47 protein-coding genes, 1 tRNA gene, 2 pseudogenes and 1 riboswitch are annotated in these 55,040 nt (G+C 63.7%); of the genes and pseudogenes, 27 read left to right on the top strand and 23 right to left on the bottom strand.

What is annotated here, in order from left to right:
• A pseudogene (locus tag DH10_RS04065) lies at nucleotides 1-2,249 on the bottom strand (peptidoglycan-binding protein); the annotation flags it as partial.
• 452 nt (nucleotides 2,250-2,701) lie between these two features.
• Between DH10_RS04065 and DH10_RS04060 the strand changes: the two are divergent.
• The 8 genes from DH10_RS04060 (at nucleotide 2,702) to DH10_RS04025 (ending at nucleotide 12,950) form a co-directional block, all read left to right on the top strand.
• Complete coding sequence (locus tag DH10_RS04060) at nucleotides 2,702-3,163, top strand: MerR family transcriptional regulator (protein ID WP_192384246.1); 462 nt, start codon at nucleotides 2,702-2,704, stop codon at nucleotides 3,161-3,163.
• A gap of 233 nt (nucleotides 3,164-3,396) precedes the next feature.
• Nucleotides 3,397-5,193 carry an acyl-CoA dehydrogenase gene (locus tag DH10_RS04055; RefSeq protein ID WP_192250179.1) on the top strand — a complete coding sequence of 599 codons (1,797 nt, stop codon included), beginning with the start codon at nucleotides 3,397-3,399 and terminating at the stop codon, nucleotides 5,191-5,193.
• A gap of 117 nt (nucleotides 5,194-5,310) precedes the next feature.
• On the top strand, nucleotides 5,311-6,480 hold the full coding sequence (locus tag DH10_RS04050; protein ID WP_192384244.1) for an acyl-CoA dehydrogenase family protein: 1,170 nt from the start codon (nucleotides 5,311-5,313) through the stop codon (nucleotides 6,478-6,480).
• 33 nt (nucleotides 6,481-6,513) lie between these two features.
• Nucleotides 6,514-7,722 (top strand): acetyl-CoA C-acetyltransferase, encoded by a 1,209-nt coding sequence (locus tag DH10_RS04045; RefSeq protein ID WP_192250187.1) that lies wholly within the window; start codon nucleotides 6,514-6,516, stop codon nucleotides 7,720-7,722.
• A 14-nt stretch (nucleotides 7,723-7,736) separates the two neighbouring features.
• Nucleotides 7,737-9,956 (top strand): 3-hydroxyacyl-CoA dehydrogenase NAD-binding domain-containing protein, encoded by a 2,220-nt coding sequence (locus tag DH10_RS04040; protein ID WP_192250190.1) that lies wholly within the window; start codon nucleotides 7,737-7,739, stop codon nucleotides 9,954-9,956.
• 257 nt (nucleotides 9,957-10,213) lie between these two features.
• Entirely contained in the window at nucleotides 10,214-11,134 is a 921-nt protein-coding gene (locus tag DH10_RS36625; RefSeq protein ID WP_192250193.1) for a sterol desaturase family protein, read from the top strand.
• Between the two features lie 276 nt (nucleotides 11,135-11,410).
• Nucleotides 11,411-12,052: a S24 family peptidase gene (locus tag DH10_RS04030; protein ID WP_192250196.1), complete on the top strand. Its 642-nt coding sequence runs from the start codon at nucleotides 11,411-11,413 to the stop codon at nucleotides 12,050-12,052.
• 10 nt (nucleotides 12,053-12,062) lie between these two features.
• A complete protein-coding gene (locus DH10_RS04025; RefSeq protein WP_312891274.1) occupies nucleotides 12,063-12,950 on the top strand; it encodes a thermonuclease family protein in 888 nt (295 codons plus the stop codon).
• Here DH10_RS04025 and DH10_RS04020 read toward each other — a convergent pair.
• Nucleotides 12,913-14,562 (bottom strand): lysine--tRNA ligase, encoded by a 1,650-nt coding sequence (locus tag DH10_RS04020; protein WP_192250199.1) that lies wholly within the window; start codon nucleotides 14,560-14,562, stop codon nucleotides 12,913-12,915. The two genes, DH10_RS04025 and DH10_RS04020, sit on opposite strands and share 38 nt — an antisense overlap.
• Before the next feature lie 228 nt (nucleotides 14,563-14,790).
• On the opposite strand from DH10_RS04020, the gene DH10_RS04015 reads away from it, so the two are divergent.
• Nucleotides 14,791-15,204: a tellurite resistance TerB family protein gene (locus DH10_RS04015; RefSeq protein WP_192250202.1), complete on the top strand. Its 414-nt coding sequence runs from the start codon at nucleotides 14,791-14,793 to the stop codon at nucleotides 15,202-15,204.
• A 227-nt stretch (nucleotides 15,205-15,431) separates the two neighbouring features.
• Here the strand turns inward: DH10_RS04015 and DH10_RS04010 are convergent, their stop codons facing one another.
• Nucleotides 15,432-16,283, bottom strand: a complete 852-nt coding sequence (locus DH10_RS04010) for an ABC transporter substrate-binding protein (protein ID WP_425515278.1) — start codon at nucleotides 16,281-16,283, stop codon at nucleotides 15,432-15,434.
• 247 nt (nucleotides 16,284-16,530) lie between these two features.
• Here DH10_RS04010 and DH10_RS04005 point away from each other — a divergent pair, with 247 nt between their 5' ends.
• The 3 genes from DH10_RS04005 to DH10_RS03995 all read left to right on the top strand — a co-directional run bounded on the left by DH10_RS04005 (nucleotide 16,531) and on the right by DH10_RS03995 (nucleotide 18,934).
• On the top strand, nucleotides 16,531-17,262 hold the full coding sequence (locus DH10_RS04005) for a helix-turn-helix transcriptional regulator (protein WP_192250208.1): 732 nt from the start codon (nucleotides 16,531-16,533) through the stop codon (nucleotides 17,260-17,262).
• 275 nt (nucleotides 17,263-17,537) lie between these two features.
• Nucleotides 17,538-18,176, top strand: coding sequence for an acyl-homoserine-lactone synthase (locus tag DH10_RS04000; protein WP_192250211.1), 639 nt, complete (start codon nucleotides 17,538-17,540; stop codon nucleotides 18,174-18,176).
• An 11-nt stretch (nucleotides 18,177-18,187) separates the two neighbouring features.
• A complete protein-coding gene (locus DH10_RS03995; protein WP_192250214.1) occupies nucleotides 18,188-18,934 on the top strand; it encodes an enoyl-CoA hydratase-related protein in 747 nt (248 codons plus the stop codon).
• A 67-nt stretch (nucleotides 18,935-19,001) separates the two neighbouring features.
• On the opposite strand, the gene ppk2 is transcribed toward DH10_RS03995, so the two are convergent.
• Nucleotides 19,002-19,907, bottom strand: a complete 906-nt coding sequence (gene ppk2, locus DH10_RS03990) for a polyphosphate kinase 2 (protein WP_192250217.1) — start codon at nucleotides 19,905-19,907, stop codon at nucleotides 19,002-19,004.
• Between the two features lie 183 nt (nucleotides 19,908-20,090).
• Between ppk2 and DH10_RS03985 the strand changes: the two genes are divergently transcribed.
• The 3 genes from DH10_RS03985 to DH10_RS03975 all read left to right on the top strand — a co-directional run bounded on the left by DH10_RS03985 (nucleotide 20,091) and on the right by DH10_RS03975 (nucleotide 23,307).
• The gene (locus tag DH10_RS03985; RefSeq protein WP_192250220.1) at nucleotides 20,091-21,356 is read left to right on the top strand and encodes an ATP-binding protein; all 1,266 of its coding nucleotides are present in this window, start codon (nucleotides 20,091-20,093) and stop codon (nucleotides 21,354-21,356) included.
• Nucleotides 21,357-21,464: 108 nt separating this feature from the next.
• Nucleotides 21,465-22,190, top strand: coding sequence for a phosphate signaling complex protein PhoU (phoU, locus tag DH10_RS03980; protein WP_192250223.1), 726 nt, complete (start codon nucleotides 21,465-21,467; stop codon nucleotides 22,188-22,190).
• 106 nt (nucleotides 22,191-22,296) lie between these two features.
• Nucleotides 22,297-23,307: a magnesium and cobalt transport protein CorA gene (locus DH10_RS03975; protein WP_192250226.1), complete on the top strand. Its 1,011-nt coding sequence runs from the start codon at nucleotides 22,297-22,299 to the stop codon at nucleotides 23,305-23,307.
• 142 nt (nucleotides 23,308-23,449) lie between these two features.
• Here the strand turns inward: DH10_RS03975 and DH10_RS03970 are convergent, their stop codons facing one another.
• The gene (locus DH10_RS03970) at nucleotides 23,450-23,968 is read right to left on the bottom strand and encodes a GcrA family cell cycle regulator (protein ID WP_192250232.1); all 519 of its coding nucleotides are present in this window, start codon (nucleotides 23,966-23,968) and stop codon (nucleotides 23,450-23,452) included.
• Between the two features lie 356 nt (nucleotides 23,969-24,324).
• Between DH10_RS03970 and DH10_RS03965 the strand changes: the two genes are divergently transcribed.
• From DH10_RS03965 to DH10_RS03955, 3 genes are all read left to right on the top strand, one after another.
• Nucleotides 24,325-25,524: an aspartate aminotransferase family protein gene (locus tag DH10_RS03965; protein WP_192250235.1), complete on the top strand. Its 1,200-nt coding sequence runs from the start codon at nucleotides 24,325-24,327 to the stop codon at nucleotides 25,522-25,524.
• A 15-nt stretch (nucleotides 25,525-25,539) separates the two neighbouring features.
• Complete coding sequence (argF, locus tag DH10_RS03960; protein WP_192250238.1) at nucleotides 25,540-26,451, top strand: ornithine carbamoyltransferase; 912 nt, start codon at nucleotides 25,540-25,542, stop codon at nucleotides 26,449-26,451.
• Nucleotides 26,452-26,544: 93 nt separating this feature from the next.
• The gene (locus DH10_RS03955; protein ID WP_192250241.1) at nucleotides 26,545-27,579 is read left to right on the top strand and encodes an Hsp33 family molecular chaperone; all 1,035 of its coding nucleotides are present in this window, start codon (nucleotides 26,545-26,547) and stop codon (nucleotides 27,577-27,579) included.
• A gap of 221 nt (nucleotides 27,580-27,800) precedes the next feature.
• Here DH10_RS03955 and apaG read toward each other — a convergent pair whose 3' ends face one another.
• The gene (gene apaG, locus DH10_RS03950) at nucleotides 27,801-28,193 is read right to left on the bottom strand and encodes a Co2+/Mg2+ efflux protein ApaG (protein ID WP_124996092.1); all 393 of its coding nucleotides are present in this window, start codon (nucleotides 28,191-28,193) and stop codon (nucleotides 27,801-27,803) included.
• 225 nt (nucleotides 28,194-28,418) lie between these two features.
• Here apaG and DH10_RS03945 point away from each other — a divergent pair, with 225 nt between their 5' ends.
• Complete coding sequence (locus tag DH10_RS03945) at nucleotides 28,419-29,564, top strand: ceramide glucosyltransferase (RefSeq protein ID WP_192384240.1); 1,146 nt, start codon at nucleotides 28,419-28,421, stop codon at nucleotides 29,562-29,564.
• Between the two features lie 34 nt (nucleotides 29,565-29,598).
• Here DH10_RS03945 and DH10_RS03940 read toward each other — a convergent pair whose 3' ends face one another.
• The 6 genes from DH10_RS03940 to DH10_RS03915 all read right to left on the bottom strand — a co-directional run bounded on the left by DH10_RS03940 (nucleotide 29,599) and on the right by DH10_RS03915 (nucleotide 36,935).
• Nucleotides 29,599-30,531, bottom strand: a complete 933-nt coding sequence (locus DH10_RS03940; protein WP_192250247.1) for an ArsR/SmtB family transcription factor — start codon at nucleotides 30,529-30,531, stop codon at nucleotides 29,599-29,601.
• Nucleotides 30,532-30,600: 69 nt separating this feature from the next.
• The gene (locus tag DH10_RS03935; protein ID WP_192250250.1) at nucleotides 30,601-31,491 is read right to left on the bottom strand and encodes a carbohydrate ABC transporter permease; all 891 of its coding nucleotides are present in this window, start codon (nucleotides 31,489-31,491) and stop codon (nucleotides 30,601-30,603) included.
• Nucleotides 31,491-32,372, bottom strand: coding sequence for a carbohydrate ABC transporter permease (locus DH10_RS03930; RefSeq protein WP_192250254.1), 882 nt, complete (start codon nucleotides 32,370-32,372; stop codon nucleotides 31,491-31,493). The genes DH10_RS03935 and DH10_RS03930 overlap by 1 nt, the downstream gene beginning before the upstream one ends.
• 81 nt (nucleotides 32,373-32,453) lie before the next feature.
• A complete protein-coding gene (locus tag DH10_RS03925) occupies nucleotides 32,454-33,737 on the bottom strand; it encodes an ABC transporter substrate-binding protein (RefSeq protein ID WP_192250257.1) in 1,284 nt (427 codons plus the stop codon).
• 315 nt (nucleotides 33,738-34,052) lie between these two features.
• Entirely contained in the window at nucleotides 34,053-35,561 is a 1,509-nt protein-coding gene (gene arfA / locus DH10_RS03920; protein ID WP_192250260.1) for an arabinosylfuranosidase ArfA, read from the bottom strand.
• Between the two features lie 186 nt (nucleotides 35,562-35,747).
• Nucleotides 35,748-36,935 (bottom strand): O-succinylhomoserine sulfhydrylase, encoded by a 1,188-nt coding sequence (locus tag DH10_RS03915; RefSeq protein WP_192250263.1) that lies wholly within the window; start codon nucleotides 36,933-36,935, stop codon nucleotides 35,748-35,750.
• Nucleotides 36,936-36,991: 56 nt separating this feature from the next.
• A riboswitch (SAM riboswitch) is annotated at nucleotides 36,992-37,069 on the bottom strand.
• A gap of 210 nt (nucleotides 37,070-37,279) precedes the next feature.
• Between DH10_RS03915 and DH10_RS03910 the strand changes: the two genes are divergently transcribed.
• Nucleotides 37,280-38,374 (top strand): 2'-deoxycytidine 5'-triphosphate deaminase, encoded by a 1,095-nt coding sequence (locus DH10_RS03910; RefSeq protein ID WP_192250266.1) that lies wholly within the window; start codon nucleotides 37,280-37,282, stop codon nucleotides 38,372-38,374.
• A gap of 39 nt (nucleotides 38,375-38,413) precedes the next feature.
• Here the strand turns inward: DH10_RS03910 and araD1 are convergent, their stop codons facing one another.
• The 4 genes from araD1 to chvE all read right to left on the bottom strand — a co-directional run bounded on the left by araD1 (nucleotide 38,414) and on the right by chvE (nucleotide 43,695).
• A complete protein-coding gene (araD1, locus tag DH10_RS03905; RefSeq protein ID WP_192250269.1) occupies nucleotides 38,414-39,403 on the bottom strand; it encodes an AraD1 family protein in 990 nt (329 codons plus the stop codon).
• A 208-nt stretch (nucleotides 39,404-39,611) separates the two neighbouring features.
• Nucleotides 39,612-40,904 carry a multiple monosaccharide ABC transporter permease gene (gene mmsB / locus DH10_RS03900; protein WP_192250272.1) on the bottom strand — a complete coding sequence of 431 codons (1,293 nt, stop codon included), beginning with the start codon at nucleotides 40,902-40,904 and terminating at the stop codon, nucleotides 39,612-39,614.
• Entirely contained in the window at nucleotides 40,891-42,435 is a 1,545-nt protein-coding gene (mmsA, locus tag DH10_RS03895; protein ID WP_192250354.1) for a multiple monosaccharide ABC transporter ATP-binding protein, read from the bottom strand. Before mmsA ends, mmsB begins: the two co-directional genes overlap by 14 nt.
• A 189-nt stretch (nucleotides 42,436-42,624) precedes the next feature.
• A complete protein-coding gene (gene chvE / locus DH10_RS03890) occupies nucleotides 42,625-43,695 on the bottom strand; it encodes a multiple monosaccharide ABC transporter substrate-binding protein (protein WP_192250275.1) in 1,071 nt (356 codons plus the stop codon).
• A gap of 292 nt (nucleotides 43,696-43,987) precedes the next feature.
• On the opposite strand from chvE, the gene DH10_RS03885 reads away from it, so the two are divergent.
• Complete coding sequence (locus tag DH10_RS03885; RefSeq protein WP_192250278.1) at nucleotides 43,988-44,977, top strand: LysR family transcriptional regulator; 990 nt, start codon at nucleotides 43,988-43,990, stop codon at nucleotides 44,975-44,977.
• A 104-nt stretch (nucleotides 44,978-45,081) separates the two neighbouring features.
• Nucleotides 45,082-45,426, top strand: coding sequence for a protamine-2 (modular protein) (locus tag DH10_RS03880; protein ID WP_192250281.1), 345 nt, complete (start codon nucleotides 45,082-45,084; stop codon nucleotides 45,424-45,426).
• 228 nt (nucleotides 45,427-45,654) lie between these two features.
• Here DH10_RS03880 and DH10_RS03875 read toward each other — a convergent pair.
• Nucleotides 45,655-45,728 (bottom strand) — tRNA-Gly (locus DH10_RS03875).
• A gap of 197 nt (nucleotides 45,729-45,925) precedes the next feature.
• Here DH10_RS03875 and DH10_RS03870 point away from each other — a divergent pair.
• Nucleotides 45,926-46,189 carry a DUF6460 domain-containing protein gene (locus DH10_RS03870; protein ID WP_127857647.1) on the top strand — a complete coding sequence of 88 codons (264 nt, stop codon included), beginning with the start codon at nucleotides 45,926-45,928 and terminating at the stop codon, nucleotides 46,187-46,189.
• A gap of 12 nt (nucleotides 46,190-46,201) precedes the next feature.
• On the opposite strand, the gene DH10_RS03865 is transcribed toward DH10_RS03870, so the two are convergent.
• Nucleotides 46,202-47,104, bottom strand: a complete 903-nt coding sequence (locus tag DH10_RS03865; RefSeq protein WP_192250284.1) for a histone deacetylase family protein — start codon at nucleotides 47,102-47,104, stop codon at nucleotides 46,202-46,204.
• Nucleotides 47,105-47,227: 123 nt separating this feature from the next.
• Between DH10_RS03865 and DH10_RS03860 the strand changes: the two genes are divergently transcribed.
• The gene (locus tag DH10_RS03860) at nucleotides 47,228-48,565 is read left to right on the top strand and encodes an MATE family efflux transporter (protein ID WP_192250287.1); all 1,338 of its coding nucleotides are present in this window, start codon (nucleotides 47,228-47,230) and stop codon (nucleotides 48,563-48,565) included.
• A gap of 37 nt (nucleotides 48,566-48,602) precedes the next feature.
• Here the strand turns inward: DH10_RS03860 and DH10_RS03855 are convergent, their stop codons facing one another.
• Genes DH10_RS03855 through DH10_RS03845 form a run of 3 tightly spaced genes read right to left on the bottom strand, consistent with a single transcriptional unit; the run spans nucleotide 48,603 to nucleotide 51,016 of the window.
• A complete protein-coding gene (locus DH10_RS03855; RefSeq protein WP_192250290.1) occupies nucleotides 48,603-49,565 on the bottom strand; it encodes a PLP-dependent cysteine synthase family protein in 963 nt (320 codons plus the stop codon).
• A gap of 30 nt (nucleotides 49,566-49,595) precedes the next feature.
• Complete coding sequence (locus tag DH10_RS03850; RefSeq protein WP_192250293.1) at nucleotides 49,596-50,669, bottom strand: quinone-dependent dihydroorotate dehydrogenase; 1,074 nt, start codon at nucleotides 50,667-50,669, stop codon at nucleotides 49,596-49,598.
• Nucleotides 50,666-51,016 (bottom strand): DUF952 domain-containing protein, encoded by a 351-nt coding sequence (locus tag DH10_RS03845; protein ID WP_192250296.1) that lies wholly within the window; start codon nucleotides 51,014-51,016, stop codon nucleotides 50,666-50,668. Before DH10_RS03845 ends, DH10_RS03850 begins: the two co-directional genes overlap by 4 nt.
• 115 nt (nucleotides 51,017-51,131) lie before the next feature.
• Here DH10_RS03845 and DH10_RS03840 point away from each other — a divergent pair, with 115 nt between their 5' ends.
• Both DH10_RS03840 and DH10_RS03835 read left to right on the top strand, forming a co-directional pair.
• Complete coding sequence (locus DH10_RS03840) at nucleotides 51,132-51,569, top strand: hypothetical protein (RefSeq protein ID WP_192250299.1); 438 nt, start codon at nucleotides 51,132-51,134, stop codon at nucleotides 51,567-51,569.
• A gap of 116 nt (nucleotides 51,570-51,685) precedes the next feature.
• A complete protein-coding gene (locus DH10_RS03835) occupies nucleotides 51,686-52,345 on the top strand; it encodes a response regulator transcription factor (protein WP_192250302.1) in 660 nt (219 codons plus the stop codon).
• Between the two features lie 205 nt (nucleotides 52,346-52,550).
• On the opposite strand, the gene DH10_RS03830 is transcribed toward DH10_RS03835, so the two are convergent.
• Both DH10_RS03830 and DH10_RS03825 read right to left on the bottom strand, forming a co-directional pair.
• A complete protein-coding gene (locus DH10_RS03830) occupies nucleotides 52,551-53,768 on the bottom strand; it encodes an MFS transporter (RefSeq protein WP_192250305.1) in 1,218 nt (405 codons plus the stop codon).
• A gap of 125 nt (nucleotides 53,769-53,893) precedes the next feature.
• Nucleotides 53,894-54,550: an O-methyltransferase gene (locus tag DH10_RS03825; protein ID WP_192250308.1), complete on the bottom strand. Its 657-nt coding sequence runs from the start codon at nucleotides 54,548-54,550 to the stop codon at nucleotides 53,894-53,896.
• Nucleotides 54,551-54,639: 89 nt separating this feature from the next.
• Here DH10_RS03825 and DH10_RS03820 point away from each other — a divergent pair.
• A pseudogene (locus tag DH10_RS03820) lies at nucleotides 54,640-55,020 on the top strand (TetR/AcrR family transcriptional regulator); the annotation flags it as partial.
• Nucleotides 55,021-55,040 lie beyond the last annotated feature (20 nt).

Raw genomic sequence — 55,040 nt, 5'->3', positions numbered from 1 at the left:
GCGGCCTCGGCGGGCGTGCGAGAGGCAGGTTCGCCACGCGTAACAGGTTCGCCCGGTGCAGTCGGTTCGCTTCGCGTAGCCGGCTCGTTGCGCAGGATGGAGGCGGCCCGCGCGTCGAGATCGGCGATGTCTCCAGTCAGTGGCAGCGGCTGGTCGATATCCATCGACGGCGCGCCCTGCACAGCGATCTTGCCGGAGCGGGCGGCCCGTTTGCCGCCCGGCTGCGGGTCGAGCAGTTCGCTGATCGCTTCGCTTGGCTCGCTGGTCTCGAGCGAGCCCAGCCGGTCGACGATCTTGAGCAGCGTGTCGTGGATGGCCTCGAAGGTTCGCGAATTGCGCTCGTCGGAGCGGCGGGTGAGCGCTTCGAGGGTCTTCAGGTCCTGCGCCAGGCCGCTCACGGCGGCCGCGTTGGAAGCAGCCGTGTCGGAGCTCGACTCGGCCAGCGACCGGACGGCGTTCTCCGCCGCTTCGCGCGCGACGCTGAGGATGGAATCGCGCGTGCCGGCCAGCGACCTCTCGATCTCGTTGAGGCGCGGGCTGATGTCCTCGAAGTCGGGCAGCGGCGCGCTCGGCTTCGAAAGATGCGCCGAAAGGGCGGTCACCTGCGACTCCAGGCTGCGGATCAGCGCCGGATCGATGCCGGCGACTTGCGCCGCGGACGATTCCAGCCGGCTGGAAATGTCCTCGAGCCGGCTTTCCAGGCCGCGGATCGCCATCTCGTTGGCGGGATCGGGCGCGCGCGTCTCGATGCGTTTGGCAAGTGCGGTGAAGCGGGCGTCGATCGCCTCCATGATGCCGGCGCCGTCGTCCTGTCGCATGCGCTGGTCGAGCCTGTCTGCGACTTCGTCCAGCCGCCGCTCGAGGTCGCGGAACAGCATGTTGCCCTGCTCGATCGCATCGCCCTGGCGGCGCTCGAGCAGCGTGGACAGCGCGTCGAAACGCTGCTCCAGGCCTTGGAAGATATGGTCGGCGTCGGGCATCGCCGGCGCGCGGTCCATTCTGTCGGTGATTAAGGCGATCTGCTTGCCCAGACGCTCCATCGCCTGCTCCGGCAGGTTGGTGCGTCCGGCGAGCTCGTCCACCCGGCTGGACAGAAGGTTGAGGCGGTCGATGACCTCGGCGCCGGGGCGCGACTGCGCGACCTCCTCGATCTGCTGCGCTAGCGAGGCGATCCGCTTCTCGATGCGGCCGAAGGCTTCCGGATCGAAGGCATTGGCCTGCGCGGCCACCGTCGAGGCGACGATGGCGCGCGAGATCTCGTCCAGCCGCTCGTCGATCATGGCAAGCGTCTCGCCGCCGCGCATCGTCTGCTGGCCGGCGAAACGGTCGACCGCGCCGGCAAGGATGCGTACTTTTTCCTCCAATGAACTTAGCGACAGCGACTGCGGCAGGTTGTTGACCGCGCTGCTGATCTGTTCGAGCCGGTCGGTGAGCACCGAAAGGCTGGGACCTTCGGCGCGCTGGCGCTGGTCGGCGTCGACGCGATCCTCGAAGGCGCTCCAGCGACGGTCGAAATCGTCCCAGCGGCGGTCGACGGCCCGCACGCTTTTATCGACGGCTTGCACGCTTTCCTCGCGCGCCAGCGTGTCGAGCGCCGCCTTGACCTGCTCCAGCTCGAGCCGCAGCAGGTTGACGCTGCGGTCGTCGCTCTTTTCGGCAAGCGTGTGGATGGCGCCGGAAAGCCGTTCGAACTCGAGGCCGAGCTCGGCGCTGCTCTTGTCGGCGGGGATGCCATGCTGACTGCTCGCCTGCATGGCTCGATCGATATCCTGGCGCAGCGCGTCGAATTCGCGTTGCAGGCCGGCGGTCATCTGGTGGCGCAGCTCCTCGCGCAGGCCGCGCAGTTCGACAGCGATCTTGCCCACCATCGCGACGCCGTCTTCCTGTCCGCGCACCCGGTCGATGTCGCGGGCAATAGCCTGATAGTTGGGACCGAAGTCGGAAGCGGTAGGCGTCGGGTTTTGCGGCCCCCGGTTTTGCGGCCCTAAGTTTTGCGATCCCCGATTTTGCTCCCTCTGCGTGGTGTAGGGGCCCTCGTACCACCGGGGCGAACCGTAAGGCTGCGCGGCGGCATAGCGTGGCTCGGCGGCCGGTCGCCGCGGATCGGGGCGCTCGGGTGTGTCGACGCGGGTCCGTTCCAGCCGCTGCTCCAGCGTTTCGAGCGAGCGGTTCAGCTCCTCCAGCGAGGTGTGCGGCCGGCGTTGCCTGCCGGCGTTGAGTGTATCGAGATAGGACCGCTTGCTGTTCATCGATGCGCCCGTGTTCAGAATGACCGGCCGTGGCCGGTTTCCCAAAGTCCTGCCGGGAACGAAGACGTCCGCGCGGTTTTGCTGCGGAGGAAGACGGGCTTCCCGGGTTCTTCACCCACGCTTCGAAAAACCGTGAAAAATTCGCTACAGGATAAACACGGGTGACCGACATGCGCACATTTCGCCCAACGTGGTAAACAACGCGTTAACCAAGCTTAAGAAGTCGCGCATAAATCCTGAGCTGCTTGCAAGGTGCGGCATAAAGTTCGGTTCCGACAACGCCCTTGCGTCAGGTGCCGGCTGTCGGTATAGGATTGACGTAAACGTAAAAGGTGCGAAGCCGTGCCTCTTGCGATTGATTTGTCGAAACCACGATTGGAAGCACGCCCCCGCTTCCACTCAGGCGACGCTTGGTCCGTGACCGCGACGCCATTAGGGGAAAGCCAGTGACCATGAAACTTGTTTCGCCCGGCGAAGCCGCGGCCAATAGCAATGACATACCGGCCGAGGCCGGCGAAGAATTCGTCCGCATCGGCGAGATGGCCAAGAAATACGGCGTGACCTTGCGCACGCTGCGTTTCTATGAGGACAAGGGCCTGCTCAATCCCAAGCGCGACGGCTCGACCCGTCTCTACACGCGCCGCGACAAGGCCCGGCTCAAGCTGATCCTGCTCGGCCGCAAGGTCGGGTTCTCGCTGCGCGACGTCAAGCAGATGATGGATCTCTACGATCCGACCGGCTCCAATACCAAGCAGTTGCGGCTGGCGCTCGACAAGTCGGAGAAGCAGCTTGCCCGCCTGCAGAAGCAGCGGGCGCTGATCGAAGACGCCATCAATGAGCTGAGCAATTCGATGACGGTCGTTCGCCATATGCTGACCGAGCGGGCCGTGCCGCAGGCAAGCGCCGCCGGCTGATTGCCTCTCGCGCTTAAGGCGAGCCCAAGATAGAAAAAGCCGCGCGGCCATGGCCGCGCGGCTTTTTGTTGCCTTCCATTCCGCGCTCACCAAAAATTTTTTGGCTGCGACGAAGTTGACGTTTACGCAAACGTCAATATTTGCTATCGGGGCATCGACATTGGCTCGGCCTCCCATCCGGACCTGGATCGGGAACTTGCTGGCTGGCCAGGACCGCAAGGGTGGAGGAAGGCATGACGATCTACAGGGCGCCCGTCCAGGACACGCTGTTCGTGCTCAACGACGTGCTTGGCTATCAGCGCTATTCTAATCTTCCAGGCTTCTCGGACGCCACGCCCGACGTCGTCGAGGCGATCCTCGCCGAAGGCGCCAAGCTTGCCGAAAACGTTATGCATCCGCTGAACCGCGTCGGCGACATGGAAGGCTGCGTGCGCCATGACGACGGATCGGTGACCACGCCCAAGGGCTTCAGGGATGCCTTCGACCAGTATCGCGAAGGCGGCTGGATGGGGCTGGCCGCGCCCGCCGAGTTCGGCGGCCAAGGCCTGCCCTACACGGTCCACACCGCGGTCTCCGAATACATGGTCTCCGCCAACATGGCGCTGATGATGTATCCCGGCCTGACGCAAGGCGCGATCGCGGCAATCGTCAGCCATGGCACGGACGAGCAGAAGGCCACCTGGCTGCCCAGGCTGATCGAGGGTGCCTGGACCGGCACCATGAACCTCACCGAGCCGCATTGCGGCACGGACCTCGGCCTGCTGCGCACCAAGGCGGTGCCGAACGGCGACGGCTCCTACAAGATCTCCGGCCAGAAGATATTCATATCCGCCGGCGAGCACGACATGTCGGGCAACATCGTCCATCTGGTGCTGGCCCGCGTCGAGGGCGCGCCGGAAGGCGTGAAGGGCATCTCGCTGTTCATCGTGCCGAAGTTCAAGCTCGACGGCTCGGGCAATGTCGGCGAGCGCAACGCGCTCTCCTGCGGCTCGATCGAGGAGAAGATGGGCATCCACGGCAACTCGACCTGCGTCATGAATTACGACGAGGCCGAGGGCACTTTGCTCGGCGAGTTGAACGGCGGCCTGAAGGCCATGTTCACGATGATGAACGAGGCCCGCCTTGGCGTCGGGCTGCAAGGGCTTTCGGTCTCGGAGATCGCCTACCAGAACGCGGTCTCCTACGCCAAGGATCGCCTCCAGGGCCGTTCGCTGTCGGGCGTCAAGGCGCCGGACAAGAAGGCCGACCCGATCATCGTCCATCCCGATATCCGCCGCTCGCTGATGACCATGAGGGCGTTCAACGAGGGCGGCCGCGCGCTGGCACTGTGGACGGCGATGAAGTCCGACGTCGCGCATCGAGCCAGTGATGACAAGGATCGCCAGGCGGCCGACGACTACACCGGCCTGATGACGCCGGTAGTCAAGGGCGTGCTCACCGACAAGGGCTTCGACCACGCGGTGATGGCGCAGCAGGTGTTCGGCGGCCACGGCTATATCGAAGAGCATGGCATGAGCCAATTCGTGCGCGATGCCCGCATCGCCATGATCTATGAGGGCGCCAACGGCATCCAGGCGCTCGACCTCGTCGGCCGCAAGCTGGCGCAGAATGGCGGCCGCGCCGTGCAGGCCTTTTTCAAGGAAGTCGGCGAGTTCTGCGAGGAAAACCGCGCCGACGAGAAGATGGCGCCCTTCACCAAGGCGCTGAAGAAGGGCCTCAACGACCTGCAGGCGGCGACCATGTGGCTGGTGCAGAACGGCATGGCCAAGCCAGACAATGCCGGTGCTGCCTCGACCGACTATATGCATCTCTTCGGCCTGGTGGCGCTTGGCTACATGTGGGGCCAGATGGCCAAGGCCGCCCAAATCAAGCTCGCCGAAGGCGCCAATGGCGCCGCGCCGTTTTACGACAACAAGCTGGTGACCGCGCGCTTCTACATGGAGCGTATCATGCCGGAGACGGCGACGCGGCTCGCCCGCATTTCCAGTGGCGCGGACGCGCTAATGGCGCTGCCGGCGGAAGCGTTCTAGAAATGCTCGGCGTCACCCTCCCCCTCGAGGGGTAGGGTGTCCTGAAGGGCCGGGAGAGGTCGCCCGCGGCAGCGCGCCGACCTCGTTTCTGGCGACGTGCCTTGTGAGGAGAAGTGCATGACCAACCCAGCCGACGTCCTTGGTCTTCCAAAACCCGCCTGGGCGGCGGACGAAGTTGGCATGCTCTACGACATGGCGCAGCGCTTCATGTCGGAGGAGATCGCGCCGCGCTACGTTGAGTTCGAGAAGAACGAGATGTTCGACCGCGAGAGCTGGCTGAAGGCGGGCGCTGCCGGACTGCTCTGCGCCTCGATGCCGGAAAAATACGGCGGCTCCGGCGGCACCTTCGCGCATGAGAGCGCCATCATCGAGGCGATCGGCCATGTCGGCGTCGACGGCTTCGGCATCGGCCTGCACAATTCGATCGTCGCCCCTTACATCCTGCATTACGGCTCCGAGGAGCAGAAACAGAAGTGGCTGCCGAAGCTGGCGACCGGCGAGTTGATCGGCGCCATCGCCATGACCGAGCCTGGCGCTGGCTCCGACCTGCAGGGCGTCAAGACACGCGCCGAGAAGGACGGCAACCACTACAAGATCAGCGGCTCCAAGACCTTTATCACCAACGGCCAGCTTGCCAACCTGATCATCGTCGTCACCAAGACCGATCCGGACAAGGGCGCCAAGGGCACCTCGCTGATCGTCGTCGAGACCGACGAGGTCGAGGGCTTCGAGCGCGGCCGCAACCTCGACAAGATAGGGCTGAAGGCCAACGACACGTCCGAGCTGTTTTTCAACGACGTGCGCGTGCCGACCTCGAACCTGCTCGGCCACGAGGAAGGCAAGGGCTTCGTCCAGCTGATGCAGCAGTTGCCGCAGGAGCGGCTGCAGATCGGCACCGGCGCGATCGCCATGATCGAGCGGGCGCTGGCGATCACCATCGACTATGTCAAGGAGCGCAAGGCCTTCGGCAAGGCGATCATCGATTTCCAAAACACCCAGTTCAAGCTGGCCGAGCTGAAGACCGAGGCGACCATCGGCCGCGTCTTCTACAACGACTGCGTTGCCCGCCATATCGCTGGCGGCCTCGACCCGGTCACAGCCTCGATGGCCAAATACTGGCTGTCCGACCTGCAGGGCAAAGTCGTCGACGAATGCCTTCAACTGCATGGCGGCTATGGCTACATGAATGAATATCCGATCGCCCGCATGTACCGCGACGCTCGCGTCCAGCGCATCTATGGCGGCACCAACGAGATCATGAAATTGCTGATCGGGCGCTCTCTCTGAGCGCCGCGACCGGCAAACCCAAGGAGCAGAAAAATGGCCGAAGCTTACGTCTATGACGCCGTGCGCACGCCGCGCGGCAGGGGCAAGAAGGATGGCTCGCTGCATGAGGTGCCGGCGGTGCGGCTCGCCGCCAGGACCCTTGAGGCGCTGCGCGACCGCAACGGGCTCGACACCGGCAATGTCGATGACATCATCTTCGGCTGTGTCGACCCGGTCGGCGAGGCGGGCTCGGTCATTCCGCGCGCCGCCGCCTTCGAGGCCGGCTATGACACCAAGGCACCGGGCATGCAGATCTCGCGCTTCTGCGCCTCTGGTCTCGACGCCATCAATTTCGGCGCCGCCAAGATCGCTCAAGGCGCGGACGAGATCGTCATTGCCGGAGGCGTCGAATCTATGTCGCGCGTCGGCATGGGCATGTCCGGCGGTTCATGGTTCATGGATCCGTCCGTCGGCCTGCCCGGCTGGTTCGTGCCGCAAGGCATCTCGGCCGACCTAATCGCCACGAAATACGGCTTCAGCCGCGACGACGTCGATGCCTACGCGGTCGAGAGCCAGAAGCGTGCCGCCAAGGCCTGGGGCGAGGGCCGCTTCAAGAATTCGGTGATCCCGATTAAGGACCAGAACGGCCTCACCATCCTCGACCATGACGAGCACATGCGGCCCTCGACCGATATGCAGTCGCTGGCCTCGCTCAACCCGTCCTTCGTCATGCCCGGCGAGATGGGTGGCTTCGATGCCGTCGCCGTGCAGAAGCATCCGGAAGTCGAGGAGGTCAACCACGTCCACCATGCCGGCAACTCCTCCGGCATTGTCGACGGCGCCGCGGCTGTGCTGCTCGGTTCGAAGAAGGCCGGCAAGGCGATGGGCCTCAAGCCACGCGCGCGCATCCGCGCCTTTGCCAATATCGGCTCCGAGCCGGTGCTGATGCTGACCGGCCCGGTCGACGTCACCGAGAAGCTTTTGAAGCGCGCCAAGATGAAGCTGTCGGACATCGACCTGTTCGAGCTCAACGAGGCCTTCGCCTCGGTGGTGCTGCGCTATATGCAGGCCTTCGACATCCCGCACGACCGGATCAACGTCAACGGCGGGGCGATCGCCATGGGACATCCGCTCGGCGCTACCGGCGCGATGATCCTGGGCACGGTGCTGGACGAGCTGGAGCGCCGCGACCTGAACACCGCGCTGGTCACGCTCTGCATCGGCGCCGGCATGGGCACCGCCACCATCATCGAACGCGTCTGACGGGGAGAGAAAAGATGAGCTACACCAATTTCACCCTCGACATCGACGCCGACGGCATCGTGCTCATCACCTGGGACATGCCCGGACGCTCGATGAACGTCTTCACCGAAGAGGCGATGCGCGAGCTCAATGCCATCGTCGATCATGTGACCGGCGACGCCGCCATCAAGGGCGCAGTCATCACGTCCGGCAAGGACAGTTTCTCCGGCGGCGCCGACATCACCATGCTGCAGAAGATGCTCGCCACCTTCGCCGCGGAAAAGGAGAAGGACCTCGAAAGGGCGACCAAGGCACTGTTCGACAATGCCGGCTATATGACCGGCCTGTTCCGCAAGATCGAGACGTGCGGAAAGCCGTGGGTGTCGGCGATCAACGGCACCTGCATGGGCGGCGCCTTCGAGATGTCGCTCGCCTGCCACGGCCGCGTCGCTGCCGATTCCGACAAGGTGAGGATGGCGCTTCCCGAGGTGAAGATCGGCATCTTCCCGGGCGCCGGCGGTACCCAGCGCGTGCCGCGGCTGACCGACCAGCAGCAGGCGCTGCAGATGCTGACCACCGGCCAGAATCTCACGCCGCAGAAAGCGAAGTCGATGGGCCTGATCCACGACATCGCCGAACCGAAGAAGCTTGTCGAGACCGCCAAGGCGATGATCAGGAACGGCCTGAAGCCAGTGGCGCCCTGGGACGAGAAGGGCTTCAAGCTGCCCGGCGGCCCGATCTATTCGGCGGCTGGCGCCAATCTCTGGCCGCCGGCCATCGCCATCCTGCGCCGCGAGACCTATGGCAATTATCCGGCCGCTGCCGCGATCCTGAAATGCGTCTATGAAGGCCTGTTGGTGCCCTTCGACACGGCGCTCAGGATCGAGCAGCGCTACTTCACCGAAATCATGCAGACCAAGGAAGCGGCGGCGATGATCCGTTCGCTGTTCGTGTCGCTGCAGGAACTGAACAAGGGCGCGCGCCGCCCGGCCGGCGTGCCGGACACCAGGTTCAAGAAAATCGGCATCCTCGGCGCCGGCTTCATGGGCGCGGGCATTGCCTATGTCACGGCCAAGGCCGGCATTCCGGTGGTGCTGCTCGACCGCGACATGGAATCGGCCGAGAAGGGCAAGGCGCATTCCGACGGCCTGATGGCGGACCAGGTGAAGAAGGGCCGCGCCAAGCCCGACGAGAAGGACAAGCTCTTGTCGCTGATCACGCCGACGGCCGACTATGCCGACCTCGCCGGCTGCGACCTCGTCGTCGAGGCCGTCTTCGAGGATTCGGCGGTCAAGAAGCTCGCCACCGAGCAAGCGGAGGCGGTGCTGAAGTCCTCGGCGATCTTTGCCTCCAACACCTCGACCATCCCGATCACGTCGCTGGCGAAGAACTCGGCGCGGCCGAAGAATTTTGTCGGCATCCACTTCTTCTCGCCGGTCGACAAGATGATGCTGGTCGAGATCATCCTCGGCAAGAAGACCGGCGACAAGACGCTGGCAGTCGCGATCGACTTCGTGCGCGCCATCAAGAAGACGCCGATCGTGGTCAACGACACGCGCGGCTTCTACGTCAATCGCTGCGTGCTCCGCTATATGTCGGAAGCCTACAAGATGCTGATCGAAGGCGTGCCGGCGGCGATGATCGAGAACGCCGCCAAGGCCGCCGGCATGCCGGTCGGACCGCTGGCGCTGACCGACGAGACGGCGATCGATCTTGCCCAGAAGATCATGAAGCAGACCATCAAGGATCTCGGCGAGAAGGCCGTCGATCCGAAGCAGATGGCGCTGATCAACACCATGGTCGACACGCATGGCCGCTTCGGCCGCAAGAACGGCAAGGGCTTCTATGACTATCCCGCCAAGCCGGCGAAGAAGAAGCTTTGGCCGGGCCTCAATGATCTCTATCCGCAGCTCAAGCCGGAGAAGGTCGACTATGAGGAGTTGAAGGAGCGCCTGCTGGTCACCATCGCGCTTGAGGCGGTTCGCGTGATGGAAGAAGGGATCGTCACCGATCCGCGCGAGGCGGATGTCGGCTCGATCCTCGCCTTCGGCTTCGCCCCCTTCACCGGCGGCGCGCTCTCTTACATCGACGGCATCGGCGCCAAGCGCTTCGTCAAGATCGCCAAGGGCCTGCAGAAAAAATACGGTGCCGAGTTCAGGGCGCCCAAGCTTTTGCTCGACATGGCCGAGAAGGGCGAGACCTTCTACCAGCGCTTCGACCCTTACCAGAAGGGCGAGGTCAGGAAGGCAGCCTAACGCACCAGCCATGTACGTGTAGGCGCGCATGATGGCCGCGGCGGCTCGCCGTGGCCCTAAAGCATGTCTCCCGAAAGTGGGACCGGTTTCGGGAACATGCTTGAAATCAAGAACTTAAAGCATGTCGCCGGACGACAAGATTCAATGCGCAAGCCCGCGTTCAGCCGACCTTAAGCAAATCCAGCTAATCCAAAAATGCCGGGCTGGGCTCGCAAATCGGTCGCGCCCGCTCTCCGGCGTGGCTTAGGGGCAGGGGCGTGGGCAACATCGTCGATTTCATCACCGGCCTTTTCGAGGTCTGGCGCGGCCAGGGGAGCGATCCTGACAAGCAGTGCGTCTTTTCGTTCCTGCTCCTGCTCCTGGCAATCGATATCGCTCGCAAGGGTTGGCTGCTTTCCTGGTCGCGTCGCGCCGTCGAAAGCGCCGCGGCGACGCTGGCCATTTTCCACATCAACATCGTGCTCGTCCCCGCAGTCTGGCTGCTGTCGGAACGGCTCAAGGCACTTTACGACCTGCTCGGCATTCCGAGTGTGCCGAGCACGGTCTGGGCTGGTCTGCCAGTCTGGATGCTCGGTCTGCTCGCCATACTGGCGCACGACTTCGCCAACTATTGGAACCATCGCGTCATGCACATGAAATGGCTTTGGCCGGTGCATGCGATCCACCATTCCGATCCGGTGGTCAACGGGTTGACGACGTACCGTGTCCACGCGCTCGAAATGCTGGTAATGTGGGGTTCATACACAATCCTGCTGACCTGGCTTGGACTGCCCGCCGATGCCATGGGCATTGGCGCGGTGATCCTCGTGCTCCACAACGTCTATGTCCATGTCGATGTCGATTGGGGCCATGGCCCGCTGCGGATGCTCATCGCCTCGCCGCGCTTCCATCGCTGGCACCATGCCAATGAGCCGGCGGCGTACGGCAAAAACCTCGCTAACGTGTTCCCGTTCTTCGACTGGATATTCGGCACCTATCGTGTACCGGGGTCGTGCGGTGTCGCCATGGGAGCGGACGGGGTACCGTCCAACGACGTCGTGCGGCTGACGTTATGGCCGTTGCTGGAATGGGCGCGGCTGGGGAGGCAGCGGCTGAAAGTGCTGCGCACCTCGATCGGCGGGCTGGGGCAAGACACCGGCCTGGCCGAGCTCGGCACTCTCGACACCAACGCCGACTGACACGGAAAACGCCATTGGTCGGCGCGAAGGCGAGCCAGGCCGCCGGCCCATTCTGGCACGTTCGCGTATGGCCCGCTATCGAGGCCGGACCGGAGCAGAAAGTCGTTCTGCCGCCATGGTCAACCGGCCGACGCCGGGCCGAGAGGATCGAGCCTGATCAATCCTGCGGGAGTGGACGACTTTCTCTTCAATCTGCGGTTCGCGCCGATGGACAATCGGATGGCCGCGCGCTAGACAGCGCTGAGGCATTTTTTCCTGTTTCGAAGGAGAGCGGACTTGCTCTCGCACGATCGCGTATGGGCCGCAATCGACGCTCTTGCCGAGCGCTATTCGCTGTCGGCTTCCGGTCTCGCCAGGCGCGCGGGCCTCGATTCGACCGCCTTCAACAAGTCCAAGCGCCTGTCTTCCGACGGCCGGCCACGCTGGCCCTCGACCGAATCGCTGGCCAAGATCATCGAGGCCACCGGCGCCTCGCTGCAAGAATTCACCGTGCTGGTCGAAGGTCGCGGCGGCCCTGCCGCGCCGCAGCCGCGCATAGCCGTGCCGCTGCTTGGCTTTGCCCAGGCCGGCGCCGGCGGCTTCTTCGACGATGCCGGCTATCCCTCGGGACAGGGCTGGGATCTGGTCGAACTTCCGACGCGGGCGGCGGAAACCTCCTATGCGCTGAAGGTCCAGGGCGATTCCATGCTGCCGCTCTACCGCAACGGCGACGTGCTGATCGTCGAGCCGGGCGCGCCGACGCGCAAGGGCGACCGCGTCGTCGTCAAGACCACTGAAGGCGAGGTGATGGCCAAGGTGCTCGATCGACAGACCGCGAAGTCGATCGTGCTGGTCTCGCTCAATCCCGCTCACCCGGACCGCGACATCCCGATGCGTGATGTCGAATGGGTGGCGCGGATCGTCTGGGCAAGCCAGTAGGTCCGGGCTGGTGCGGGTTCTCTATCTTGCCCTCGCGCTTCTCGCGGTTCCGGCGATGGCGGCGCTGGTTATCGCCGGAGGCCGCTCGCTGAAAGGCAGCGAAAGCGTCGTCACGGTCGACCAGATCGACCCCACCGCCGATATGATTCCGGGGCAAGACGCCGGCGCGGCGCCTCAGGAACCGACGACTGCGGAGCCGGCGACCTCCGCCATTCTGGAGCCGGCTGCTCCTCAGCCACCGAGGCCGGCGGCTCATTCGCGGGCGATCGATCCCGAAGTGGTGGCGCCGCCCGAGCTTTCCGAGGAACTACTGGAACGGGTCGAACCGCGCGCGCCGCTCAGCGATCTGGCGCTGGCCGGCCCGCTTAAGCCGCCCAAACTGAAAATGCCCGACGACTGGAACGGCACCAAGCTGTTCCAGCCGGTAGCCACCGCCGCCGGCTTCATCGAGGCGAAAGGCTACGCGGTTGCCATCACCGGCATCGACGTCGTCAAAGCGGACGAAACCTGCAGCGACGAAGGCAAATCCTGGGCTTGCGGCGCGCGCGCCAGGACGGCGTTCCGCGCCTTCCTGCGCGGGCGCACCGTGGTCTGCACGGTGCCGCCGGAGGGCAGTCGCGACACCATCTCGGCCGAATGCCGCGTCGGCAACAAGGATATCGGTGAGTGGCTGGTGGAAAACGGCTGGGCGCGCGCCGCGCGGGGCGGCCCCTATGTCGAGGCGGGCTCCAAGGCGCGCACGGCGAAGAAGGGTATCTTCGGGCCGGCGCCGGACGTTTCCGGCCTGCCGCCGGTTCCGGCAGCCTCTCGCCCGGCGCCTGCCGCACCGAGCTCAATCCTCGAAGAGGTCGATGGCGTGCTCAGGCCGCCAGCTGACCAGCCAGCGCCCGCTCAATGAGCGCGCGCGTCTCCGTGATGCCGTAGAGCGCCGCGAAGGAGCCGAAGCGCGGCCCGCGTTCCTGCCCGATCAGCACCTGGTAGATCATTTGGAAGAAGGCGACCGACACGCCGGGGCCGCCTTCCGGGCTCTGCTTGGAATGGTCCTGGTAGCGCTCGATCCGCCGCGCAACGTTGAGCGCCGCGTTCTGGATCGCCTCGCCGTCGGCGCCTTGATGCAAAGAGCCGAGCGCTTCCGAGAGCTTCGCCAGCGCCTCGCGCTCCACCTCGTCGGCGGCGCGATAGACCTTGGTGGGCTTCACGAAATCGTCGAAATAGCGGATCGCATAGCCGGTCAGCCGGTCGAGCTCGGGATGCGTCTTCGGCGTCACGCCCGGCGCATGACGCGAGATGAAGCCCCACAGCACCGCCTTGTCATGCGCGTTGGAAGCGCTGACCAGATTGAGCAGCAGCGCGAACGGCACCGGCAGGTCGATCGCCGGCGGATTGCCGTCATGCATGTGCCAGACCGGGTTGCCGAGCCGCTCCTTCAAGTCCTGCCGGAGATAGGCTGAGAGGAAAGCGTAGTATTCGTCGACCGCCTTCGGGATGACGTCGAAATAAAGCTTCTTGGCCTGCCGCGGCCGCTGGTACATGTAGAGGCCGAGGCTCTCGGTCGGTGCATAGGTCAGCCACTCGTCGATGGTGAGGCCATTGCCCTTCGACTTCGAGATCTTCTGGCCGTTCTCGTCGAGGAACAGCTCGTAGACGAAATGCTCCGGCGCGCGGCCGCCAAGGATGTTGCAGATGCGGTCGTAGATCGCCGCATTGGTCTGGTGGTCCTTGCCGAACATCTCGAAATCGACGCCGAGCGCTGCCCAGCGCATTCCGAAATCCGGCTTCCACTGCAGCTTCACCTTGCCGCCGGTGACGGGCAGCGTGGTCTCGGTGCCTTCGTCGTCGAAGGTGATGGTGCCGGCCTTGGCGTCGACATGCTTCATCGGCACGTAGAGCACGCGGCCGCTCTTCGGCGAGATCGGCAGGAACGGACTGTAGGTCGCCTGGCGCTCCTCGCCGAGGGTCGGCAGCATCACCGCCATGATCTCGTCGTAGCGCTCGGCGGCGCGCAGCAGCACTTCGTCGAAGCGGCCCGACTTATAGTACTGGGTCGCGCTGGCGAACTCGTAGTCGAAGCCGAACGTGTCGAGGAAGCGGCAGAGCATCGCGTTGTTGTGGTCGGCAAAGCTCGCATAGTCGCCGTCGAAGGGATTGGGCACCGCCGTTAGTGGCTTGTGCAGATAGGGCTCGAGTGCCGCGCGATCCGGCACGTTGTCCGGAATCTTGCGCATGCCGTCCATGTCGTCGGAAAAGCACAGCAGCTTCGTCTTGACCTTGTCCCCGGTCAGCACCCGGAAGGCGTGCCGCACCATCGTGGTGCGCGCCACCTCGCCGAAGGTGCCGATATGCGGCAGGCCGGACGGGCCATAGCCGGTCTCGAACAGGACGGTCTCGGGAAAATCCTTGTCCTTGTAGCGGGCAATGATCTTCTTGGCTTCCTCGAACGGCCATGCCTTGCTTTCGGCTGCCGCCGCAAGCATCTCGGGATTGAGATCGATGATGTTTGATCCCGTCATGTCACTTTCCAGGGCATGTGCCGGCCAAGTCATGTGTCGGCTTGGCGGCAGGCGAAGATTTTTCACCCGGGCTCTAGGCGCGACTGGCCGGAGCGTCAACGATTTGCGGCGGTTTTCCTTGCGGCGCCACAATGACGCTCTTACGTTGGGCGCCAACTTCGGTGCATGTCGCCAAAAAGTATGCAGCAGTTTTTTGCGAAGACGACATGCAGTTTCAAGGAGTTTTGAATGCCTTCACTGACGCCGCACGAAGCCCTGATCTACCTGATGGTCATCACGTCGGCCTCCGATCGCGACATGACCGATGTCGAGCTGGCGCGGATCGGGGACGTCGTCCGCTCCTGGCCGGTGTTCGTCGATTTCAACCAGAACAGGCTGGTTGCGGTGTCGCAGGAGTGCCAGAAGGCGCTGCATGACAAGGACGGGCTGGAAGGCGTCCTTGCGCATGTCGCGGCGGCGCTGCCGGAGCGGTTGCGCGACACCGCCTATGCCGCTGCTTTCGAGGTTGCGGCCGTCGATCTCGAAATGCGCATGGAGGAGGTGCGGGTGCTGCAGCTCATCCGCCTCAAGCTCGATCTCGACACGCTGACCGTCGCCGCGATCGCCCGCGCGGCGAAGGCGCGCCTGCGCACGCTGACCTAGGCTTTGTCGATATTCAGGTGATGCCGGCCTGCGAATGGCGGCTTCCTGCGCTTCCGGCCTTCGCCGGCCGAAGCACTCATAAGTGGCGTGGCAGTTAAATTAAGGCTACGGCCGGCGCAGGCCGGTGCTCACGTACGTTAAGTACGCTCCGCTCCGGTTCTCGGAATCCACCATTTTCGGCTCGGCCTGACCTGAAGCCCGACAAGCCTTGGCCTGTCGCTTCGGTATCAGAAGAAACTCACCGGGAAGTAGCGTAGGTAGAACTCGGCGAACGTGCCCTTGATCGAGATTTCCTGCAGCGCGTAGTCGAAGGCGGCCGCCAGCGCCGGGTCGCCCGCCCTGGTCGCGATCGCCATGCCCGAGCCCAGATATTCGGGCGCCAGATACGGGCCGCCGGCGAAGCGGCAGCAGCTGGCGGCATCCGAGCCGCCGAGCCAGAAGGCAAAACGCATGCCGTCGCCGAAGGCGACATCGATCTTGCCGGCCTTGAGGTCGGCGTAGAGGTCCTCGGGCTTGTCGAAGGGCACGACCTGCACCGTGCTGAAATAATCGCGCAGCATCTTCTCATGCGCCGAGCCGGCGATGACGCCCACCCTTTTGCTGCGCAGCTTGTCGAGGATCGGCTCGGTGAAGGCCTTGGCCTTCGGCATGATGAAGCGCGCCGGGAACTGCAGGTAGGAACGCGAGAAGGCGTATTTCTCGCGGCTTTCCGGCGTCGCCGCGATGCCGGCGATGATCGCCTCGCCTTCGCCTTTCTGCAGCGCGTCGTCGAGCTCGTTCCAGGGCAGCGCCTGGATCTGGCATTTCTCGACGATGCCGAGTTCGGCGCAGATCGCCCGCGCCAGGTCGATGTGGAAACCCGACAGCCGGCCTGAGCCGTCGAGGAAGTTGAAAGGCGGAAAATCGGTGGTGGTGAGGAACCTCAACCTCGGCAGCGCGGAAAGATCGGGCTTCGGCAGCCGCTCCTTGGCATCCCACAGCACCGGAACCTGCGGCTCCGCGGCCTGAGTCGCGCCGGCAAGCAGCAACGCCCCGATCAGCGCCGACAGCAGGGCCAGAAATATCCACCGGAAAGTCACGATAAGGCTCCGCCCAGTCATGTTCTAGGCTTTTCGTATGAAAATGGCGCAGGGACAACGGTTTTTGATTCCAAACGGGCGAATTAGGCGTATGGTTTAGCACATCTGCAAGTGGTAGCGCGCGCCGGCAACGGGGGAGGTCACCGGCGTCACGAAGAAGCTTGCGATGCGGGGGTTGATGGCGAATGGTGGTTCGGGCATCTACCATCGGTGATCAAAGCAGAAGCAACATGGGGTAGATGTTGCGATGAGCATGTTCGATAGAACTCTGGAATACATAGATCAATTGCAGCACGCCAACACTGCTGCGGCGGTGTGCGAGCGCCTGCTTGGCGTCACCTCGAATTTCGGGCTGACGGCGCTGATGGCCGGAACCGTGCCGCAACCCGGCACGCCGCGCGGCCGGCAGAAGGACCATGTGCTGCTCTGCGACTGGCCGGGCGAGTGGCTGGAGCGCTACGTGGCGCGCAATTATGTCGACCATGATCCGGTCGTCAGCCACATGAAGCAATTGCAGGCCCCGTTCCAGTGGCGCGAGGCCTCGCAGGCCATCGTCATCGACAAGAGCAGCGACGAGGTCATGGGCGATGCCCGCGAGTTCAAGCTGCGCGACGGCCTCGCCTTTCCGCTGGTCACGCTCGACGGCCAGATCGTCATGGTCTCGCTGGGCGGCGAGTCCGTCGAACTGTCGGACGTCGAATTCGGAATGGTCTCGTTGGTATCCACCTACGCCATCGGCCGCGCCATGCAGCTCCACACGATGGCCGGCAAGGTCGTCGATCACATTGAGTTGACGCCGCGCGAGCGCGAATGCCTGCAATGGGCGGCTGTCGGCAAATCCGAGTGGGAGATTTCGCAGATTCTCGGCATCTCGGAGCACACCTCCGAGAAACACCTTCTTAACGCCAAGAGCAAACTGGGCGCCGCCAATCGGGTGCAAGCTGTCGCGGAAGCGATTAGACGCGGCTATATTAGCTAGGTCGGGCGTGCCGACCTAGAAATTCTTGCCCACGCGATCGTGCAAATTTTCGGAAAATCCGCCTTATCTTCTTAGGCATTCGAGACGGCTAATGCTTTCTTAACGCCAAAAGCAAACTGGGCGTTGCCAACCATGTGCAGCAGTCGCGGAGCCGATTAGGCGTCGCTATATTAGCGAGGTCGGCCGTGCTGGCCTAGAAATTCTTGCCTACGCGATCGCGTAATATTTTCGGGAAAGCCCGGCCGTATCTTCCTCTTAAGCCCAGGAGACGGCTAATGCTTTTTTCCCTCACCACCCAAGAATTGATGGAGCGCCCCGACCTCTGGGAAGCGGTTCATCGTCTGCGCTACAAGATCTTCGTCGAGGAGATGGGGTGGACCGATCTCGAACGCCCGGACGGCCTCGAGATCGATCAGTTCGATCATGAGGAGGCCGAACATCATCTCGTCATCCGCAACGGCGAGCTCGCCGGCTATCAGCGCATGCTGCCGACGACGCGGGCGCACCTTCTGACCGATGTGCTGACGGACCTTTACGAGGGGACGCCTCCCTCGGGGCCGCATGTCTGGGAGCTGACCCGCTATGCGGTGGCGCCGGGCTTCCGTGACGGCAAGCGCGGCGTCTCGACGGTCGGCACCGAGCTGATTGCCGGTTTCGTCGAATGGGGCCTCAAGCGCAACGTCAACCAGGTCATCATCGAGTTCGAACCGATGTGGGTGCTGCGGGCGCTGCAGCTGCACTTCCTGGCGACGCCGCTCGGTTACCAGCGCACCTATGGCAACCAGCAGGTCGTGGCGACGCTGCTCACCTTTACCGAGCACACGCTGAATGTGGTGCGCCAGCGCCGCAATCACTTCCTGCCGGTGCTTAACCGGGGTTATCCCGGTCAGCTCGGTCTGAGGCAGGCTTCGTGATGGAGGTGGTCATGAGCTTCCATCCCGAACCGGAACTGCGCGGCCACACGCTGGTCGTCACGGTGTCCTCGCATGACGGCCGGCCTGTGCTGGACAGGCACGCCTATGCGAGCCTCGCCAGAACCTTCCACGAGGCCGCCGTCAATGACGACGTCCGCGTGATCGTGCTGCGCGGCCTCGCCGGCTGCTTCTGCCTCGGCGGCGACTTCTCGGAGTTCCTCGACGCCACCAAGCACCAGCAGCTGATCGCCGCTGTCACCGATATGTTCCGCATGCTTGCGACCTTCCCCAAGCCGGTCCTTGCCTGCGTGGACGGGGATGCCGTCGGCGTCGGCTGCACCATCCTGTTCCACTGCGACATGGTGATCGCTTCCAGAGGGAGCACCTTCAGGGTGCCGTTCGTCGATTTCGGTCTGGTGCCGGACGCCGCGACCAGCATCCTGGCACCACAGAAGCTCGGCTATGCCGGCGCCTTCCGCTTCTTCTGCCTCGGTGACACGCTGGGCGTCGACGACGCCAAGGCGCTCGGCCTGGTCGGCGAGATCGTGGAAGGCAGCGCCGAGGAGACAGCCTTGGCGCGGGCAAGGCAGCTCGCCAAGAAGCCGGTTGCCGCGCTGCTGCAGACACGTGGTCTGCTCAAGGGCGATACGGACGTTCTGTGCGACCGCATCGACCATGAGATATCGCTGTTCCAGCAGGCGCTTCAGGACGACGCCACGCTGAAGCGGCTGCAGCGGATCGCCCGCTTGGCCGCTTGAACCTGAAAGTCTCAGCGCCGCGCGCCTTGTTGGGCGCGCGGCGCTGTAACGTCGGTTTCCGGAAATACTATGTCTCCAGGAACGAGGGCCCTTCGCCGATGATCTTCTTGTCCTGTTTGCCGATGGCGTCGAGATCGCGCCCGTCATAGGGCAGCGACAACAGGATCCGCTGCATCACGGCGAGCCGCGCGCGGCGCTTGTCGTTGGCGCGCACGATGATCCAGGGCGCGAACTCCTTGTGGGTGCGCTCGACCATCAGATCCCGCGCCTTGGTGTAGTCGTCCCATTTGTTGATGCCGGCGATGTCGATCGGCGAGAACTTCCAGTTCCTCAACGGCGACCAGCGGCGGTCGTGGAACCGTTCGAGCTGCGTCTCGCGGCCGATGTTCAGCCAGAATTTGAAGAAGTGGATACCCTCGTTGCAGATCATGCGCTCGAAATGCGGCGTCTCGTCGAGGAATTTCTCGTGCTGCTCCGGCGTGCAGAAACCCATGACCGGCTCGACGCCGGCGCGGTTGTACCAGGAGCGGTCGAAGGTGACGAACTCGCCCGAGGTCGGGAAATGGTCGACATAGCGCTGATAGTACCATTGCCCATGCTCAGTCGGCGTCGGCTTGGTCAGCGCCACGTTGCGCGCCGTGCGCGGGTTCATGTACTGCCGCAGCACGAAGATCGTGCCGCCCTTGCCGGCCGCGTCGCGCCCCTCGAACAGCGCCATCACCCGCTTGCCGGTCGCCTGCAGCCAGGCCTGTGCCTTGACCAGCTCGATCTGCAGCCGCTCGAGCTCCTTGTCGTACTCTTCACCCTTCATCTTCTTGTTATAAGGATAGCCGCCGGCGGCCAGCTTGTTGTCCTCGATCCAGTCCGGAAGCACCGGGTTGTCGATGTCGAACTCGCGTTCCTTGCCGCCGATCCTGATCTTGATCGGTCCTGCGGCAGGCGCCGTTTCGGCTTCTTCCTTGGCTTTTTTCATCGAGACGAACCTTTCCAGCTTACGGACTCGTGCTATGGGAGCCTCTAAGGCGTTGCGTCCGTCTGGACGCGCCGTAGCACTTTGATTTTGCGCATGAACATTCCAGAAAATCGATTCCGATTTTTGTGGGGTCATGCGCCGGTCCGGTCGGGTGAATTTCACCGCGGAGATACGGGGCAGCGCATGGTCGATAAGGGCGCGGACCAGAAAGGCGCAACGCAAGCAGCCGTGGCCCGGCTGCGGCGCAGTCGGTGGTTGCTGGCCGCGGCCGTCGCCGCGGTCCTCGCCGTCTACGCTTTCGGCGGCTTTTCGATCTATGTGCCGCTGCTGGGCCTGGCGTTGCTGGTCGCAGCCGCAATGCTGCCCGCCGACGTCGAGCGGCAGTCCGCCGACGACGCGGCGGCGATCGAGGCCGGCGGTCTGCAGCGGCTGTCCGGCGAATATCTCGCCGCCGCCGTTGCCGATCCGCTGATCATCTTCGACCGGACAGCAGCAATCGTCCACGCCAACGCGGCCGCCTTTGCCGCCTTCGGCGGACTGGCGCCCGGCATGTCGCTGTCGCTCAAATTCCGCGCGCCGGAAATGCAGGCCTTGCTTGACGGCATCGTCTCGGGAGCCGTGGCGTCCGATGTCGTCGACTACACGGAAAAGCTGCCGGTCGAGCGCACATACCGGGTGAGCGCGTCCTCGGTCGGCCATGCCACCGATCTCTACGTGCTGGTGTTCAAGGATCAGAGCGAGGCGCGCCGCATCGACCGCATGCGCGCCGACTTCATCGCCAATGCCAGCCACGAGCTGCGCACCCCGCTCGCCTCGATCGCCGGCTTCATCGAGACGTTGCGCGGCCCGGCGCGCGGCGATCCTGCGGCGCGCGACCAGTTTCTGCAGATCATGCAGAACCAGACGGGCCGCATGGCGCGCCTGATCGACGACCTGTTGTCGCTGTCGCGGCTGGAGATGAAACCCTATCTGCGGCCGGGAACCGAGGTCGATCTTCGCCAGACCATCGATAGCGTCATCGATTCCCTCGAGCCGCTGGCCAGCGAGAACGGCGTCGTCATCGAGCGGGACTTCATCGATGGCCCGCTTTCCGTGCCCGGCGACCGCGACGAGCTCTTCCAGGTTTTCGAGAATCTGCTGGAGAATGCCTGTAAGTACGGGCAGTCAGGCGGGCGCGTCACCGTATCCATCGCAGGCAGCGAGGATGGCCAGGAAGCGGGCATCGACGTCACCATAAGAGACTATGGCCCCGGCATAGCCGAGGAACACATTCCCCGCATCACGGAGCGCTTCTACCGCGTCGATGTCGAAAACAGCCGGACCCAGAAAGGCACCGGCCTTGGCCTTTCCATCGTCAAGCATATATTGACTCGTCATAATGCAAGGCTGTCGATCAAGTCGGAAGTCGGCAAGGGCGCGGCGTTCACGGTTCATTTGCCGGCTAGCTGATCCTGTACTGGTTGCCAACCGGCAATTTCGTCTTTCTGTCATCCGGTTCGCGTATCAGCGACAGATTGAGGGAACGCACCAGCCGGCAGAAACCGGGAAGGCATATCCATGCAATCCGTCCACATAATGAGTGCCTATGACGAAGAACTGAAATTCCTGTCGAAGCGGATCGCCGCCATGGGCGGGCATGCCGAGCGTATGGTCGAGCAGGCGGTGGCGGCCCTCGTGAACGCTGATCCGGGCCTGGCACAGAAGGTCATCCAGGACGATCTTGTCCTCGACGAGGGGCAGCGCGAGATCGACGACAAGGCGATCGTCATCATCGCCAGGCGCCAGCCGATGGCGACGGACCTGCGCGAGATCGTCGGCGCCATCCGCATCTCGGCCGACATCGAGCGCGTCGGCGATCTCGGCAAGAACGTCGCCAAGCGCGTCGCGGCGGTTATCGACGGCCGCCAGCCGAGCAGTCTCTTCCGCGGTCTCGAGGCGCTGGCCAATCTGGCGCTGACGCAGCTTAAGGAAGTGCTCGACGTCTATGCCTCGCGCTCGGTCGAGAAGATCGGCTTCGTGCGCGACCGCGACGACCAGATCGACGCCATGTACACCTCGCTGTTTCGCGAGCTCTTGACCTATATGATGGAAGATCCGCGCAACATCACGCCCTGCACACATCTGCTCTTCTGCGCCAAGAACATTGAGCGGATCGGCGACCACGCCACCAACATCGCCGAAACCATCTATTACATCGTCACCGGCGACCAGATGCCGGCCGACCGGCCGAAGGGCGACAAGACCGACCAAGTGGTGTTTCCTGGCCCGGTATCGGCCAAATGACCCGATATCGGCTAAGTGAACGGCGGCCTCTCGAACGGCTTTCTGATTTAGGCTAAGCTCCTCCAGGTGCAGCGATTTTGTCAGTCACTGTCTCGGGAGGTTTGCGATGGAACAAGTTCGAAACCTGACCCCGGCCCCGCAGCCGACATCCGGCATCATTGCGTCCAGCGTCTATTCCGCCGGCAAGCGCGTGGCCGACATTACGATCGAAGAGGCAGGTGTGTGGGCGGCAAAGTCCGGCCATGTCGTCTGGATCGGCCTGCTCGAGCCTGACCGCAACCTGCTGCTCAGGGTGCAGGCGCAGTTTCACCTGCATGATCTGGCGATCGAGGATGCCGAACATCCGCATCAGCGGCCGAAGATCGAGCAATATGGCGATGCCTTGTTCATCGTCGCCCGCACGGCGCAACTGATCGATGGCCGTGTCACCTTCGGCGAGACGCATCTCTTCGTCGGCACCGGCTATATCGTCAGCGTCAGGCACGGCCCGTCGACCTCCTACGCTGCGGTGCGCCAGCACTGGGAAAGCTGCCCGTCTTCGCTCGCCAAGGGTGAGGATTTCGTCCTCTATGCCATTCTCGACTTCATCGTCGACAACTACATGCCTGTGCTCGAGCAGATCGAGGACGAGGTCGAGCAGATCGAGGACAAGGTGCTACTGAAGCCGATGACCGGCGCCGACATCGAACGGCTCTACATGCTGCGCCGCGATCTCCTGCGCCTGCGCAACGCGGCGCTGCCGCTGGTCGAGGTCTGCCGGCGGCTCACCAGCGCCGAGCTGCCGCAGATCCATGGCGCCATGCACCCGCTGTTCCGCGACGTGACCGATCACATCCGCACCGTGCAGGAAAAGATCGACAGCCTGCGCGAGGTCCTGGCCTTCGCCTTCGAGGCCAGCCTTCTGGTAGGACAGAGCCAGGAAACGGCGATCTCCAAGAAACTCGCCTCATGGGCCGCTATCCTGGCGGTGCCGACGGCCTTCGCCGGCATCTACGGCATGAACTTCGCCGACATGCCTGAACTGAAAATGGAATACGGCTACCCGACCGTGCTGATGGCGATCGCGCTGATCTGCGCGGTGCTGTATTGGCGGTTCAGGAAGAATGGATGGCTGTGAAGGAAGTGAATAGTGAATAGTGAAAGAAACTGCTTCACGCGCATGAAAATTCAGCGCACGACCATTCACCATTCACCATTCACCATTCACCATTCACCATTCACCATTCACCATTCACCATTCACCATTCACCATTCACCATTCACCGATTCCGCCGCCTTTCCGCCGCCGGCTGGAACGCCACCCTTGCGTGATATTTGCAGTACGGCCCGGTCTCGCCCGCGTCGTTGCCGCAGAAGCTGAAGTCTTCCGACAGCGGATCGCCGTTCGGCCACTTGCAGGTGCGCTCGGTCAGCTCGACGAGCTGCAGGTGCCGCGAGATCGGCACCACGACGTTCTCGACCGGGCGGATGTAGTGGCGCGCCACCGGCTCTGCGTCGAACTGCACCTGCAGCGCGGTCGCGCCGATGGAAGCCGTCACATGACGTGCAGCGCTTGCGGCGCGGGCCACCGATTTCTGCATCGAGGCTCCCTGCGTCGCCTTCTTCTGGCGAGCCGGCGCGGCGGTCGCGCGGCCGCGGCCCGAGAGTTTCAGGCGATGCACCTTGCCGATGACGGCATTGCGGCTCACTCCGCCGAGCTGCGCGGCGATCTGGCTGGCGCTGAGACCCTCCGACCACAATTTCCTGAGAAGTTCGACCCGCTCGTCAGTCCAGTTCATGAGACCGCGCTCCTGCTGAGGCGTACGGCAGTCAGAATCCTTTCCCGCCCCGGCTCCCGCCGGGCAAACAACACCACATGTACCGGGTGATTAGATCCGCCGCACGAAATCTAGTTATTTCTCGACTACAATTACCTCATGCGCTGACTCGGTGACAAGAGTCCCCAGGGCAACACGATTCGGTTTTTTCGGTTTTCCCCAACTTGCCTGGCCTCTGATGAGCCGGTGTGCCGTTGGAGGCTTGCCGCGCGCTTCTGCACGACGTTTTCGTTGACTTCATGGCCGAAAAACATGATAAGCCGCAAAGGCCGCCGCATTGGCGGCTTTTTTGATTTCCGGTTCCGGAGACGCATATAATGAGCGGTTCGGCGCTTTACGAGACCTTTGCTCGCGCACCCCTGGCCTTCGATCATGGGGAGGGGACCTGGCTGGTCACCGACAAGGGCGAGCGATATCTCGATTTCGCCGGCGGCATCGCTGTGAACTCGCTGGGCCACAGCCATCCGCATCTGGTGGACGCTCTCACCGGGCAGGCCGCCAAGCTCTGGCACGTCTCCAACCTCTACGAGATCCCCGAGCAGCGCCGGCTGGGCGAGCGGCTGGTCGATGCGACCTTCGCGGACAAGGTGTTCTTCACCAATTCGGGCGCCGAGGCGCTGGAATGCGCCATCAAGACGGCGCGGCGCTACCAGTTCGTCAAGGGCCATCCGGAGCGTTTCCGCATCATCACCTTCGAGGGCGCCTTTCACGGCCGCACGCTGGCGACGATCGCCGCCGGGGGGCAGTACAAATATCTCGAGGGTTTCGGTCCGAAGGTCGAGGGCTTCGACCAGGTCGCATTCGACGACATCGACGCCGCCGAGAAGGCAATCACGCCGGAGACCGCGGCGATCCTGATCGAGCCGGTGCAGGGCGAGGGCGGCATCCGCCCGGTGCCGACGCAGTCGTTGAAGCGCCTGCGGCAGCTCTGCGACCAGCACGGCCTGCTTTTGATCTTCGACGAGGTCCAGTGCGGCATCGGTCGCACCGGCAAGCTGTTCGCGCATGAATGGGCGGGCGTCACGCCTGACCTGATGGCGATCGCCAAGGGCATAGGCGGCGGCTTCCCGATGGGCGCCTGCCTCGCCACCGACGAGGCCGCGACCGGCATGACGGCCGGCGTGCACGGCACCACTTTCGGCGGCAATCCGCTGGCAATGGCGGTGGGCAATGCCGTGCTCGACGTCGTGCTGGCCGACGGCTTTCTCGAGGATGTCCAGCGCAAGGCGCTGCTGCTCAAGCAGGGCCTTGCCGCGGTCGTCGACGAATATCCCGAGATCATCGAGGGCATCCGGGGAACCGGCCTGATGCTCGGGCTGAAATGCGCCATGCCCAACACCAAGGTGAACATGGCGCTGCGCGACCAGCATCTGCTTGCCGTGCCGGCCGGCGACAACGTCATCCGCCTCCTGCCGCCGCTCACCGTCACCGACGAGGAGATCGGCGAGGCGCTGAAGCGCATCCGCGCCGGCGCCAAGGGCCTGACCGATGCGACTGCGGCCGAAGCCGCGAAGTAATTCTGGAATTTGCCGATGAGCGTTCGCCACTTCACCGACCTGTCCGCCGTTTCCGCGGGCGACCTGCGCTCGATGCTGGACGATGCGGTGGCGCGAAAGACCAGGCTCAAGGCCGGCGAGCGTTCGAAGCCGCTCGAAGGCAAGGTGCTGGCGATGATCTTCGACAAGCCGTCGACGCGCACGCGCGTTTCCTTCGACGTCGGCATGCGCCAGCTCGGCGGCGAGACCATCATGCTGACCGGCACCGAGATGCAGCTCGGCCGCTCCGAGACCATCGCCGACACCGCCAAGGTGCTGTCGCGCTATGTCGACGCCATCATGATCCGCACCACCTCGCATGACCGGCTGCTGGAGCTGACCCAGAACGCCACCGTGCCGGTGATCAACGGGCTGACCGACGATACCCATCCCTGCCAGCTGATGGCCGATATCATGACCTACGAGGAGCATCGCGGTCCGGTGGCCGGCAAGACCTTCGCCTGGACCGGCGACGGCAACAATGTGCTGCACTCGTTGCTCGAAGCCTCGGCGCGGTTCCGCTTCAATCTCAATGTCGCGGTGCCGGAGGGCAGCGAGCCTTTCGAGAAATATGTCGACTGGTCGAAGGCCAACGGCGGCAAGGTCAGGTTTGCCCGCTCGGCCGAGGAGGCCGTCGACCAGGCCGATTGCGTCGTCACCGACAGCTGGGTGTCGATGGGCCAGGAGCATCGCGCCCGCGGCCACAACGTCTTCCTGCCCTACCAGGTCAATGCCGCGCTGATGGCCAGGGCGAAGTCGGACGCGCTCTTCATGCACTGCCTGCCGGCGCATCGCGGCGAGGAGGTTACCGACGAGGTTATCGACGGACCGCATTCGGTGGTGTTCGACGAGGCCGAGAACCGGCTGCACGCCCAGAAGGCGGTGCTGGCCTGGTGCCTGGGCGCTTGATTGGGGCCGACTTGATCCGGGGTGAGGTGATGCCTATTTGCGAGCCATCACTGAAATCGAACGCGCTTCGACCCATACCGCCTGGAAAGCGGGATGGACGCGCCCCGGAGCTTTGTCATGTTGGAAACCCGTCCATTGGCTGAACATCAACCCAAACTCGGTGAATTCGGCTTCGCCGGCGACGACCATGTCGTGCCTTACGAAGTGGCGCCGCTCGACGTGCGTGGCCGCACCGTGCAGCTCGGGCCGATGCTCGACGCCGTCCTCAGCCGTCACGACTATCCCGAACCGGTAGCGCGGCTGCTGGCGGAAGCCTGCGTGCTTACCGTGCTGCTCGGCACGTCGCTGAAGTTCGAGGGCAAGTTCATCTTGCAGACCCGCACCGACGGGCCGGTCGACATGCTGGTGGCGGACTTCAGCACGCCGCACGCGCTGCGCGCCTATGCGCGCTTCGACGCCGACCGGCTGCAAGCGCTGGTTGCCTCGGGCGAGACCTCGCAGCAGAAGCTGCTCGGCGCCGGCGTGCTGGCGCTGACCATCGATCAGGGCGCGCACACGCAGCGTTATCAGGGCATCGTCCAGCTCGACGGCACCTCGCTCGAAGAGGCCGCGCGCACCTATTTCCGCCAGTCGGAGCAGATCCCGACCGATCTCAGGATGTCGGTCGCCAAGCTGGTGACGCCGGGTCCGGGCGGCGCCCGCGAGCAATGGCGCGCCGGCGGCATCCTGGCGCAGTTCCTGCCGCAGGCGCCCGAACGCATGCGCGTGCCCGACATTTCGGGTGGCGACGGCGATCCGCGAGACGTGGCGCACGAGCCGGCCGACAATTCCTGGCGGGAACTCCTGGCGCTGCTCGGAACCATCGAGCCGACCGAGCTCATTGATCCGACGGTGGGCGCCGAGCGACTGCTCTACCGGTTGTTCCACGAGCACGGCGTGCGCGTCTTCCGCAGCGTGCCGGTTGCCGACCAGTGCTCCTGCTCGCGCGAGAAGATCCGCGGCATCCTCGAAGGTTTTTCGGCTGAGGAGATCAAGGACAGCACCGAGGGCGGCGGCATCCATGTCGCCTGCGAGTTCTGCTCGACGCAGTACGACTTCGATCCGGCTGAGTTTTCGGCGAGCGAGTGAAGAGCTTCCTTCTCCCCGTTCACGGGGGAGAAGGTGCCCGAAGGGCGGATGAGGGGCGGCGCGAACGTTTGTGGAGGTTGCGCCGGCACCCCAACGCTGTCGTCTGCCTTAAGGAGAATCTCAGAAGTTTGGCGCCGCCCCTCATTGCCCTGCCCGTCCTCCGCAGCAGCTGCGGAGGGTGGACCGGGCATTTCTCGCCGTATAGAGACGGGAGAAAGACGCTAATTCACAGTCCGCCGTGTGCCCGGCATGTCGAGAGAGAAGGCGGGGATGGCGACGTCGAACGTCTCGCCGCGCCCGTTGCGCATTGTGTAGTGGCCGACCATGATGCCGGAGGGCGTCGATAGCGGGCATCCCGACGTGTACTGATAGCTGTCGCCGGGATTGAGTTCCGGCTGATCGCCGACGACGCCCGCGCCGCGCACCTCCTCGACGCGGCCGCGGCCGTCGGTGATGTGCCAATAGCGCGACAGAAGCTGCACGAACTCGTCCGACCGGTTGTCGATCGTCACCTGGTAGCCCCAAACATACCGGTTCTCGGACGGATCGGAACGATCCTCCAGATAGAACGGCCTGACCTGCACTTCGATGTTGCGCGTGACGGCGCGATACATGGGGGCAGTCCGGTTGTTGCGGCAGGCAAGATTTGCCGGACTTCGTGGTTGTTACGCCAAGCGCGGCCCATCCTGCCGACCTCAAAGCGCACGTGCCGATAAACAATGTCATTTAAGTGACACATGACAATGTTGGTGTGCGCAAAACCGTGCCGGGCGACTCGGGGCGCGCTCTGTCGACTGATGAAACGGCCGCCGGCGGCCTTCCGGAGTGACCAGATCTCGATGGAACTGACTCTCGCAGCCGCCTTTGCCTCGTCAGCCCTTCTTCTTTCCAATCTCGCCGGCATCCTGCTCGCTTCGTCGCGGCTGAAGGCGCATCGCGTCATTCCTCCGCCCGCCGGCAAGCAGCCGCCGGTCTCGATCGTCGTTCCGTCGCGGGGCGTGGAGCCGTTCACCGAGGAGACGCTGAACCGCGCCTTCTCGCTCGACTGGCCGCGCTATGAGCTGATCTTCTGCGCCGCCCATGCCGAAGACCCCGTGGTTAGGCTCATCAATGCCGCGATCGCGCGCTTTCCCAAGGTTCCGGCGCGGCTGCTCGTCGGCGATGACAGGATCGGCGCCAACCCCAAGCTGAACAACTGCGTCAAGGGTTGGCAGGCAGCCCGGCACGATTGGGTGATCCTCGCCGATTCCAACGTGCTGATGCCCAACGACTATGTCCAGCATCTGATGGCGGCCTGGCGGCCGGATACCGGCCTCGTCTGCTCGACACCGATCGGCTCGCGGCCGGACGGTTTCTGGGCCGAAGTCGAATGCGCCTTCCTCAACACGCTGCAGGCGCGCTGGCAATATACCGGCGAGGCGCTCGGCCTTGGCTTCGCTCAGGGCAAGAGCATGTTGTGGAACAAGCCGATGCTCGACGCCCAAGGCGGCATCCAGGCTTTAGCCGCCGAGATCGCCGAGGATGCGGCGGCGACCAAGCTGATCAACAGCCTGGGCCTCCGGGTCAATCTCGTGGCCTCGCCCTTCGAGCAGCCGCTCGGCCAGCGCACGCTCGCCGAAATCTGGTCGCGCCAGGCGCGCTGGGCGCGGCTGCGCCGCGTCACCTTCCCGCTGTTCTTCGCGCCCGAGATTCTGACCGGTGTGGTTATGCCGCTGATTTTCGCGCTGATCGCGGCGGCAAGCGCCGGCGTCAGCCTGCCTACGACTGCGCTTTGCGTGCTGGCGATCGCCTATGTCCCGGAATGCCTGCTCGCCCGGTCCAAGGGCTGGTATCTGTCGCCGTGGAGCGTGACCGCGATGATCGTGCGCGACACGATGCTCCCCGCCATCTGGGCGCGCGGCTGGTTGGGTGGCGCCGTCGAATGGCGCGGCAACGCCATGACCATCCGCACCAAGGCAATGACCGAGCTGGAGGAGGGTATCTGAGCACGCCCAAGAGACACGAGCGCCCCGTCCGCCGTCAGCGACCGAGCTCAAGGCGCATGACTATATCCTGGTCATAGTTGCCAAAGCCGCGCCCAAATATGTTGACGCCCCCAGGATGCTTCGCCTTCGCGTCGATGCCGATTCTCATCCGGATCGAGCGATGCTCGGTGATGCCAAGGTCGTCCATGGTGACGTCGGAGATTCTGACGCCGTCGATGAAAGACCCCGACTGGCCGATCCGCCAGCTCTTCAACTTGCCATATTGTGAGCCTGCCAGCTTCCACCAGCTTGGCGTATAGACACCGCGCTTGTCGCCATAGTCGCCCGGCGACGTCCAGGTGCCGACCGCCACATCGTTTACCCAGAGCGTGAGGTCGGAAGGCCAGTCCATATTGGTGCCGGGCACCTCCGACGAGAGCTCCATCGAGAACTCGATCGACTCTATCCGGGCATTGAGCAACTTGGCGTTGTTCGGAAATTTGTACTCGACGCTGCCCATTCCGAACCAGATGAGCGCCGCCTGGACACGCGCAGGATCGAGGAAGGAATCAGGGACGTCCAGGAGGCCGATCACGCCATCCGTTGAGCAGAGACCGCAAGGCGGACTGACTTCGACGGAGGTGAACAGGCCGAGCGGCATCGCGACTTCGATGATGTTCGCGTCGCGTTGAAGTTCCTCTTCAGCCTCGAACCGCACGATGATCTCGTCGAAGCGGGCCGAACAGATCTTTTGATGGCCCTTCCTGGCCTTAACGGCCTCGGTCACGATCAGGCCGGTTTCCTCAAGTGTCTGTACGTTGATGGCGACCGTCGATTGCGGCAGCTCCAGCCGACGGGTGATGTCGTTGACGTTGAGCGGGCCTTCGCTGCGCAGGAGCTTGAGGATGCGTACGCGGATCGTTGACGCCAGTCCCTTCAAGACCTCGATGTCGTCCTCCGGATCGATGGTGAGGAAGTTGGGTTTCATGGACGACGGCGACCTAAGCGGGAAAGGAGGCAGTGTGTATATCATAATTGCTGATAGTCAAACTGATGGTCAGCCTTTGATGCCGGCCGAGAGCGTTATCGCCTGGGTCACGCGGCGCTGGAAAATCAGATAGGCCAGAGCAACGGGAAGTCCTGCCAGCACGGCGCCCGCCAGCTCGCGCGCATACTGGACACCGAAGGCGGAGTGCACCTGCGTGACGCCGACCGTGATGTTCATCGTCTCTTCGGAACTCTGCGCCAGGAACGGCCAGAGGAAAGCGTTCCATGCGCCGATGAAGGTGATTATGGCCAGCGCCGTTGTCACCCCCCAGTTCATAGGCAGGTAAATCCTGAACAGAAGCTGCAAATCGTTGGCGCCGTCCATGATCGCCGCCTCACGGAAGTCGCGCGGGATCGAATCGAAGAACTGCTTGTAGACGATGACGACGACCGGAACGATGAGTTGGGGAAGGATGATGCCGAGCCAGGTGTTGAGGGTGCCGAAATTCGACATCAGCACGAAGTGGGTGACTATCAGCGCCTGGATGGGCACCATGAAGCTCGCCATGATCGTCAGATAGAGCAAACGGCGGCCCGGGAAGCGCAATTGCGATATCGCATAGCCGCAGGTCGCCGCCGTGAAGATGACGATTATGGTGACCGCTGCGGAGGTCACCAGCGAATTCAGGTACCAAAGTCCGATCTTCGTGTTCAGAAGAATGTAGGTGTATGCCTCGAGCGTGAAGGTCTCGGGCCACAAGCGGACTCCGGGTTGAACGACCTCGTATTCCGGCTTGAGCGTGGTCACCATGGCCCAGTAGAGCGGAAAGGCCCAGATGATTGCGAATGCGAATGTCGCCAGCGTCAGAAACAGTCCCGCGATGTCGAAGGCCCGCAGCTTGCGATACGCGCCTTCGGCGCCGACGGTTGGCAGCTTGATGCGGCCGGTTTCGACGCTCATCACTCGGCGCTCCTGGCGCGCAGCACCTGGTATTGCAGAACCGAGAGCGCCGCGATCAGCACGAACAGCGCGGTGGCAACCGTTGCGGCATAGCCGCCACGATTACGCTGGAAGGCCTCTTGGTAGATGTACTGCACCAACACCATTGTCGGCTCGGAACGGCCGCCGACCGAAAACAGGTAGACCTGATCGAATATCTTGAGCTGCAGGATGAGCTGTATCGTCGCCACAAGCGCCGTGACTGGCCAGATCAGCGGCCAGGTGATCTTCCAGAACAGCTGCCAGCGACTGGCGCCGTCGAGTGCCGCGGCGTCATATATTTCCGGGGATATGTTTCTCAACCCCGCAATGAAGAGCAAGACATTGAAGCCGTTGGTCCACCAGATCGTGATCAGCCCTACCATGGGAAGGAACCACGGTATCGTGCGGAAGACAGGCACGCGCTCGCCGTAGAAGAACTCGATCGGGTACTGCGCAATCCCGAACTGAAGGTCGAGGATCCAGCGCCACATCAGGAAGACCACTGAGACCGGCAGGATGTAGGGCAGGAAAAAGGCGGCAAGAACGACGCTTTGCGTCCATCCCTTCAGTCGGTCCACCATCAGTGCGATGAGGAGGCCGGTCGCCACGTTCGGCACCACGGTGAGCACGACGAAATAGCCGGTATTCCAGACTGCAGTCTTGAACAGCCTGTCGCCGAAGAGCCGAACATAGTTCTTGAAGTAGATCCAATCGCCCTCGCCGATCAGCGGCGCGTTCGTGAAAGAGAGCTCGAGCATCTTCAGGGTCGGATATATGAAGAGCACCAAATAGATGAGCAGGAAGGGCGCAATCAGAATGAAAGCGCTGCGGCGTTCGGCGCGTCTCGTGCTCGCTAGCATCGCACCGGGTCTCCTGTTTGATCCAATCCGTCTCCGAAGGCCCGCCGACGGCCGCAGCCGTCGGCGGGCTCCTCGGGAGGTTTACTCGGTCTGACCGTCCAGATCGTCGCGCATCTGCTCCATCGCCCCCTGCGGATCGAGTTCGCCGTTGATCGCTGGCATCAGGAAGTTTCCTGCCGCATCATAGACCGGCGAGGCCACACCGGCGAGCTTGGAGCTCGGATCGAACACCGCCGTTTTCGCCAGTGTTGAATAGGTGGCGTTCGGTTGCATCTTCTTGAAATCGTCGCTCGAAGTGACCGGTGAAAAGGCGGGGATGTGCCCAGCGGTTGCCCAAAACAGCGAATGCTCGTTCATCCATTTCACGACCTCCAGCACTGCCTTCAGCTTCTCCGGCGAGATCTCCTTGCCCTTGCGGTTCGGGATTGCGAAGGAGTGCGAGTCGGCCCAGGTTGCCGGCTGGTCGAAAAAAGTCGGAAGCTGGATAGCCCCCCACTCGAAGCCGAGCTTGTTCTGCTTGCCCAGGTCGGTGAAGGTGGGCACTTCCCAGACACCGTTGATGTGCATGGCGGCCTTGCCCGACGTGAAGAGCGCGATCGAGGCCGGATAATCGGTCGACTTCGGCGCCAGCCCGTCGGCGACCCATTTGGCGACGACGCTCGTGGCCTTGACTGCCTTGTCGAGATTGTCACCTTCCAGAAACTTGCCATTGTCGGAGAGGAACTTGCCGCCCTGCTGACTGAACAGCGAGTAGAAGATGCGCCACTGCGAGTCGCCGGCAGCGCTGTGGATGGAGACGCCATATTCCGAGCCGCCGGCCTTCAGTTTCTCGAGAGCCGCGTGGAAATTGTCGACGCCGTCGAGGCCCTTCGGCAGGCCGTCTTGGCCGAGGAGACCGGCTGCAGCGAGCTTGTCCTTGTTATAGTAGAGAACGACCGAATGGATATCGAAGGGAACAGCGTATTGCTTTCCGTCCACCTGGGCAGCTTTCCAGTTGGCGGGCGCATAGTTGTCGGCTGAGAAGCCGGCGGCCTTCAACTCCTCGGGCGTGATTTCGCGCAGCGTCCCCGTAGCGACGCCGAGCGGCAGACGCGACAGGTGGTAGGTCATGACATCCGGCCCTTCGCCGACGGCGGCCGAGGTCTGGACCTTCGTGTAGAACGGCACGCCCCATTCAAGCGTCGTCGCCTGGATTTCGATCGAATCCGCGTGTTCCTTGTTGAACTGATCGATCAGCGACTTCATGCGCACGCCGTCGCCGCCGCTCAGGAAATCCCACCAGACGACCGTCTCTTTCGCTTGCGCGCCGGCAGCGAATGCGATCAGTGCCGCCGTGGCCAGCGCCTTCTTCAGTATTCTCCTCATCATGATCCTCCCTTTTCGGCTATTTTTCGCTTGCTTCGAGAAGTCGCCGCAGCGCTCGAATTCCTCCAGACTGTTTGGCAGCAGCAACCGATCCTGCGTGCCGTGCCCACTGCTGTTGCATCAAGACCGGCAGGGCGGAGTCCGGACGCTCCTCACGCCCGCTACTCCTTCACGGCATGGCACAACAAACGTGGATCGAGATTCTGTCTAGTTCCCTTACCTCAACGATACCTTTGGCTTGTAGGGCGGTCAACCAATCTTATGGTATGTATCATATTCTATGGTACATACGTGCGGGCTCTCCTACCCAAGGTCTCAGACGCTCACGCGCACCAGGTGATAGGATCTCGGCGGCAAACTACCCTTGACTCTGCCGTCAGCGATCGAAATCCCGTCGCCGATGCGGGGAGACACGTGGTCCGGCTTGGCGGCCGTGTTCGTGGCCTTGAGGTCAGGATGGGCAATCAACACGTGCTCGGCTATGCCCGTCGGCGCGAAGCCGGCCATATCGATGTCGATAGCCAAAGCCTCGTCCGGGTGGCGGTTGACCATGAAGAATGCCACGGTCCCGCCATCCCGGCTCCGCACTGCGGCAACGTCGAGATAGGGAACATCATCCGCCACCTTGGCATCGTAGGTCGGCACGTCCACGGCCACGTTCAAGGCGTCGCCGCGGCCATAGAGGGAGGCGTAGTAGTAGGGATAGTAGATGGTCTGCTTCCAGGCCGGCCCGCCGGTTTGCGTCATGATGGGCGCGATCACGTTCACGAGCTGCGCGATGCAAGCGATCCTCACACGATCCGACCGGCGGATGAATGTGTTGAGCGCGCAGCCGACAAGCAGGACGTCCTCGAAATTGTAGGCGTCCTCCAATAAGCTGGGCGCCTTGGCCCAATTGACCCCGTCGCCGTCGCTGACACCTTTCTTTCGGGTGTGATACCAGACGTTCCACTCGTCGAAGGAGATGTAGACGTTGTGCTTGGAGCGCTTCTTCGCCTTCACGTAGTCGATCACGCCGCCGATTGTCTGGATGTAGCGGTCGACCGTAACGGACTTGGCGAGGAAGTTCAGGTAGTCATCGTCCCAGTTGTCCCAGTATTGATGCAGCGAGATGTAGTCTACATTCTCGTAGGCGAGATCGAGGACCTCGGCTTCCCAGGCGGGGTAGGTGGGCATGTTATGGTTGGAGGAGCCGCAGGCGACGAGCTCGAGGGTCGGGTCGAAGACCTTCATGGCGCGACCGACCTCGTTTGCCACGCGACCATATTCATGGGCCGTGCGATGGTTCATTTGCCACGGCCCGTCCATTTCGTTGCCGAGGCACCAGACCCGAACATTGTGTGGTTCGGCTGAGCCATTCTTCCTGCGCAGGTCGCTCCAGTAGCTGCCACCCGGATGGTTGCAGTATTCGAGCATGGCGAGCGCCTCGGTGAACCCTTTCGAGCCCAGATTGACCGCAAGCATGGGCTCGGTCCCGGCCTTGCGGCACCAACGAATGAACTCATCCGTCCCTACCTCGTTGGTTTCGGTCGTCTTCCAGGCGTAGTCGAGCCGTACGGGCCGCTCATTCTTCGGTCCGATCCCGTCCAGCCAGTCGTAGTTGGAAACGAAATTACCGCCGGGGTAGCGAACCAGCGGCGCGTTCAGGCCACGCACCAGTTCCAGCACATCGCCACGGACCCCGTCCTCGTCGGCGGTCTCGTGGCCCGGCTCGTAGATGCCGCCATAGATGGCGCGTCCAAGATGCTCCAGAAAGGCGCTGTAGATGCGATCGTCGATGGTCCCGATCTTGAAATCCCGGTGGACCGCTATACGCGCCTTCATGTCCGTCGCCTACCCTTTATATCATTTAAGTTGATATGTACCAGGGCATTTGAACATCGGCTGCGAACAGTGTCAACCGCAGCTTGAGGCGACTTTGGCGCTTGGAGGTGCGTTCGGTCAGGGCTGTCGAAACGCTGCCCGCAGCATTGTCGCGTCAAACCGGAGAAGTTGCCGGTCTGAGCGCAGCTATCTGGCGGCCTTCAGCGCCTGTTCGATGTCGGCTAGCAGGTCGTCGGCGTCCTCAAGCCCCACAGAAAGACGCAGCGTGCCTGGCCCGATGCCGAGCTCGGCACGCGCCTCGTCGCTCAGGTTCTTGTGCGTCGTCGTCGCCGGGTGCGTGATCAGGCTCTTGGCGTCGCCTAGATTGTTGGAGATCAGCACGATGTCGAGCGCGTTCTGGAAGGCGAAGGCCGCCTGCTTGCCGCCCTTGACGTCGAGGCAGATCAGCGTCGAGCCGCCCGACATCTGCTTCCTGACGACATCCGCCTGCGGATGGTCGGCACGGCCCGGATAGATGACGCGGGCGATCTCCGGGCGTCCGGCCAGGAAGTCCGCGATCTTGCCGGCGCTCTCGGTCTGCTGGCGCACGCGCAGCGGCAGCGTCTCTAGGCCCTTGAGCAGCGTCCAGGCGTTGAAGGGCGACAGGCTCGGGCCGGTGTGGCGGAAATAGTCGTGCAGGTTCTCGTCGATCCACTTCTTGTCCGACAGGATGACGCCGCCGAGGCAGCGGCCCTGTCCGTCGATATGCTTGGTCGCCGAATAGACCACGATATGGGCGCCGAGCTGCAAGGGCTTCTGCTGCAGCGGCGTGGCGAACACATTGTCGACGATCACGCGCGCGCCGATCGTGTTGGCGAGCGCGGCGACGGCGGCGATGTCGACCACTTCCAGCGTCGGGTTGGTCGGGCTTTCCAGGAAGAACAGCTTGGTGTTCGGCCTGACCGCTTTTTCCCAGTTGGCGATGTCGGTGCCGTCGACCAGCGTCGCCTCGATGCCGTAGCGCGGCGCCAGCGTCTCGACCACCCAGCGGCAGGAGCCGAACAGCGCCCGCGCCGCGACGATATGGTCGCCGGCCTTGACGCTGCAGAGCAGCGCGGCGCTGACCGCGGCCATGCCGGAAGCGGTGGCGCGGGCGTCTTCCGCGCCTTCCAGCGCGCACATGCGCTTCTCGAACATGTCGACCGTCGGGTTGGCGTAGCGCGAATAGATGAAGCCCGGCTCCTCGCCCTTGAAACGGGCCTCCGCCGCTTGCGCCGTTTCGTAAACATAGCCTTGGGTGAGATACATTGCCTCGGCGGTCTCGCCGAAGCCGGAACGCAGTGTTCCGCTATGCACGAGTGCCGTCTGAGCCTTCCAGTTGCGCGTCTTGGTCATCGCCCTACTTCCAAACACAAAAAAACCGGCCGCGATGTCGCAACCGGTCCCATACGGCCTTGCGGCCAGCGGTCCTTTAGCGACTTGTTTAACGTGGCTGCAAGCCGACCGGCCAAATCACCACGGGATAACGACCCTTTAGACCTCGCCCGCGCTTGCGTCAATTGCCGGCTTGATTAAGAGGTTTGTACCAGGCAGGAGCCTGCGACTATGCGTTTGCCCGGCCTTAGAGCAATTCCAGGAAAAGTGTGAAACGGTTTTCCGTCCGGAATTGCGTCAAAACAAAAAGGTAGAGCGGTTCGCCGTTTCCGTGAAACGGTGAATTGCTCTAGCGGAGCCAGACCTTGCGGCAGACAGGCATTCTTCCCGATCAGGACATCGCGGCGCTGTTCGAGGCGGGCGCGCTGAAATCGCCGCGCGCGCTCGACACCAACCAGATCCAGCCGGCCAGCCTCGATCTGAGACTGGGCGACACGGCCTTCCGCGTGCGCGCCTCCTTCCTGCCCGGCCCCGATCACCTTGTGGCCGATAAGCTCGAACGGCTGAAGCTGCACGAGATCAGCCTTACCGAAGGCGCGGTGCTGGAGACGGGCTGCGTCTACATCGTGCCGCTGCTCGAAAGCCTGGCGCTGCCGGCGGAAGTCTCGGCCTCGGCCAACCCGAAGAGTTCGACCGGGCGGCTGGACATCTTCACGCGTGTCATGACCGACCGCGGCCACGAGTTCGACAAGATCGCCGCCGGCTATCGTGGCCCGCTCTACCTCGAGGTCAGCCCGCGCACCTTCCCGATCATCGTGCGTGCCGGCTCGCGGTTGTCGCAGATACGCTTCCGCACCGGCAACGCGCTGCTGTCGGAGCGCGAATTGCGCGACCTCCATCGCGCCGAGATGCTGGTCGCCACCGAGCCCCCCAACATCTCCGGCGGCGGCATAGCGCTCTCCATCGATCTCGACGGCGACAAGGACGGTCTTGTCGGCTATCGCGGCAAGCACCACACCGGCCTCGTCGACGTCGACAAGCGCGCCGCGCAGGATGTCGTCGACTTCTGGGAGCCGCTCTACAAGAGCGGCGCCGGCGAACTGGTGCTCGACCCGGACGAGTTCTACATCCTGGTCTCTCGCGAAGCCGTGCACGTGCCGCCGCTCTATGCCGCCGAGATGACGCCCTTCGACCCGCTGGTCGGCGAGTTCCGCGTCCACTATGCCGGCTTCTTCGATCCAGGCTTCGGCCACTCCGCCGCCGGCGGCAGCGGCAGCCGCGCGGTGCTCGAGGTGCGCAGCCACGAGGTGCCATTCATCCTCGACCACGGCCAGATCGTCGGGCGCCTGGTCTACGAGCATATGCTCAAGCGCCCTCAGGCGCTCTACGGCAGCGATCTCGGCTCCAACTATCAGGCGCAGGGACTGAAGCTCTCCAAGCATTTCCGCGCCGCGCGCTGAGGTCGAAGCTGCCGATCTCCCCCGGGGGAGATCACCCCCTCACAGCGCCTTCACCGCCACCTTCACCGGCTTTTCGATCTCCAGCGGGTTGCGCAGCGGCAGGCCGAAATCCTTCGCCTCGATCTCGAAGGTATCGCCTTCTTCGGTCCTGACGCCGTCGGCGAAGGAGAGTGTGGCGGTGCCGAACATGTGCACATGCACGTCGCCGGGCTGGCGGAACGCCGAATATTTGAAATGGTGATGCTCGAGATTGGCAATGGTGTGCGACATGTTCGCTTCGCCCGACAGGAACGGCTTTTCCCAAAGCACCTTGCCGTCGCGATAAATCCGCGATGAGCCCCTGATGTCGGCGGGCAGGTCGCCGATCAGGATCTCCGGCCCGAACGAGGCGTTGCGCAGCTTGGAGTGGGCGAGGAACAGATAGTTCACCCGTTCGGTCACGTGGTCGGAGAATTCGTTGGACAGCGTAAAGCCGACACGGAACGGCGCGCCGTCGTCGCCGATGACATAGATGCCGGCGATCTCCGGCTCCTCGCCGGCGTCCTGCGCGAAGGCTGGCGACATAAGTGCTGCACCCGGCGCCACCGCCATGGTGCCGTTGCCCTTGTAGAACCATTCCGGCTGCACGCCGATCTGGCCCTTCGCCGGCTTGCCGCCTTCCAGCCCCATGCGGAACATCTTCATGGAATCGGTGAGCTGCTCTTCGCCGTCGCTGAGCTTCTTGTGCATGGAATCGCGCGTCGCCGCAGAGCCGAGATGCGTCAATCCCGTGCCGGTAAGGTGCAGATGCGCCGGGTCCGGATGGTTGATCGGCGACACCAGCCGCCCCTTCTTGTAGGCGGCATCGAGATCGACCGTCTCGCCATAGCCCTTGCGCTCGATCAGGGCTTCGAGGCCGGTGCCGGTGCGGGCCGCCTCCATCGCCAGCGAATAGACGCTGCGCGCGCCGTTGATGATCCGGGTCTTGCCGCCGCTGCGGGCAACGACGCGGATCGTCTCGGCGTCGTCGAGGATCTGGGAAATCAGCATGATGAAACCCTCTCTCTTTTGCCTTGGCCCGGCTGCCGATGGCAAACCCTGACCGGCGCGGCCCGGAACCGATCCGTGCCACGGTTGAAACTCTTGCTCCGGATTGCGCTCGCGAGCCTGGTCCTTCCGGGACTTCTTCGCGCCAACGGGTTGCCGGCAGCTCCGCGATCTAGAACCCGTATGCCTCCTTAGTCCTTGCCTCCGGCCGTTAAGCCTTGTTCTTGTTGTAGACGTCGAAGATCACGGCACCGAGCAGCACCAGGCCCTTGACCACCTGCTGCCAGTCGACATTGACGCCCATGATCGACATGCCGTTGTTCATGACGCCCATGATGAAGCCGCCGACCACGGCGCCGATGACCTGCCCGACGCCGCCCATCGCCGAAGCGCCGCCGATGAAGACGGCGGCGATCACGTCGAGCTCGCTGCCGAGACCGGCCGCCGGCACCGCCTGGCCGAGGCGGGCCGCGATGATCAGGCCGCCGAGCGCCGACAGCACGCCCATGTTGATGAAGACGAGCAGCGTCAGCCTTTCGGTGTTGATGCCCGACAGCTGCGCCGCCTTGGCGTTGCCGCCCATCGCATAGATACGGCGGCCGATGGTCATGCGCTTGGTGACGAAGACGAACAGCGAGATCAGCACGCCCATCACCAGAAGCACCACCGGCAGGCCGCGGTAGCTGGCGAACTGGAACACTAGGAACAGGGCCAGCGCGCTGCCGACCAGCGTCTTGATGACGAACAGGGGGAAAGGCTCGGCCTCATAGCCATGGCGCTCGCGCTTGCGGCGTGCCCTCAGGCCGAAATAGGCATAGGCGAGCACCGCCACCACGCCCAGCACCACCGTCGTCATGTGCAGCGTGAGGCCGCTGCCGACGATGGTCTTGCCGGCGGCATTCACCGTCGGCGGGATCAGCGTCAGCGGGCCGATGACGTCCGGGATGAAGCCGGAGCTCAACGCCTTGAAGCTGTCGGGAAGCGGACCCACCGAGGAGCCGCCGCCAAGCAGCGCCTGGCAGATGCCGCGGAAGATCAGCATGCCCGCCAGCGTCACGATGAAGCTCGGTATCCGGTGATAGGCGATCCAGTAGCCTTGCGCCGCGCCGATGAGCGCGCCGACGATCAGGCAGACGATGGAGACGACCAGCGGATTGCTGAATATCCCGAGCGGCCAGATGACCATCATCATCGCGGCAAGAGCGCCGATGAAGCCGGCGACGGACCCCACGCTGAGATCGATGTAGCCTGCAACGATCACCAGCAGCATGCCAAGCGCCATCACGATGATGAACGAGTTCTGCTGCACCAGGTTGCTGAGGTTGACCGGTTTGAACAACGTTCCCGACGTGGTGTACTGGAAGAACAGCATGATGACGATCAGCGCGATGATCAGACCGTATTCGCGCAGGTTGGTCGTCAAGGCCGAGACGGCGACGCGCGGACCCTGCTTGACGTCCTCGGCGATGCCGCTCTGCGGCGCGGGAGCGCTATCTGTGCTCATGATGCTTTTTTCCTTCTCCCCGAACGATGGCGCGCATGATTTTTTCCTGGCTGGCGTCGCTTGCCGCCATTTCGCCGACGATACGCCCTTCGTTCATGACATAGATACGGTCGGTGATGCCGAGCAGCTCCGGCATTTCCGACGAGATGACGATGATCGCCTTACCCTCGGCGGCGAGGCGGGCGATGATCGTATAGATTTCGTACTTGGCGCCGACGTCAATGCCGCGCGTCGGTTCGTCGAGGATCAAGACTTCCGGATCGGCGAACAGCCATTTCGACAGCACCACCTTCTGCTGGTTGCCGCCCGAAAGATTGCCGGTCAGCTGATAGACGCTGGAGGCGCGGATGTTGGTCTTCTTGCGATAGTCGTTGGCGACGCTCATCTCGCGCATGTCGTCGATGACGCCGCGGCTGGAGACGCCTCCCAGATTGGCCAGCGTCACATTGTGCTTGATGTGGTCGATGAGGTTGAGGCCGTAGGTCTTGCGGTCCTCGGTGACATAGGCAATGCCGCTCGCCACCGCCTTGCTTACCGATGAGAGGTCGATCGGCTTGCCGCGGAGCAAAACCTCGCCGGTGATGTGCCGGCCGTAGGAGCGGCCGAACAGGCTCATCGCGAATTCGGTGCGGCCGGCGCCCATCAGCCCGGCGATGCCGACCACCTCGCCCTTGCGCACATTGAGGCTGATGTTCTTGATGACCTGCCGCTCGGCATGGATCGGATGGTACACCGACCAATCCTTGACCTCGAAGATGACGTCGCCGATCCGCGGCTCGCGCGGCGGATAGCGGTCGTCGAGCGAGCGGCCGACCATCGAGGTGATGATGCGGTCCTCGCTGATGTCCTTCCTGGGCAGGGTCTCGATGGTGCGCCCGTCGCGGATCACCGTCACCTTGTCGGCAACGCGGTTCACCTCGTTGAGCTTGTGCGAGATCAGGATCGAGGTCATGCCCTGGCGCTTGAACTCGAGCAGGAGATCGAGCAGCGCCTGGCTGTCCTTTTCGCTGAGCGAGGCGGTCGGCTCGTCGAGGATTAGGAGCTTGACTTCCTTGCTCAGCGCCTTGGCGATCTCGACCAGCTGCTGCTTGCCGACGCCGATATTGGTGATCAGCGTCTTGGGGTCTTCCTTCAAGCCGACTTTGTCGAGCAGCGCCTTGGTGCGCTTCTCGTTGGCGTTCCAGTCGATGACGCCGTAGGCAGCGTGCTCGTTGCCGAGGAAGATGTTTTCCGCGATCGACAGCATCGGCACCAGGGCAAGTTCCTGGTGAATGATGACGATGCCGATATGCTCGCTGTCGTGGATGCCCTTGAAGTGGCATTCCTGGCCGCGAAAGACGATTTCGCCTTCATAGGTGCCGGACGGATAGACGCCCGACAGCACCTTCATGAGCGTCGATTTGCCGGCGCCGTTCTCGCCGACGACGGCGTGGATTTCGCCTTCCTCGACGCTGAGGTTGACGTTCGACAGCGCCTTGACGCCGGGAAACGTCTTGGTGATGTCGCGCATCTCCAAAATCGTCGAGGTCATCAGGAATTCCGCTCCCTGGCGCATGCCTTCCATTTCCGGAAAGTGTCATGCGCGAAATCAACATACTGCAGTCTTGCCCGCGCAGCGTCGGCGCATGGGCGCTGCAGAGGCCGGCAAAAACAATACCGGGCTCGCTTCTGAACGAAAAGGGGCCCTGCGTCGCGCAGGACCCCTTCCTTTGAGGCAAGATTACTTCAGCTCGTCGGCCTTGATGTAGCCGGAGTCGACGACCTGCGCCTGGTAGTTCGACTTGTCGACCTCATGCGGCGTCAAGAGGATCGAGGGAACGACCTTGACGTCGTTGTTGTAGGTCTTGTCGTCGAGGCCGTCGGGCTTGCCGCCGGAGAGCACCTTGTCGACCAGCTGCACGGTGGCCTTGGCCAATTCGCGAGTGTCCTTGAACACGGTCGAATACTGCTCGCCCGAGATGATCAGCTTGACCGAGGCGGTCTCGGCGTCCTGGCCGGTCACGATCGGCCAGGGCTGAGCGTCCGTGCCGTAACCGACGGCGCGCAGTGAGGCGGTGATGCCGCGCGACAGGCCGTCATAGGGCGACAGAACGCCATCGACGCGGCTGCCGTCCGAATAGTTGGCCGAGAGCAGGTTGTCCATGCGCGCCTGGGCGGTGGCGGCCAGCCAGCGCAGCGTGCCGACCTTGTCCATGCCCATCTGGCCGGACTTGATCTTGATCGAGCCGTCGTCGATCAGCGGCTGCAGGACCGACATCGCGCCGTTGTAGAAGAAGAAGGCGTTGTTATCGTCCGGCGAGCCGCCGAACAATTCGACGTTCCACGGCTTGGTGTTCGCGAAGCGCTCCTTGAGGCCCTTGACCAGGGAATTCGCCTGGATGACGCCGACGCCGAAATTATCGAAGGTGGTGTAGTAGTCAACGTTCGGGGTCTTCTTGATCAGGCGGTCATAGGCGACGGTGACGACGCCGGCATCGTTGGCCTTCTGCAGCGCATCGGCCATGGTGGTGCCGTCGATCGAGGCGATGATCAGCGCCTTCGGGCCCTTGGTGATTTCGTTTTCCAGCTGGCTGAGCTGGTTCGGGATATCGTCCTGCGCATATTGCAGGTCGACCGTGTAGCCGAGCGCTTCGAGCTGGGACTTGACGGCGTCGCCGTCGTTGATCCAGCGCTGCGAGGTCTTGGTCGGCATCAGCACGCCGACGAGACCCTTGTCGGCTGCGTGCGCCGAATAGGTCGTGGCGGCAATGCCAAGGGCCGCGACAGCGGCCAGCGTCTTGATGATTTTCACATTACTCTCCCTGGTTGATGGACGCGACACCTCGGGGCTTCGCGGGCCGCGCAGTCGAGCAGAAGCGCAATCGCGCCTCTGTCGGCTTTATCGATCTCCGGTATCCTCCCAATCGGCCCCGCGACGCAGTTTCAATCGATACGATTTTGCTCGTTGCCGATCGTTGCGCCTCGGAACGCGCGAAGGGTGTGTTCCTTTGACATAACTGTCAAATGCGATCTTTGGTGGTTGCTATACCGAAACTGGTATGGTTTAGCGTGCGGCAGAGAACTGGCGGAGAGGCTCGGAAATCATGGCGGCGTTGCGCGATCCTGATGCGATTTCAGTAAGTTACGAGAAGCTCCCGGGCGACGGGGAAACACTCTTGCGCAGCGGTTTGAGCCTGCGCCATATGCGCATGATCGCCGCCCTCGACGATCACGGACGGGTGAGCGCCGCCGCCCAGGTGATGAACATCTCCCAGCCGGCCGCCTCGCGCATGATCGCCGAGATGGAAGCGGTGCTCGACGTGAAGTTGTGCGAGCGGCTGCCGCGCGGCGTAACCCTCACCCCTTACGGCCAGGCGCTCGCCAGGCGCGCCCGCTCGATCCTGCTCGAGATGCGCGAAGCCGACCGCGAGATTTCGGAGCTCAAGGCCGGCAAAGGCGGCTCGGTGTTCCTCGGCGCCGTGACCGCGCCGGCGATCGAGTTGGCCGTGCCGGCGATTCGCGAGATCCGCCGCATCTACCCGCGCATCGAGATCACGATGCAGGTGGAGACGTCGAATGTGCTTGCCCGCGAGCTGATCGCCTCCCGCCACGACTTCATCATCGCCCGCATTCCCGACGACCTCAATCCGCGGCTGTTCGAATCGCGTGTCATCGGCATCGAGAAGGCCTGCCTGATCGTGCGCCGCGGCCATCCGCTTGCCAGCGGCAGGATGGTCGGTCTGGAGGAGACGGCCGCCTATGACTGGGTCTTCCAGTCCGGCGGCTCGCCGCTGCGCCAGGCGATGGAAAGCAATTTCCTGAACCGCAACATCCCGCTTCCCGACCGCATCCTCAACACCTCTTCGCTGCTCTTGACGCTGGTGATGGTGGCGCAATCCGACGCCATCGCCCCCGTTTCGGTCCAGGTGGCCAAGTTCATCCAGAGCGCCGACGGGCTGGCGGGAGCGATCGACGTGGTGCAGACCGAATTCGACATCGAAGTCAGGCCTTACAGCCTGATTACGGTCAAGAACCGCGTGCTCTCGCCCGCCGCCAAGATGCTGCACGACTTCATTTTGCGTGAAGTGGGGTAATGGAACGAGAATGCTACTTGCACGTTCAAACCGAGCGGCGGCTCGCTGAGCCTGTTTCCGGGTGACGGACGAGTTGTCGATGCTCAACAGCTCGGGAGGTTTCGATGGAACGTCGGTTGTTTCTGACTGGAATGCTTGGCGTTGCGGGGGCAGCGGCACTTGCAGGCCTGGCCGGACCGGGCAAGGCGGTTGCCGGCGTCCCCAAAGGCAACGGAATTCTCGATGAATTGGATAAGCCGGATCCGGGCATCTACGAGGAGGATGAGCAGGCCGATCTGCTGCAGCCGGCTCAGTACTATTACCGCCGCCGTCGCTACTACCGCGATCGGTACTACCGCCGTCGTCGCCGCCGGCGGGTCTGGAGAAGGGTCTGCCGCCGCTACTGGCGCTATGGTCGGCGTCATGTCCGCTGCTGGCGCCGCCGTGTCTGGATCGGGTTCTGGCTCTAGGACGATAGCAACCACGCACCGGCGCCTGCCAGGGTGAATTGCAGACCGGGGTCTTGCATTGGTGTGCAAGACCCAAAGCTTTGCTTGCAAACCACCGACTTCACCATTGCGCATACCGCTTGGCCTGAGTGTCGAACCAGACCGGCTGGGAATCGGTCGCGTAGAACCCAATGTAAAACTGCGCAATGGCCGCTGGCGAAGTCTGGCTCAAACCCTTGCGTTGCAAGGTGGAGCGGGTAGCGGGAATCGAACCCGCGCGTTCAGCTTGGGAAGCTGACAGGCTACCATTACATCATACCCGCGCAGCAGCCTCGTTACCATGATGGCAGTGCCTCAAGCAATCGGCTCTCGTCGCGAACCTTGGATATGTTTCGACGCCCCGTCAGGTTCATACGCGCTATCTGGCCGACAATGGCGCGCCTGCTTGATGCCGAACAGCCGAGTGCGTATTTCTGAAGTCGCGCTGCCGAATCGGGGCAGCTCGAACCGGAGAACGGCCTTGTCCGCACTGACACGCTTCCTCGGCGATACGCCACTCAGGGTGCTCGTGAAGCTGCTGGTGGTTTCCTTCCTCGTCGGCCTCGTCATGCACGCCTTCGGCTGGAGCCCGATGGATGTGTTCTATGGCATCCGCCAGTTCTTCGTCGATTTGTGGAATCTCGGCTTCCACGCCATCGACCGCTTCCTGGGCTATATCCTGCTCGGTGCCGCGATCGTCGTGCCGGCCTTTATCCTGCTCAGGATCGCCAGTTACAGGAAGTAGCCTGTCGAGCCGTCAGGCATAGGCAGCTGCCGTTTCGAACAGGATGGCGTGGCGCGCGGCAAGTGCCGGCACGTCGGTCGAATAGCCGCCGCCGATGACGCCGCACAGCGGGATGCCGCGGGCGCGGAAATGGCTGATCACCGTCCTGTCGCGGGCGCGCAGGCCGTCATCGGTCAACGATAGCCGGCCGAGCCGGTCCTCGGCGTGGACATCGACGCCGGCATTGTAGAAGACGATGTCCCAGCGCCGTCTTGCGGAAAGCTCCGGAAGAATGGCGCGGAGCCGGTCGACATAGGCGGTATCGCCGGTGCCGTCGGGCAAGGCGATATCGAGATCGGAGGCGATCTTGCGCGCCGGATAGTTGCGCTCGCCATGCATGGAAAAGGTGAAGGCGCGGGGTTCGTCCTTCAGGATGTCCGCCGTGCCGTCGCCCTGATGGACATCGAGATCGACGACCAGGATGTTTTCGACGGCGCGCTCCGCAAGCAGCGCCAGCGACGCTACCGCCACGTCGTTGAAGGTGCAGAAGCCCGCGCCGTGCTCGCGCCTGGCGTGATGGCTGCCGCCGGCAGCGTTGCAGGCGATGCCGTGCTTCAGCGCCAGCCGCGCCGCCAGAACCGTACCTGCGGTGGCAAGCTGAGCCCTCAGCGACACGCGCTGGCCGACCGGAAAACCGATCTCGCGCTCGATCTTCGCTGGCACCTCGCAGGCCAGCACCTGGTCGACATAGTCGGCCGCATGCGCGAGCTTCAGCCATGCGGCCGGCGCCGGTCCCGGCATCGAAAGCGCCTCCGAAACGGCCAAGCCGCGGGCGCGCAAGGCCTCCATCAGCAACGGATATTTGCTCATCGGAAAGCGGTGGTTGACGGCGAAGCCGGCGTCGTAGTCGGGGTGGTGGACGATCTGCAAGGGCATGATGGGGCAGCCTGCGCCAGAGCTGGAATTCAGTTGGCCGCCACGGGTTGGCGATTGCGCGGCAGCGGCAAACTGGGGCACATCGGCTGTTCGATCAAGCCGCAACGAGCAAGGCAGCAATCCTTGGATAAGGGTGCGACCCAGATAAACGCCAGATCCTTCAACGTCAGCAACCGCTCGGTGCTGGCGATTGCCGTGCCGATGACGCTTGCCTATCTGACGACGCCACTGCTCGGCATCGTCGACACGGCGGTTGTCGGACAGTTCGGCGACGCGGCCCTGCTCGGCGGCCTGGCCGCAGGCGCGCTGGTGTTCGACGTCGTCTTCACCACATTCAACTTCCTGCGCTCCGGCACCACCGGCCTCGTCGCCCAGGCTTTCGGGCGCGGCGATCCGTTGGAGGAACAGGCCGTTCTCTGGCGGGCCGTGCTGATCGCGGTCGTCGCCGGCGTCGTGCTTGCCGCACTTGCCCCGCTCTTTGCCGTGGCCGGCCAGTGGTTCATGGGCGCCGAGCCGCGCGTCAGCGCGGCAATGTCGGTCTATATCCGCATCAGGCTGCTCGCCGCGCCCTTCTCGCTCACCAACTACGCCATATTGGGCTACGTGCTGGGGCGCGGCGAGGGCGGGCTCGGGCTGATGCTGCAGGCGGTGCTCAACGGCATCAACATCCTGCTCTGTTTCCTGCTCGGCCTCGAGCTCGGCTGGGGTGTCGCCGGCGTGGCCTCGGCGACCGTCACCGGTGAATTCCTGGCGATGCTGCTCGGCTTTGCCATCGTGCTCAGCCGCTTCCGCAAGCTGGAGCGGCCGTCGCGCCGGCGCATCCTCGACCTGCCGGCCTACCGGCGCATGCTGTCGCTCAACCGCGACATCATGATCCGCTCCTTCTCGCTGCTTGCCGCTTTCGCGCTGTTCACCAGGCAGGGCGCGCAGTTCGGCACGGTGACGCTCGCCGCCAACGCCGTGCTGATGAACTTCTTCCTCATCGCCGGCTACTTCCTCGACGGCTTTGCGACCGCCGCCGAGCAACTCGTCGGCCGCGCTATCGGCGCGCATGCGGCAACACCGTTCCGGCAGGCCGTGCGGCTGACGCTGATCTGGGGTTTCGGTCTCGCCGGCGTTGCGACGCTGGTGCTGCTGACGGCCGGCACCAGTCTGGTGGCGCTGGTGACGACCTCGGCGGATGTCCGCCAGGCCGCCGACGCCTACCTGCCGTGGGCCGCCTTCACGGCGCTGAGCGGCGTGCTCGCTTTCCAGATGGACGGCGTCTTCATCGGCGCCACCTGGTCGCGCGACATGCGCAACATGATGCTTGTGTCGTTCCTCGCCTTCAGCGGCGCGCTCATCACGCTGGCGCCCGCCTTCGGCAACAACGGCCTGTGGGCGGCGCTGCACGTCTTTCTGCTGGTGCGGGGTTTGAGCCTAGTTGCGGTGCTGCGGCTCAGGGTGCGAACGGCTTTTTAGCGCCTTCGTCGCGGGCAGGGCTGGCAGTGTTGATTCTTTAGCTCCAGAGGTCGGTCGACAGGTACTTCAGTCCGGAGTCGCAAATGACGACGGCTATCGTCTTGCCTGATTGATCGCCGTCTAGAAGTCGCAACGCCGCAGCCACATTCGCTCCGGAGGAGAAGCCGCCGAAGATGCCTTCGCTGCGCGCGAGCAGGCGCGTGGCCTGGCGTGCCTCATCGCCGGAAACCTGAAGATAACCATCGACGGGCACGTTGTTCAGGAACGCCAGGTCCGGCATGGCATAGCCGCCGCCTTGAATGGGATGTTCGGATTGGGTGATGGGCTCTCCCGCGAGGGCGGCGGCGCCCTTGGGCTCGACGATGAAGCACTTGATCAGGGGATTGCGTTCCTTGAGCGCCCTCGCTACCCCCGTATAGGTTCCGCCCGAGCCGACGAAGTCGACGAACGCGTCGACAGCGCCATGGCTGGCGTCCCAGATTTCCGGCCCGGTCCCGTGATAGTGCGCAAGCCAGTTCCCGTCGCGATGGAACTGATCGGCGCGAAACGCGCCTCGTTCCGCCGCCACCGCCTTGGCGGTCTGCTCGACGAGCGCCAAATCGCCACCCGATACCTGCCCCGGCACCGACCCCGGCAGTTGGTCCACGAGAATCACTTCCGCGCCGAGCGCCGTCATCATTCGCGCGCGCTCTTCAGAATTGCCTTTCGACATCACCGCGACGAAGGGGTAGCCCCTGACCGCACAGATGATCGCGAGGCCCGTGCCCATATTTCCGGAGGTAAGCTCGACCACCGTTTGTCCCGGTTTGATGGCGCCAGATCTTTCGGCTTCCTCGATTATTCCAAGCGCCGCGCGATCCTTCTTCGAAAAGCCCGGGTTGAGATATTCCAGCTTGGCGAGGATCCCGCCCTTGACGCCCGCCTGCGCCGTCAGCCTGTCGAGCCGGACCAATGGAGTGCCGCCGATCGAGTCTACGACGGAGTTCAGAACCTCGGCCATTGTCTGTCTTCCCGGTTTCGTCGGAGCTCGTCAGAGTCGCTTGGACCAGTTTGCGCAGCCGGTGTCGCGCAGTTCTCCGATGGATTTGAGACGCTCCCGATCCGCGGACCGCGCCATGCCGGCAACGATGCGCGCGGGCAGCGCCGGTCCCGCATAGATCATGCCGGTATAGAGCTGGACGAGATCGGCGCCGGCGCGGATTTTTTCCAGTGCGGTTTCCGCCGAGTCGACTCCGCCGACGCCGATGATCGCCATTTTTGGGCCAAGCAGCTTGCGCATCCGGGCGAGCACCGCCGTCGAGCGCTCGAAAAGCGGCTTGCCCGACAGCCCGCCGGCTTCGCCCGCGAGGCTTGCGCTCCGCAACCCAGCCCGCGAAAGCGTCGTGTTGGAAACGATGACTCCGTCGATCTTTTTTTCGATGACCTCGGCGGCGATGTCTTCCAGTTCCGCTTCGACGAGATCCGGCGCGATCTTGAGAAAGACAGGCGGCTGCGCCGAAGCCGCGGCACGGGCCGCCATCACGCGCGACAACAGCTCGCCGAGCTGCTCACGCGCCTGCATGTTGCGCAGGCCGGGCGTGTTGGGCGAGGAGATGTTGACGGTCAGATAGCTGGCATAGGGCGCAAAGCGGGTCACGCCGCGCTCATAGTCGCCGACGCGGTCGGCGCTGTCCTTGTTGGCGCCGATGTTGACGCCGACGATGCCGCCACGCCCCTTGCGCCCAGCAAGGCGCTTTTCGGCAACGTCATGGCCTTCATTGTTGAAGCCGAGCCGGTTGATCACGGCCCCGTCGGCAGTCAGCCGGAAGATGCGCGGCTTCGGGTTACCTGGCTGCGGCAGCGGTGTGATCGTGCCGACCTCGGCGAAGCCGAAGCCGAGCCTGAGCAGCGCATCAGGCACCTCGGCGTTCTTGTCGTAGCCGGCGGCCATGCCGAGCGGGTTGGGGAAATCGAGGCCGCAAAGGCTGACCTTGAGCCGCGCGTCGCGCGGGGATGGCGAGCCGACCGGCAGGCCGCATCTCAGCGCCGCTATGGAAAGGCCGTGCGCGGTTTCCGGATCGAAGGAGAAAAGCAGCTTCTGGCCGATCCGGTCGAGCACGCTCATTCGCCCTCCAGCATAGGGAATTGATGCCGGCCATCGCTGCCCAGCGGCAGTGGCCTTGCCCAGAGGACGGCATCGAGGTCGAGCGGGGCGTAGAGATGCGGGAACAAGGCGCCGCCGCGCGACACCTCGTATTTCAGCGCCTCACCCAGCCGCGCTCCATCGACAGCAATCAGAAGCAGGTCCGTCTCGCCAGCGAAATGCTTGGCCGCCGTCTCACGCACTTGGGCAGCGGTGGAGAAGTGGATGAAGCCGTCGGCGATGTCGATCGGCGCTCCGGTGAAACGGCCGTTCCGCTCCGCTTCGCGCCACGTGGCTTCAGGCGCGATCTTGTAGATAATCTGAGACATTGTCGCGCTATAGTCCGAACGAACCATGGGGGAAAGGGTGCTTGCGAATCTCTTCCCCATTTCAGGCGCAAACCTGTGATATTCTTGGCTCAACGGCTCATGGAGGATAAACAACATGCGTCTGCAGCACATCCTGATCCCGGCGGCGCTTTGCTCGCTGGTCGCCGCATCGGCCTATTCCGAGGAGACCGACCGCTATCGGCTCGAAAAGTCGGCCAACGGCTATGTCCGCATGGACACCCAGACCGGCGCGATGTCGATCTGCGAAGAGCGCTCCGGCCAGCTCGTCTGCAAGATGGCGTCCGACGAGCGCGCCGCCATCCAGGACGAGATCGACCGGCTGCAGAGTTCGGTGAAGGCGCTGGATGAGCGCGTCGCCAAGCTCGAGAACACGCCCTCCGCCCGGCTCGAATCCAACCTGCCGAGCGAGGAGGATTTCAACAAGACGATGAGCTACATGGAGCGCTTCTTCCGCAGCTTCATGGACATCGTGAAGGATATGGACAAGGAAGAAGGCGACGGCGGCGCGAAGCCCACTCCGCAAAAGACCTGATCCCTTGGGAAAAAGCCTGCGCGCGGCCTTTGCTGCTTGAAAACGCGCCGCGCCGCCGCATAATCGTTCCGATCCCGCAAGAAGCACACAATCAGTGATGGGACGGGGAGGAATATTTGCCGTCGGGCCACACCTTCGTCATTGCCGACGACCATCCGCTGTTTCGCGGTGCGCTGAAGGAGGCGCTTGCCGGCATCGGCGATGTCGCCGCCATCCACGAGGCCGGCGATTTCGAAAGCGCCAAGGCGCTTGTCCTTGCCAATGAAGACATCGACATGGTGCTGCTCGACCTCTCGATGCCGGGCGCCAGCGGCCTGTCGGGCCTGATCTCTCTGCGCGGCATCCATTCCTCGGTGCCGCTGGTGGTGGTGTCGGCCCATGACGATCCAGTCACCATCCGCCGCGCGCTCGATCTCGGCGCTTCCGGTTTCATCTCCAAATCGGCAAGCATGGAGGAAATTCGCGCCGCCGTGCAGGCCGTGCTTGCCGGTGATATCGCCGCGCCCGCCGGGATCGAGCTCGGCGTCGAGCGCGATCCCGAGATTTCGGAGCTGATCAAGCGGCTGCAGGCGCTGACGCCGCAGCAGACGCGGGTGCTCGGCATGCTGGCCGAAGGGCTGCTCAACAAGCAGATCGCCTATGAGCTTGGCGTCTCCGAGGCCACCATCAAGGCGCATGTCTCGGCCATATTGCAAAAGCTCGGCGTCGACAGCCGCACCCAGGCGGTCATCCAGCTTTCCAAGATCGGCGGCGACCCGCTGCAGCCAGTGGGCTGATCGCTGGCCCTTTTGCGTCAAGGCTGCTCCTCCATCGCCGGGCCTGACGACTAAAGCGCGTCGCGATCTTTCAGATTCGCTCAGTGCGCTTTAGGTCATTGATTTTACGCGTGTCTTGCCCCCGAAACCGGTTCCCACTTTCGGGAGACATGCTTTAGGCCGCGGCTTTCTCCGGCCTGGAGGCCTCTGCGTCGAAACTCGCCTCTCAAGTCGCCATGCCAGAAACGTGCCGCGCCCTCCCGATCGCTACGCCCAATCCGAGCGAAGCGATCGCCACCAGCGGAATGCCGGCGACCCAGGGCAGGCGGGGCGCAAGCGCATAGAGCGCTGTGCCGATCGAGGGTCCGAGCGAGTCCTTGAGGTCGACCGCCACCGACGAGGCCGCCATATAGGAGGCGCGTCGCGCCACGGGCGCGAGCGCGTTGACCGCTGTCGGCACGAGCGGCCCGACCAGCATCTGCGCCACCGAGCACAGGCTGACGGCGGCAATCAGCGAGGGCGTTGCCGGCGACGCCATGAGCAGGACAAAGGCGGCGATGGTCGAGAGGCCGGCGCCGGCGGTCAGCCAAAGTGCTGTTCGCGCCTCGGCAAAGCGGCTCACCAGCATCTGCAAGCCCACGGTCAAAGCGGCCGCATAGGCGAACAGCGTGCCGATGCCGGATGGGGAAAGCGTGCCGGCGTCCTGCGCATAGAGCGGGATGACGGCCTCGATCCAGTTGCCGGAAATCTCGAATAGCACGACCCAGAGGAGCAGCTTCGCCAGGCGGCCGTCGCGGAAGGCCGGCAGCAGCGCCGACAGGCCTTCCTCCTCTTCCTCTTCGTGCTGACCGCCGGCGCGCCCGCTGCCGATCGTCTCGCCAAGCGCCGCCAGCATCACGACACCGCCCAGAATGAGCATGCCGCCGGCGGCGAGAAACACGGTGCTGAGCGACAGCAGCGCCAGCAGGGCGCCGCAGGGCGGTCCGAGGATCTGTCCCGCGCTCGAGCTGACGCGCGCCATGCTGAACCAGCGCGGATGCGCTGACGGCTCGGTCACATCGGCGATCGCGGTGAGGATGGTCGGATGGAGCACCGACTCGCACATGCCGGTCAAAATGAGCACGATCGCGGTTGCTGCAACGCCGTGGATGAAGAACAGGGCGACGAAGCCGCACCCCACGCCGAGCGATGAGAAAATCAGCACCGGCCGCCGGCCAACCCGATCGGCGATGCCGCCGATCAGCGGCGCCGCGATCAATTCGCCGCCGGCATAGCAGCCGAACAGCAGCCCGATCGCGCCTATGGGAATGTCGGCTTCGCTGCTGGCCCAGAGCGGAAAGAACGGCACCAGCGCGCCGTCGGCGAAGCCGGCGCAGAAGAACAGGAAGAGGCCGAGCAGCGCCGGGCGCGGCAGCCCGCGCCAGGAGGATGAAATTGCGGTCATGATGTCACCTAGCGTCAAAGACCCGGGGCTCGAGGCCCGAGGGCCGGGATGGCGCGTTGGCTGACGTGAACGCCTACGGCCGCTCGAAGAGCGGCGTGAGTGTTGATATGCTTGTGCCGGGCTTTTCAGCCGAGCCGCATCGACAGTTCGACGTCGTCGCCGAACGGCGTCGACATATAGCCGCCCGCCGGCGAGCGCACCCGCTCCAGATATTCCGGAGAGAAGTCGGCATTGTCGGCGATGACTAGCGCGCCGGGCCTGAGCCGGCTCTCTACCAGGCCGAGGATTTCCGGGTAGAGCGCCTTCGCGCCGTCGAGCAGCAGAAGGTCTATGCGGTCGGGCAGGTCGGCGCTCAGCGTCTCCAGCGCATCGCCCTCGCGGATATCGACCAGGTCGAGAAGGCCGCCTTCGGCGAGATTGGCCCTGGCGCGCACCACCTTGGAGGGTTCGAATTCCGTGGTGATCAGGCGGCCGCCGCCATTGTCCCTGAGTGCCGCGGCAAGATAGAGCGTCGAGATGCCGAACGAAGTGCCGAACTCGACGATGATACGCGCGCCGGTGCTGCGCGCCAGCATGTAGAGCAGCGTGCCGGTCTCAGGCGAAACCGCGAGCCAGAGATCCTTCAGGCTGCCGTAGAAATCGAGGTATTCGGTCTTGCTGCCGAGCAGCCGCGCCCGTTCCTCGCGCGAGTACCGGGCCATCGCCGGGCTGGTCGCGGCATTGGCTTCCTTGAACAGGCGGGCGAGCAGGGGCGCCAGCGGGGTTTCGGTCAGGGTGGTCATGGTGGGCTCCGATTGGTTGCGTTCTTGTGTTGCTTCGAAAAATACGAATAATCCTTCAGGTTTCCAATTCGCATTTCCCAAGCGCTGCCATGATCCAACGCCCAAGCCCTTCAATTTCCACCCGAAAACAGCCCAAACAGGCGCGCGCGACGGAGCTCGTCGCGGCGATTCTGCAGGCGGCTGCTCAGGTTTTGGCGAGCGAAGGCGCGCAGCGTTTCACCACCACGCGCGTCGCCGAGAAGGCGGGCGTCAGCGTCGGCTCGCTCTATCAATATTTCCCGAACAAGGCGGCGTTGCTGTTTCGCTTGCAGAGCGACGAGTGGCGGCAGACGACCGAGCTTTTGTGCGGCATCCTCGAGGACGTCGGAAAACCGCCGCTCGAACGGATACGCACGCTGGTGCATGCCTTCATACGCTCCGAGTGCGAGGAGGCGGCGGTGCGTGGGGCACTGAACGATGCCGCCCCCCTCATATGAGGCGAGTTGTGTCA

The organism is Mesorhizobium silamurunense (assembly GCF_014843825.1).
GTDB lineage: Bacteria > Pseudomonadota > Alphaproteobacteria > Rhizobiales > Rhizobiaceae > Mesorhizobium > Mesorhizobium silamurunense.
Note: the sequence above shows the minus strand (reverse complement) of the source record. Positions and strands in the feature narration are given on the sequence as shown.

Excerpts from the sequence above, each read along its gene's own strand:
- DH10_RS03955 (WP_192250241.1), top strand. The coding sequence starts at position 26,545 with ATGGACGCGCCCCGGAGCTTTGTCATGTTGGAAACCCGTCCATTGGCT.
- DH10_RS03880 (WP_192250281.1), top strand. The coding sequence starts at position 45,082 with ATGGAACGTCGGTTGTTTCTGACTGGAATGCTTGGCGTTGCGGGGGCA.
- DH10_RS03865 (WP_192250284.1), bottom strand. The coding sequence starts at position 47,104 with ATGCCCTTGCAGATCGTCCACCACCCCGACTACGACGCCGGCTTCGCC.
- ppk2 (WP_192250217.1), bottom strand. The coding sequence starts at position 19,907 with ATGAAAAAAGCCAAGGAAGAAGCCGAAACGGCGCCTGCCGCAGGACCG.
- DH10_RS04040 (WP_192250190.1), top strand. The coding sequence starts at position 7,737 with ATGAGCTACACCAATTTCACCCTCGACATCGACGCCGACGGCATCGTG.
- phoU (WP_192250223.1), top strand. The coding sequence starts at position 21,465 with ATGCAATCCGTCCACATAATGAGTGCCTATGACGAAGAACTGAAATTC.
- DH10_RS03885 (WP_192250278.1), top strand. The coding sequence starts at position 43,988 with ATGGCGGCGTTGCGCGATCCTGATGCGATTTCAGTAAGTTACGAGAAG.
- DH10_RS04050 (WP_192384244.1), top strand. The coding sequence starts at position 5,311 with ATGACCAACCCAGCCGACGTCCTTGGTCTTCCAAAACCCGCCTGGGCG.
- DH10_RS04000 (WP_192250211.1), top strand. The coding sequence starts at position 17,538 with ATGCTTTTTTCCCTCACCACCCAAGAATTGATGGAGCGCCCCGACCTC.
- DH10_RS04045 (WP_192250187.1), top strand. The coding sequence starts at position 6,514 with ATGGCCGAAGCTTACGTCTATGACGCCGTGCGCACGCCGCGCGGCAGG.
- argF (WP_192250238.1), top strand. The coding sequence starts at position 25,540 with ATGAGCGTTCGCCACTTCACCGACCTGTCCGCCGTTTCCGCGGGCGAC.
- DH10_RS03935 (WP_192250250.1), bottom strand. The coding sequence starts at position 31,491 with ATGAGCGTCGAAACCGGCCGCATCAAGCTGCCAACCGTCGGCGCCGAA.
- DH10_RS03830 (WP_192250305.1), bottom strand. The coding sequence starts at position 53,768 with ATGACCGCAATTTCATCCTCCTGGCGCGGGCTGCCGCGCCCGGCGCTG.
- DH10_RS04020 (WP_192250199.1), bottom strand. The coding sequence starts at position 14,562 with ATGACGGGATCAAACATCATCGATCTCAATCCCGAGATGCTTGCGGCG.
- DH10_RS03965 (WP_192250235.1), top strand. The coding sequence starts at position 24,325 with ATGAGCGGTTCGGCGCTTTACGAGACCTTTGCTCGCGCACCCCTGGCC.
- DH10_RS03995 (WP_192250214.1), top strand. The coding sequence starts at position 18,188 with ATGAGCTTCCATCCCGAACCGGAACTGCGCGGCCACACGCTGGTCGTC.
- DH10_RS03850 (WP_192250293.1), bottom strand. The coding sequence starts at position 50,669 with ATGAGCGTGCTCGACCGGATCGGCCAGAAGCTGCTTTTCTCCTTCGAT.
- DH10_RS03825 (WP_192250308.1), bottom strand. The coding sequence starts at position 54,550 with ATGACCACCCTGACCGAAACCCCGCTGGCGCCCCTGCTCGCCCGCCTG.
- DH10_RS04015 (WP_192250202.1), top strand. The coding sequence starts at position 14,791 with ATGCCTTCACTGACGCCGCACGAAGCCCTGATCTACCTGATGGTCATC.
- DH10_RS04060 (WP_192384246.1), top strand. The coding sequence starts at position 2,702 with ATGAAACTTGTTTCGCCCGGCGAAGCCGCGGCCAATAGCAATGACATA.
- apaG (WP_124996092.1), bottom strand. The coding sequence starts at position 28,193 with ATGTATCGCGCCGTCACGCGCAACATCGAAGTGCAGGTCAGGCCGTTC.
- DH10_RS03940 (WP_192250247.1), bottom strand. The coding sequence starts at position 30,531 with ATGAAACCCAACTTCCTCACCATCGATCCGGAGGACGACATCGAGGTC.
- DH10_RS03925 (WP_192250257.1), bottom strand. The coding sequence starts at position 33,737 with ATGAGGAGAATACTGAAGAAGGCGCTGGCCACGGCGGCACTGATCGCA.
- DH10_RS03985 (WP_192250220.1), top strand. The coding sequence starts at position 20,091 with ATGGTCGATAAGGGCGCGGACCAGAAAGGCGCAACGCAAGCAGCCGTG.
- DH10_RS03945 (WP_192384240.1), top strand. The coding sequence starts at position 28,419 with ATGGAACTGACTCTCGCAGCCGCCTTTGCCTCGTCAGCCCTTCTTCTT.
- arfA (WP_192250260.1), bottom strand. The coding sequence starts at position 35,561 with ATGAAGGCGCGTATAGCGGTCCACCGGGATTTCAAGATCGGGACCATC.
- DH10_RS03840 (WP_192250299.1), top strand. The coding sequence starts at position 51,132 with ATGCGTCTGCAGCACATCCTGATCCCGGCGGCGCTTTGCTCGCTGGTC.
- DH10_RS03970 (WP_192250232.1), bottom strand. The coding sequence starts at position 23,968 with ATGAACTGGACTGACGAGCGGGTCGAACTTCTCAGGAAATTGTGGTCG.
- DH10_RS03915 (WP_192250263.1), bottom strand. The coding sequence starts at position 36,935 with ATGACCAAGACGCGCAACTGGAAGGCTCAGACGGCACTCGTGCATAGC.
- DH10_RS03930 (WP_192250254.1), bottom strand. The coding sequence starts at position 32,372 with ATGCTAGCGAGCACGAGACGCGCCGAACGCCGCAGCGCTTTCATTCTG.
- DH10_RS03845 (WP_192250296.1), bottom strand. The coding sequence starts at position 51,016 with ATGTCTCAGATTATCTACAAGATCGCGCCTGAAGCCACGTGGCGCGAA.
- mmsA (WP_192250354.1), bottom strand. The coding sequence starts at position 42,435 with ATGACCTCGACGATTTTGGAGATGCGCGACATCACCAAGACGTTTCCC.
- DH10_RS03855 (WP_192250290.1), bottom strand. The coding sequence starts at position 49,565 with ATGGCCGAGGTTCTGAACTCCGTCGTAGACTCGATCGGCGGCACTCCA.
- mmsB (WP_192250272.1), bottom strand. The coding sequence starts at position 40,904 with ATGAGCACAGATAGCGCTCCCGCGCCGCAGAGCGGCATCGCCGAGGAC.
- DH10_RS04055 (WP_192250179.1), top strand. The coding sequence starts at position 3,397 with ATGACGATCTACAGGGCGCCCGTCCAGGACACGCTGTTCGTGCTCAAC.
- araD1 (WP_192250269.1), bottom strand. The coding sequence starts at position 39,403 with ATGCTGATTTCCCAGATCCTCGACGACGCCGAGACGATCCGCGTCGTT.
- DH10_RS04005 (WP_192250208.1), top strand. The coding sequence starts at position 16,531 with ATGAGCATGTTCGATAGAACTCTGGAATACATAGATCAATTGCAGCAC.
- DH10_RS03975 (WP_192250226.1), top strand. The coding sequence starts at position 22,297 with ATGGAACAAGTTCGAAACCTGACCCCGGCCCCGCAGCCGACATCCGGC.